This is a genomic window from Candidatus Thermoplasmatota archaeon, assembly GCA_035540375.1.
In the GTDB taxonomy this organism is placed as follows: Archaea; Thermoplasmatota; SW-10-69-26; order JACQPN01; family JAJPHT01; genus DATLGO01.
Genome location: DATLGO010000018.1, coordinates 1 through 48,126 on the forward strand (window position 1 = coordinate 1; position 48,126 = coordinate 48,126).

Below are 48,126 nucleotides of genomic sequence, written 5' to 3' on the forward strand. Positions count from 1 at the left end.
CCCGCTACGTTTATCTTGGGTTCCCGCCATGCCCCGCCAATCCGGTGAACTCATGGCCTCCACGACGACGAAGGGCGACCGCGAGATCGTCCATTACACGGTCCAGGACGGCGTCGCGATCATCGAGCTCGACGACCCGCCCGCGAACACGTACACGCACGAGATGATGCGCCAGCTCGACGAGGCGATCCTCAAGGCCCGCTTCGACGACTCGGTCCACGTCCTCCTCCTCACGGGCGCCGGGGACAAGTTCTTCAGCGCCGGCGCGAACATCAGCATGCTGAACTCGGTCACGCCGTCGTTCAAGTACTGCTTCTGTCTCCACGCGAACGAGACGCTCAACCGCCTCATGCACACGCCGAAGCTCGTGATCGCCGCGCTCAACGGCCACACGGTCGGCGGCGGCCTCGAGATCGCGATGGCGGCGGACCTCCGCATCGCCCGCAAGGACGGCGGCAAGATCGGCCTCCCCGAGGTCAACCTCGGCGTCCTCCCCGGAACGGGCGGCACGCAGCGCCTCGTCCGCATGGTCGGCAAGGCGAAGGCGATCCAGCTCATGGTCGAAGGCCGCAACTTCACCTTCGAGGAGGCCAAGGACTGGGGCATCGTGAACGACATCATGGCCGGCGACGTGAAGGCGTTCCGCGCCGCGGTGCTCGACTACGCGCGCCAGTTCTGCCCGCCGAACAAGGCGAGCATGGCCGTCGGCCACATCAAGCGCAGCGTCCAGACCGGCGCCGAGATCCCGCTCGAGGAAGCGCTCGCCGTCGAGCGCGAGCTGCAGAGCCTTCTCTTCAAGTCCGAGGACGCGAAGGAAGGCATCGCGGCGTACGTCGAGAAGCGCGTCCCCAACTTTAAGGGCAAGTAGGGGACGGGCTTCGATCCGACCCCGGGGCCGCGCGGCCCCGGGTTCGAACCTTTTTCCATCCCTCTACGGTCGAGCGGCGGCTACGCCTCCGATAGCGGCTTACCGGGTGAGCGCCGACCGCCGGGCGCCTCGGCGCTCGGGCGTCGAACTCGTGTGGAATCTCGACGCGCCGGGCCCGCGGGCCGGTGGCGCGGCGTTCACGCCGGTCGGAGCAACGGCGATCTCGCCGAAGGGGAGGTTCACCCGAGGCTCACGGCGGACCCCACGACGCGCAGGTTCTTGTCGTCGAGGTTCCAAAGCGCGACGCGCTCGCCCTTCTCGATCGCGAAGGGCTTCTGCGGGCGGATGGTGATGCGGCCCTGGTTGCCGGGCGTGACGAAACCCGTCTCCACCTTCACGGGCACGAACTGCCAGTTCGAGGCGAGGTAGAGCACGGCGCCGGGGTTGACGCCGGCCTTGAACCACTTCGAGACCCGCACCTCGAGGTCGCTCGTGTGCGCGGCCTCGAGGACGTTCATCGAGCCTTCGGGCGCGAGCGTGAAGCCGCGGTCGAGGTCCGCGTTCTGCAGGTTCTTGAGCGCGAGGCCGACGTGGTCGCCGAAAGTCGCCGTGGCGACGTCCACGTCGTGCACCTGGATGGAGCGCACCTGCGCGGTTTTCTTCGTCGGGTACACGCGGAGGTCCGCGTGCTTCGCGACCTCGCCCTGCCGGACGAAGCCGAGGATGACGGTGCCGATGCCCTTCACGTCGAAGTGGTGGTCGATCGGGATGCGCGTCGGGCCCTCGCGGGGCGCGGGCGCGAGCTCCGCAAGCGCCTGGCGCACCTTGATCGGGTTGTCCTCGACGACCGTCCAGTTCTCGAGCGAGGTGCCCTTGAGGAGAGGTTTGAGCTGCTCGGGCGCGAGGTAGTTCTGCATCACGATGAGGCCGCGCGCGAGGCCGGAGGCGTCCGCCGCGACGACCGTCTCGCCGAGGACCTTGTCGAGGGCCGAGACGACGAGGAGGCCGACGTCGGCGGCGGCGAGCGCATACGCGAGGGGCTGCGGCTTCTCGGGGTAGCGGATCGGGACGACCGTCGTGACGAACGTGTCGCCCTCCTTGTAGGCGTAGAGGGCGACGTCGCTCTCCGTGCTCTTCTTCCCGAGCTCCTGGGCGTAGGCGAGGTTGCCGAGCAGGGCCACCGTGACGCCGGGCATGATGCGGCGAAGCGGGGGCCGCGAGATAAAGCTTGGGAGAGCCGTCCGAGGCAACGCCCTTGCACCGCGGCGACCATCGCCATCCATGGCGGCGAAATCGACCGGCGTCTGCGTCCATTGCGGCGCGGTCCTCGAAGTCTCGCGCCTCGTGAGGCTCGACGGCGAGGGATACCGCTACACCTGCCAGGAATGCGCCTTCCTCGAGGACCCTTCCCGATCTTCGCGGCGCGCGGCCTCGCAAAGGTGAAGGCACGCGACGGCGTGGAACGCGCGATGGCGCGCATCCGCATCATCCGGTCGGACGAAGCCGAGGGCCAGCTGAAGGAGGCCTACGCGCGCATCGCGAAGGAGCGCGGGAGCGTCGCGGAGGTCCATCAGGTGGCGAGCCTCCATCCCGAGCTGATGCTCGCGCACCTCGACTTCTACCTGACGCTCATGTACGGCCGCGGGGGCCTCTCGCGGCGCGAGCGCGAGCTCGTCGGCACCGTCGTCTCGCGGACGAACCGCTGCGAATACTGCGTTACGCACCACGCGGAGGCGTTCGCCCGCTACGAGAAGGACGCGGCCCTCGTCGAGGCGCTCGCGCGGGACCCCGCGAGCGCGCCGCTCGCGCCGCGCGATCGCGCGCTTGCGGATTTCGCAAAGCGGCTCACGCGCGACCCCGCAGGCATCCGCGACGAGGACGCGGACCGCCTCCGCGCGCTCGGCTTCGAGGACAAGGACATCCTCGCGGCGGGCGCCATCGCGGCCTCTTCAACTTCGTGAACCGCCTTGTCCTCTCGATGGACGTCGGCCTCGAGAAGGCCGAGGCGCGGCAGTACAAGTATTGATCACGCCGTCGCGGCGAGCCGGGCCTCGACGTCGCGGAGCCCGGTTTCGAGCGCGGTCGTCGCCTCGCGAGCGCGAGGCCCGCGCCGTCGACGGGCGTCGAGACGAACTTCGAGCAAGCCCGGCGCGCGAGGAGGCGACGCATGGCGTCCCACGCGTCATGGGGGATTCGAGGGCATCCTCCGACCGTGGATCCCCGCCTCACCGCCGGGGTTCGCGCGGGTCGAGGACGACCATCGTCCCACTCGCGAGGTCGCCCGTCCGCTGTTCGAGCTCTCCCGTCGCCATGAGCCAGAAGTCCGCGGCGAGGAAGACGGGCGCGAAAGGTCCGATCCAGAGCAGGCGCAGGAGGTTGCGGAGGAACGCGTCGAGGACGTCGGGCGGGCGCCCGTTCTCGACCTTCACGACCTTGAGGCCGAGGAGGAGCTTCCCGAGGCTGCGGCCTCCCGCGAACCCTTCCGCGACCGTGAAGTAGAGGAGCGTCACCGGCAGGTCCACGAGCGCGAGGAGCCAGAGGAGACCGAGCGGCTCGCCGAGGTCGTTGCCCGCGACGTAGAGCGGCCGCACCTCCACGAGGCCGAGCGCGAGGAGCTCGATCGCGACGAGCCACGTCAGGCTTGCAAGGATCGCGAGGTCGATCGCGAACGCGCCCGCGCGACGCGTGAGGCCGGGCTGGGGGACGGGCGTGGGCGGCCTGTGGCCGAAGCGCACGGCGAGCGCCGCGGGCGCGGGGGCGAGGACGTTCACAGGCTCCCTCCGGGCAGGCGCTCGGTCTTCTCGTTCGCGGCGCGCGCGAGCGCGGCGACGAGGAACTTCGCGGCCTCGTTCGCGGCGAGCGCCTCGCGTCGTCCGAGGTCCGCGCGCGAGGAAAGCGCGTCGAGCGTCGCGACGTCGTCCTTGAAGTCGTCCGGCGTGACCTCCTCGAGAAGGCGCCCGATGGGCGGGTCGCCCGCGTGGAGGAGGCCCGCCACGCTCGCGTGCGCCCATCGGACGGCGCCCACGTCGTCGCCCGACGCGAGGGCCTCGTTCGAGCGGGCGAGGCCGGCGAGCGCGTGCTCTCCGGGCGTCGCGTCGCGAAGCTGGCCGAACGCGGCGAGGAGGCGGCGGGCGTTCCAGACCCGCGCGGGCCGGGCGCCGGGATACTGGACGGGAACGGCGCGTCTCTCGATCGGGATGACGATGACGAGGGCCGCGGCCATCGCGAGCGTGCCCGCGATGGAGACCATGTCGAAGACGCCCGCGCCGCCGAGGCTCACGAGGACGGACTCGCGCGCGCCGTCGCCCGCCCCGCCGTAGGCTTCGAGGAGGCGCGGCAGATTCAGGAGGTCGGCGCCCACGAGCGCGCCGATCGAGCCGGAGGCGTACGCGAGCGGCACGCTCCGGACGAGCCGCGCGGGGCTCATCGCGACGGCGAAGAGGAGCGCCGCGATCGACGGAAGGAAGAAGCTCGGGAACGAGGCGACGATGCCGACCTGCGGATCGAAGCGGGCGATCGCGTGCGCGACGAACGACACGATGGCGATCCCGAGAAGCGCGGACAGGGCGCCGAGGCGGCCCGTGCGGAGCCATCCGAGCACGAGGATGACGGGAACGAGCGCGCCGCCGAGGTTGACGGCGAGGTACGCGTCGCCGAGAGGCAAAACCGGGACGTTCACGACCCAGCCCGCGATGGACCCCAGGCAGAGGAGCGCGACCTCCCACCGTCCGAAGCCCGCCTCGGCAAGGAGGCTCTCCCGTCCCTTGAAGGCGAGCCAGAGAAGGCCCAGGCTCGAGAACGCGAGGATGAACGGCCAGGGCGCGCCCGCGAGGGCATCGAGCGCCATCGCCCGAGGACGACCGCTTCGGGGCTTAAGCGCTCGGATTCTACCAGGCCGGTCCGCGGCCGGGCGCCTGCCACACGCCGTTCAGGCCCTTCTGGACGCGGTAGAACGCGTACCACATCGCGACGAGGTTGAGGTACGGGACGGCGATGAACACGAGCATGAGCGCGGGGCTCAGGGGGGAGGGCGCGCCGCGGGCGCGTTCGTCCGCCTCGATGACCCTCCAGACGCGCCAGTGTCCGACGAGGAGCGCGACATATCCCGCGAGGGAGGCGATCAAGGCAAGCAGGACGAGGCCCACCCACGGCGCGACGGATTCGGCGAGGATCGCGGCTTCCTCGGGCGTCAACTCGCGGGACCCGTCGGCGACGGCGGGCGGAAGGCCCTCGACGAATCCGGCGAACATCATGACGTACGCCGGGAGCATGATCGCGATCGCGACGCCGGTGACGATCACGCCGATCTTGACCGGCGTCAGCGCGCGTCCGGGCGTCGCGGCGAACGCGTCCGTCTCCTTCGCGATGCGCCAGGACCAGAAAAAGTAATAGATGCCGAGCGTGACGAGGACGAGGACCGGGACGAGGACGGGGTCCTGGACGCGACCCGGGGGGCCGCCCGCAAGCGCGGGAGGAGCGGCCGGCGCGGACGGGGGCGACATGCGGGGCGCGGCGCTTCCGACTTCGACGATCGCGCCGCATGCGGCGCAGAAGCGCGCGGTCGCGCCGAGGGGGGCGCCGCATCGCGTGCAATGGGTCATGGGCGGTGACCGGCGCTGCGCCGGAAAAGGGCTCCTGTCCTGATCGCGGTCGCAAGCCTTAGAACCCCGCGCCGCCTCGCGGATCGCGTGGCGCCGATCCATCGCCGGTGGGTGTTCGAGTGCGACGCCGCGCTCGACCACTTCGACCACCGCCTGCGGAACGCGCTCGAGAAGCGCGGCCTCGCCCTTGGCCGCGCGCGCGTCTTCGACGCGAGCGTCGTCGGCCCCGGCGCGCGCGCCTGGTACCGCCTCGAGCCTGACGCGAAGGGGGTCGCCCTCGTCGCGAAGGTGAAGGGCGGCGTCTTCGCGTCGGCGACGCCCGCGGCGAAGGCGCTTGCGGAATCGATCCTTGCGGCCGGGCGCGAAGCGCAGGCCGCCATCCTCCAGGGCGACGAGCGGGCATGAGCGCAAAAGGTATTTGGCGGGCATCCGCGTAGCCCGCGACGATGCTCGACTGCCCGCGCTGCGGCGGACGCGTTCCGGAGGTCCACGGCGCCGCGACGCAGGTGTGTCCCGCGTGCGGGCACGAGTCGTCGACGCCCGCCTCGCCCCCGGAGGCCGAGTTCCACGCCGAAAACGCGGTGGATCCCTGGACGGCGGTGAAGGCCGGTCTCGGGGCCGCCGCCCGGCACTATCCGAAGTATCTCCTCTTCTGGCTTCCGATGGCCCTCCTTGGAACCGTCGTCGTCCTCGCCTCCGCCACGGTTCCGGCGCCATCCCCGCCCGCCGAGGGCGAGGCGCCCGACACCGCGGCCCTCGTCCGCTATGCGGGGGTGCTCGTGCCGCTCGCGCTCGTCGAGGAGCTGATGTTCATCGCGTTCTTCGGCGCCTCCGCGGTCCTCACGGCCCGCGCGCTCGAGGACGGTCGCGAGGTCCGCACGAGCGAGGCGTTCGAGACGCTCGTCAAGCGGCTCCCGAGGCTCCTTCTCCTCGGTCTCCTCGTCGTCGCCTTCGTGATCGGGGCCGCGATCCCGTCGCTCCTCGTCGCCGCGCTCGTCGCGAACGCCCTCGGGGGAGGTCCCGAGATCGCGTTCCTCGTCGCGCTTCTCGTGCTCGGGCCCGTCTACCTGTGGCTCGCGAGCCGGCTCCTCTTCGCTCCGGCCGCCGCCGCGCTCTCGTCCCGATCCGCCGTCGCCTCCCTCCGGCACGGGCGCGACCTCGCCGTCGCCGCGCGCACGATCGGATTCGCGCTCCTCGTCGTCCTCGCCTGGGTCGCGCTTTTCTTCGCCGCGCGCGCGGTGTCGGGCTTCGCGCTCGAGACAATGCGGTTCGCGACGGGCTTCGCGCCCACGCCCGAGGCCGTCGACGTCGCGGCCCTTCCGTTCCAATGGCTCGCCGCGCCCTTCGTTCCCGCGATGGTCACGGCGTATTACGTCCTTCTCGTCCGTCCCCCGCCCGCGCCCGCGGGAGCGGCGAGCCCCGTTCCGCGCGCGGCGCGGTTCCGCATGACGCGTTGCCCCGCCTGCGCCACCGTCATCCCCTACGAGACGACGGAAAGCGATACGAGGGTCGTGTGTCCCTCGTGCGGCAAGGCCGGCGTCGTGCGCGGCGGCTGAGCCGCGGCGAGGATCGCCGCGAGATCGACGCTCGCGTCGATGGGGGGGCTTTTCGAGGGAGCCCCCCGCGCCTCGACCCCGAGCATCTCGAAATGGAGGCGCCCCACGCCGAGGCCGAGGACCTCGAGCTTCCAGAGCCCGGGCGCGACGTCGACGGCGCGCGACTCGTACGCGACGCCGTACACGTGCACCTGCGCGGCCTGCTGGACGCGGTCGAAGGGGTCGAGAAGGCGCGCGCGGAACTCGCCCGCGCTCCCCTCGATGAGCATGAGCGCGGTAAGACGCTCGTAGCGCGGATCGACCTTCCACGAAGCTCCCGTCGTGGTGTCCGGGAAGCGGGCGTCGATCGTTCGCACCGGGACGGTCACGTAGTAACCCGCGGAATAGGCGTCCCCGTGGTCGAGGAGCGTCGCTTCAACGACCTTCGCGCCGCCCTCGCCGGGGTCGAAGATGGCGAGCCGGGAGAAGAAGCCGGCGTCCGGGTCGTAGGTGTAGGTCATGATGCGCTGGCCGAACGAGGTCGCTTCGAGATCGAAGATCCCACCGTGCACGCCGACGACGCGAGCCACGAGCTCATGGCCGAAGAGCGCATAGGTCCACGTCTTGCCGACCTCGAGGGGGAAGTCGAAAAGCCGCCAGGGCTCGCCGCCGAGCATCGGCTCGAGGTTCGGCCGCTTCACGGTCCCATTGAACGGCAGGCCGAAGAACCCGTTCGTCACGTTCGATCCGAGGATGTGGTGCGTGGGATGCGTCTCGGCGACGACGAGCGTCACGTCGAACGACTTCGCCTCGTCGTAGAGGACGCGGAACGACCACCACGACCCGGGGGACCAGGCCTCGACGGGCGCGTGGGCGACGTCGTCCTCCCCGCCCCCGCTTCCGGAGGTCCGCGCGGGGCCGCCGAGGCAACCGGCGGCCATGAGCGAAACGGCGAGCAGGCTGAGGCTCAAGGTGCTGCGGCTCACGAATCCCCCATGCCCCGGCCGCGCCGCGAGGGCGCGAAGGGGCTTGTGGTACGACCGTCCAACCGTGGGGTCTTCAGCTTTGCGACGAAGTGCCCGAATCGTACCCTTCGGCCCTCGGGATATCGGCCTGCGCCGTCTCCGTCGGGGCTTCGCCCTCGAAGGCGGCGAGCTTCTTGTTGCCGCGGCCGTCGTCGTCCGGCAGCTTGATGCCCATGCGATCGGCGAGGAAGCGCTTGATGCCCTCGCGGTCCGTCGACGGGATGCCGAAGTACTCGGGGAAGCGCGGCGTCGTGACGAGCAGGAAGCTGCGGTCGTGCACGCGCTTCGTCACGAGGCCGGCCTCCTTCAGGTCGTGGACGTGGTCGTAGGCCTTCGCGCCCACCATCTCCACGAGATCGCTCTGGAGGAGCGGCTGGTGGTACGCGATGAGCGCGAGCGTCTTCAGGACGCGGACGGGGATCTCCATCGGCGCGAGGCGCTCCGCCGTGGGCGCGTAGGTCGCCTTGAGCTGCATGGCCCACTTGTCGCCCGCGCGCGCGATCTCGAGGGCGGTCTCGCGCGCGTCGTATTCCTTCGCGAGCGCCTTGAGCGCGTCGCGCGCGACGCCCGAGGTGAGCCCCGTGTTCTGGGCGATCTCGTCGAGCCCGAGAGGCTTCCCCGCGGAGAAGAGCGCCGCTTCGACCACGCGCACGGGATCGAGGCCCTCGGCGATCTTGCGGTGGCCACCGCGCGGCGCGGTCTCGGGGGCGGAACCTTCCTCGGTCGCGGGGGAGAGCATCGGATCACCTAGTTCTGGACGGGGCCCTGGTTCTCGGTCTTCGCGAGCTCGGCGTTCTGCACGTAGATGGGGCCGTACGGGAAGTCGTCCTGCCAGAGCTTCACGCGGTTCTGCCGCGCGAGGAACAGGACGGAGACGAAGGTCTTCACGAGCTCGTCGCGCGTGCGGCCCTGCAGGTCGGTGATCGGGATCGGGTGGCCGTTGCGCCCGAGGATGCGTTCCCACACCTCGGCGACGTCGCGCTCCTGGTCTTCCTTGTGTACGCGGCCCTGGACCGATCCGCCCGCCTTCTCCTTGCGCAGGGCGCGCGCGGCCTCGCGCTCGACCGCGAGCGTCGCGCGGAGCTCGGCCTCGCGGCGCGCGTCCTCGAGCGCCTCGACCAGCTCGAAGAGCGTCACCTTGCGGTCGCCGTGGTGGCGGATCTTCTCGTCGAGCGGCGCCTCGCCCTCGATGACGCCGTGCGTGAACATGTAATCGGCCTCCTCGCCGGTGGCCGCCTCGACGCCGAACCATTCGTCCACGGGCTCGGGTTCCGGAGGCGGCGGCGGGGGCTCGGCGCGGGCCTTGGCCTCCTCGCTCTGGAGCTTGAGGATCGTCCAGGCCATCACGAGGAGCCGGCCCGCGGTGATGAGGTCGATCTCGGGACGCTGGCGGACCTGCTCGAGGTAGAGCGCCGCGAAGCGCGCAAGGTCGATGTCCCAGGGGTCCAAGTGCTCGGCGAGGACCAGCTCGAAGGCGAGCGCGAGGCTGCGATCGAAGGGATCCTTGATCGTGATGTGCTCGCCTTCCTTCGATTCCTTGAGGAGCGCGAGATACTGGTTGATGCGCTCGCCGGCGTCGCTTTCGCTGAGGAGGCTCTTGTGGAAGAGGAGGTGGCGGACGACCTCGCTGTCGTCGAGGGTCGTCGCGACGACCGTCATTCCGCGCCTCCGCCCACGGTCGCCTGCGGCGCGGGCTCCTCGACGATCTCGCTGATGCGGACCTCGCCGACGATCTCGGAGAGGCCGCTTTCGACCATCGTGACGCCGTACACGTGCTCGGCCTCCTTGAGGGTGACCTTGCGGAGCGAGACCACGATGTGCTGGGCGTGGTGCGAGTTCGCCTTCACCATGCGCGCGAGCAGCTCGGAGTTGATGCCGTCGAGGTTCTGGTCGACCTCGTCGAGATAGTAGAACGGCGACGGGCTGTACTCCTGGATCGCGAAGATGAACGCCATCGAGGTGAGCGACTTCTCGCCGCCCGAGAGCGCTTCGAGGCGCGTGACCTTCTTGCCCTTCGGCTGGGCGCGCATCGTGAGGCCGCCCTGGAAGGGGTCCTCGGGGAACTCGAGGACGAGCTCCGCCTTGCCGCCGTCCGAGAGGCGCGCGTACACGTCTCCGAAGTTCTTGTTGATCTCGTCGAACACCCGGAAGAAGCCCTCTTTCTTGCGGGCCACGATCTCCTCGACGAGCCTCGAGAGCTTCTCGCGCTCGACGTTCAGGTGCTCCGTCTCGGAGACGAGTTCCGTCTTGCGCGCGGCCTGGCGGTCGTACTCCTCGAGCGCGAGCATGTTCACGTTGCCGAGACGCTCGAGCTCGTTCTCGCCGCGGCGGACCGCGGCCTTGAGCTCGTCGGCGGACTCGGGGAATTCGACGGGCGGCTGGACGGCCATCAGGGCGAGCTCCGCGCGCGCCTCGGCGAGGGCCTCCTCGACCGCGGGGATGCGGGTCTTCAGTTGGAGGACGAGGTCGAAGCGGGCCTGCGCCTTCTCGCGGAGCTTCTCCGCGCGCTGGGCAAGATCGGTCTTGCGCTGGTAGGCGCGATCGCGCTCCGCGTGGAGGCCGCGCATCTCCTCGTTCTGCTGGGCTTCCATCGAGAGGAGGACCGCGAGCTCCTCCTCGCCGGCCTTGATGGCCTCCTCGGCCTCGGCGAGCGCCTTCTCGTGCGTCTCGCGCGCGGCCGTCATGGACTCGAGGCGCGCGGCGATCTCGGCTTTGCGCTCCTCGACGAGCACGCTCTCGCGCGCCTTCGTCTCGGCGGAGGAGCGCGCGCCGCGCGCTTCGTCCTTGAGCGTCTCGACCTCGGTCTGGAGGCGCGTGAGCTCCGCGGCGAGGTCCTTGTCCGTCGCCTGGAGCAGGAGCTTGCCCTTCGCGCCGCGCTCGGCCTCGATCTCGCCGAGGCGCGCGGTGAGCGTCGCAACGGAGTCCGCGAGCGCGGCGACCTCGGCCTCCGCGGCCGCAAGCTCGACGCGCTTCGCGTCCGCGTCGGCGACGAGGCCCGCGAGCTTCTCCTCGAAGGTCTTCCGCTTCTTCTCGAGCTCCGCGAGACGCGCGGTCTTCTCGGCCGTCGCGTGGCCCGCGTCGCGCAGCGTCTTCTCGAGCGACTCGATCTCGACGCGCAGGTCGGCGAGCTCCTGCGAGAGCGTCTCCTGGTGGGAGAGGGCGGCGCGGAGCTTCGAGGCGATCTTCTCGACGTCCTCGCGCGCGACGGCGCCGAACTTGAGCTTCGCGTCGCGGTCGCCGTCGTGGCCGCCCGTCATCGCGCCCGCGGCGTCGATGACCTCGCCCTCGAGCGTGACGAGGCGTACGCCGCCCATGAGGCGCCGAGCGGCGTCCATCCCGTTCACGATGACCGTGTCGCGGAAGACGTACCAGAACGCGGGGCGGTACTTGTCGTCGAACGAGATGAGGTCGATCGCGAAGCCCTCGGCCGAGGGGTCGCGGACCGCCATGAGCGGCTTGCCGGCCGGGCGGCCGGGCACCATCTTGCTCAGGGGGAGGAACGTGGCGCGGCCGAGGCGGTTGCGCTTCAGGAACTCGATCGCCTCCGCGGCGTCCGCGTCCGTCTCGGTCACGATGGCCTGCATGCGCCCGCCCGCCGCGACCTCCATGGCGCGGGCGTGCTTCTTCTGCACGTCGGCGAGCTCCGCGACCGTGCCGCAGATGCCCTTGAGCTTGCCCTGGTCGCGCGCGGTCATGACCGCGTCGACGGCGCGCGTGTAGCCGCGCGAGACGGCCTCGGAGGCGTCCGCTTCGGCCTTGAGGCGCGAGTAGTCGTTCTGGAGCGACCGGATCGCGGGCTCGAGCTCGCGAAGCTCCTTGGAGACGTCGCTTTCGCGGCGCTTCTTCTCGAAGAGCGCCTTGCGGCGACCCTCGACGTCGCCCGTGGAGCCGTCCGTCTCCTTGCGGATCTCCTTCGCTTCCCACTCGATGTCGCGGATCTCGAACTCCGCGGTGCCCTTCGCCTCCTCGGCCTCGGCGAGGGCGGACTTGAGCCGGTCAACGCGGTCGACGGCGCGCTCGCGCGCGAGCGTCGCCTCGTGCAGCTCGGTGGACTTGGATTCGTGCTCGGCCCGCATCTTCGCGAGCTCGCGCTCGAGCTCCGCGGCGCGGCCCTGGCCCGAGGAGAGCGTCTCGCGGAGGGCCTTGAGGCCCGCATCCGCCGTCGCGAGCTTCGACTCCGCCTCGGAGGCCTTGGCCTCGAGCGCGGACTTCTCCTTGAGGAGCTTCGCGAGCTCCTTCTCGACGCGCTTGAAGTCGCCCTCGACGCCCGCGCGGTCCTTCTTGAGGTCGTCCATCTCCTGGCGCGCGTAGTTCGCGCGCTCCGTCGCGCGGACCGTGCGGGCGCGCAGATCCTCGATCTTCGCGCGGAGCGCCTGCGCCTCGGGGCCGCCGCGGTCGGCGATGCGGCGCTCGATCGCCGCGAGCGCCTCCTCGGCCTCGCGGATCTCGTCCTTCACGCCTTCGAGCGTCGTCTCGAGCTCCACGCGCTCGCGCTCGTGGCTCGCGAGGTCGCTCCCGAGCCGCGCGAGGTCCGCGACGAGCGCCTCCTCGCGGCGCTTGCCGAGCTTCGCCTTCGCGAGGTCGAGCGCCTCCTTCACGGTCTTGTACTTGAGCGCGGCGTCGCGCTCGCGCTCGAGCGTCGCGAGCTGGCGCTCGATCTCGTCGAGGATGATGCGGATGCGGTCGAGGTTCTGCTCGACCTCGCCCTTCTGCGCGTTCGCCTTCGCGATGTCCTCGTCGAACGCGGTGATGCCCGCGATGTCGTCGAGGATGCGGCGGCGGTCGAGCGGGGTCATCTCGACGATGCGCAGCACGTCGCCCTGGCGCACGATGTTGTAGCCGTCCGCGCTGATGCGCGAATGGGCGAGCAGCGTGTCGAACTCCGTGAGCGACGAGGGCTTGCCGTTCACGTAGAAGTAGGAGTAGTAGTTCTCGGGGTTGTTCTTCGAGAGCCGGATGAGGCGCGTGAGCGTCACCTCGTCCTCTTCGACGGGGATCACGCGGTCCGCGTTGTCGAAGACGAGCGACACGCGGCACATGTCGGCGGGCTTGCGCTCCTTGCCGCCGTTGAAGATGAGGTCCGTGAGCTTGCCCGCGCGGATCGCCTTGTTCGACTTCGGGCCGAGGACGAAGAGGATCGCGTCGCCGATGTTGCTTTTGCCCGAGCCGTTCGGCCCCGTGATGGCGGTGAACCCGTCGAGGAACGGGATCGTGAGCCGCCGACCGAAGCTCTTGAAGTTCTCGAGCTCGACGCGCTTCAGGTGCAAGGCTTCACCTCAACGGGCGCGGCTCGCGGAGTGGCTTCTCCGACCACCCCAGGTGCAGCGTCCCATCCCGGGATGCGAAACGTTCCCTCGCTTTATGTACGTTTCCCAGGAAATTTCGAGGCCGTTTCCGGTGGAACCTCGCAAAATGCTGGAAACCAGCCCTGCGCGTGCGGCTTCGCGTGGAGCAGGCGTTTCGGGTGGAACCTGCTGCGGGACCTCGCCCGGCCCTCCCGGTTCCCGAGGCCGGACGGGTCCAAGCTTCATGTCCGGGGCCCGACCATCCGATCCGTCCATGGCCGCTCGCGACGCTCCTCCTTCCGGCCTCCGGGTCGCGGCGGCCGACCTCCTGGTGCGCGACCTCGACCGCGTCGCGGCGTTCTACCGCGACGTCCTCGGGTTCCGCCTGCACCGCCGCGCGGGCGACGTCGTCGAGCTCGGCGCGCGCGAGGTCCTCCTGCGCCTGCGGTCGGCGCCCGATGCCCGCCCGCGGGCGCGCGGCCAGGCGGGCCTCTTCCACGTCGCCTACCTCCTCCCCGGGCGGGCGGATCTCGGACGCGTCCTGGCCGCCCTCCTCCCCCGGGGCCTTCTGCACGGCGCGAGCGACCACCGCGTGAGCGAGGCCCTCTACCTCGCCGACCCGGAGGGCAACGGGATCGAACTCTACCGCGACCGCCCCCGGGAGGCGTGGCCGCGCGGCGCGGAGGGCGCGATCGCGATGGCGACGGACCCGCTGGACGTCGACGCGGTCCTCGCGGCCGGCGACGGGGCGTGGACGGGCCTCCCGGACGCGGCGACGATCGGCCACATCCACCTGAACGTGAACGACGTGCCCGCGGCGGAGCGGTTCTGGCGCGAGGCCGTCGGGCTCGACCTCATGGCGCGCTACGGCGCCGACGCGAGCTTCCTCGCCGCCGACGGCTACCATCACCATCTCGGCCTCAACGCCTGGGGCACGCGCGGCGGGCCGCCCGCGAATCCCGGCACGCTCGGCCTCGCGCGCTTCGACCTTGCGCTCCCGGGGGCGGCGCGCGACGCGCTTGTCGTGCGGCTCGGCGGCGACGCGGCGGAGGACCCGTCCGGGAACCGGTTCCGGGTCGTGCCAGGATGATTCCGTCGCGGGTCTACGAGAGCGGCTCGCGCTCGCCAGGAAGCGCGCGCCCCGCAAGGGCCTCCTCCGCCACCCGCGGGAACCCGCGCTCGCGGGCCTTCGCGCGCACGTAGTCGAGGTCGATCTCCTCCTTCATCGCGGCCGCGACCGCGAGCGCGCGCTCCCAGTCGCGCGCGTCGCGCAGATCCCACCCGCTTTCCGCGTACGCGAGGAGCGTGTCCTCGGGCCCGCGCAGGATCACGGTCTGCGTCGCCGCGAGGGGCGCCCGCATGGCGACGTCGACGCGGAACACGCGCTCCGCGCGCGGGTCGAGGCTCAGCGCCTCGCCCACGATCTCAGCCGCGTACCCGAGGCCGGGAAACGTGAGGCCGCGGCTGAGCATCGTGCGCCCGTCCGCGTCCTCGCCGAGGCGTTCGATGCCCGCGTCGAGTTCGCGCGCAAGGCGTTCCTGGAGCGCGCGCACCGTGCCCGACGACGCGCTCACCGCGAACGCGACGACGTCCACGTCGGCGCTCGCGCGCCACCGCGCGGGATACGCGGCGCTCGTGCCGGCGGCGCCCGCGGCGTAGAAGTCGACCGCCGTTCCGCCCGTCACGATCGCGAGGAGTCCGAGGCGGTCCGCGACGCGCTGGATCGCGGCGGCGAGGAGGAGCCGCGCTTCGAGGTCGTCGCGGCTCGCTTTCGCGCGCTCAAGGAACGCGCGGGCCACGTCGTCGGGCGGCAATCGTCACACCTCCCGGCGCGGCGTCGTCGAGGTCGACGTTCCACGTGACCCGCCGCGGCCCGTCCTGCGTCACTTTGCCGCGCGCTGTCCACGCGGCCCACCGCTCGCGCGCGGCGGCCGCGACGAGCCGCTGCTTCGACGCGGTGCGTCGAAGGGGGGCCCCGGTCCTCTCGAGACGCGTCCGGGCCGCCTCGCGGCGCGCTTCGAACCGCGCACGCAGCGCTTCGGGCGGCACCGCCTCGAGGAGCGCGCGCAGGAGGTCGTCGTAGGCGACGCCGCGGAGCTTGGCTTCGTCCAACCGCGCTTTCGTCGAGCGGGCGAGCGAGACTGCAGTGTTGGCCGGCGACGAGGGCATGGCTCTATTTGATACTTAAGTTATATAAATAGTGTTCGCTGCATCGATTCGTTCGGGTTTCGATCTTCAGTCATGCCTGGTAGCATGCGTTGGCGTGGGGCGAGCCGGGCTCGAACCGGCGAGACAGCGAGCGTGAGCGAGCGGCGAGGACGAATCCGCTGATTCGTCCGAGTCATGATCTTCAGTCATGCCTGGCGGCATGCGTTGGAGTGGGGCGAGCCGGGCTCGAACCGGCGACCTCATGATCTTCAGTCATGCGATCTCCCAAACTGATCTACCGCCCCAGTTGGGTGTGTTGGCGTATGCTTTGGGAAGGCGTGAACCTTCCCGATTCGCGCGTGCCGGGCTCGAACCGGCGACCCCGCGAGCCGCAGCGAGCGGCGAGCACGAATCCCTCAGGATTCGTGGGAGTCATGATCTTCAGTCATGCGATCTCCCAAACTGATCTACCGCCCCAGTTGGGTGTCCGCTTGCGGATGCCCGCGCCCGTCAAAAAGCGAGCACGTTCGCCTCCGGAAAACCCGGCGGCGTACCCCCTCAAGCTGCCGCCGGTTCATAAGCGTTTCCCGCCGCCCGCGCGGTCCCCCAGGCGCTCGGCCAACGCTTCGAGCGCGGCCCGGTTCGCGGGGAAGTGCAGGCGCGCGAGGGCCTCGTCGAGGTCCATCCACCGGAGCGTGTCGTGCTCGGGGCTCGCCCGCGCTTCGGCGTCGTCCGGAACCTCGACCGCGAAGGAGCGTTCCGTGTAGCGCCGTCCGTCGAGGCCCGTGAAGCTCTGGTCGAAACCCAGCTCGAGGACGCTCAGCGCGTCCTCGATGCCCGTCTCTTCGCGGACCTCGCGCAGCGCCGCGGCGACGGCGTCCGCGTCCGTCGCCTCCACTCGACCGGTGACCGGCTGCCACCACCCGCCGCGCGCGGCGATGCGCCTGAGGAGGAGGTAGCGCGGCGCCTTGGTGCGGTGCACGAAGGCGGCGACGGTGGGGGCGGGACTGGCGGCATGCACGGGGCGCCGAACGGACGCGCGCGCTCATGAAGTCGACGAATTCGCGGGGAAACGTTCAAGGCGGGCGGGGCGAGCTTCATGGCGAGGCATCCCCGTGCGCGTGACCCTGCCCCATCGGCTTCCACTCGTCGCCGCGCTCGTTCTTGCGGCGATGATCGCAGGCTGCGTCACGGGCGCACTCGACTACAAGTTCGACACGACGTTCGAGGCGGGGGAATCCCACTTCGAGGGCCGTGAACACCAGCGCAACTGCATCCTCGAGGCTGCGGGCGGGTCCAGCAAGCCACCGTGCGCGCCCGAGCCGACTGGGAAAGCCTATCCGGCTCAAGGTGTCCGCGTCCTTGAGAGCTTCTACGTCTCCTACGGCGCGCCGGGATCCCTCGACAACCTCGACAGCCTGAACTACGGCACGATCCTCGCGCTCGTTTCGGCCGGCAACTGGCACCGCGCGAGCAACGGAATCCTCCCCGACGTCATTTTCCCCGGGGCCGGCCATTACTACGCGGCCCTCGGATACTGGCGCGACGTGCAGGCGGACGGCATCATCCACTTCAGCGTCGACGAGCGCGACATCCCGCGGATCGACAACGAGTGGGTCCCCATCGGACCCCGCCCGCTCCACGGCTACGTCGAGCCCGGAAGCCGCCCGGCCGCAACCTCGGCCATCGCCCCCGACGAACGGACGCCGGACTTCACGTACTCGTTCGCCCGCTATTATTACGTCGCGGGCACCTCCTCGGGTTCCGAGATCGAAGGTCGACCGTTCATCACGGGCGCAAACAACGTGTTCCTCTTCCTCGACGGCTCGGTTCTTCAGGCCCTCAGGGTCACCACGGTGAGCGACGCCGTGCTTGCGCCCACGCCGGACGGTTCGCGGCCGTACACACCGCAAGCGCATTCGCTCATCGACGTGGACCGCTACGTGGCCATGGCGCCGGGCCCCGTCGAGGCGCTTTACGGGGGCATTCTCTGGCCTTTCGTCGCGCCGTTGGCGAGCCCGAGCTACGGCTCGTGCCCCAACGGCTGCGAGCTCGCGCCTTGGTTCCTGGAGAACGCCCCCGTGGACGTCGGTGACCTCGGGATCTATGGTCGCTACCCGTCCGAACTCGAGGAGGGGAGCGGTTCGACGCGCGTGGGGCTTCACGCGGTGCATCTCGAAGACTACGCGCCTTGGATCGATCTCGTGCCGCGGCAGAACCCCAAGGGGATCGAATTCGGCGGTTTCCTCGGGGCGCCGTACCTCCTCGACGCGCCCCTCCACGCGTCGTCGCGCGGCGGACTCACGATGCCGCCCGGCCACCTTGTCGCGGAGGTCTGGACCGGCGTCTGGATGGACCTCGACGGGGACGGATGGATCGGGGACGCGGACGACGCCGATCCTTATCAGGGCGGGACGCGGCCCCTCCCGCACGACTATCGCCGGCCGTACGGCGAATTCCTCGGCGCCTTCGCCTCCGGTCCCAAGCCCGCCTCCGCGCTGTACAAGGCCAGCATCACGGTCACGGCGACGCCGCTCGACCCCGTGACCGGATGGGGTCCCGCCGGGGTCTGGACGTCCTTCTTCGGCGCGCCCTATCCGATCTCGTCGGGCGGGAACCACTGCATCGAAAGCACGGAAGTCGTCGTGACGAAGCTGTGCACCTATCAAACGCACGGTCCAGTCACGTTGACGGCGTCCGCCGTGGGATCCACGGCGGGTCGCTATTACAGTCTCGGCCTGTTCCTCCCGCTCGGGTCCCCCGGGTTCTCCGTGTGCACGGAGTCGGTGCAGGTGACGTACCACCGCGACGGATCCCCGGTCACGGAAACGCTCTCGGATTGCGACGTCATCGATCCGTGGCCCTGACCGCGAGCAAGCCGCCGCAGCCTTGATCCCCCGTCCGCGCGCGAGCGGCGCGCATGCCGCCCGCGTGGGAAACGCTCGACGCGGACGCGACGCTCGCCCGGCTGGACGCCGTGGCCGGCGGCCTCAGCGCCGAGGCGGCGGCGGCGCGCCTCGCGCGGCACGGGCCGAACGCGCTTCCGCGCGCCCGCCGCGCGGGCCCCTTCTCGATCTTCGCGCGGCAGCTCGCGGGCCCGCTCGCGCTCCTCCTCGCCGCCGCCGCGGCCCTCTCGGTGTACGTCGGCGAGACGACGGACGCCTCGTTCATCGCGATCGTTCTCGCGCTGAACGCGCTCGTGGGCGGCGTGCAGGAATGGAAGGCGGAGCGCGGCGTCGAAGCGCTGCAGAAGCTCCTCCGACTCTCGGCCATCGCCGTCCGCGATCGTTCCGCCGCCGTCGTCGACGCGGAGGCGCTCGTGCCCGGCGACGTGGTCCGCATCGAGGCCGGCCAGCGCGTGCCCGCGGACCTGCGCCTGCTCGAGGCGCGCGGCCTCGAGATCGATGAATCCCTCCTCACGGGCGAATCGGCGCCCGTCGCGAAGGACGCCCGCTGGCGCGCGGCGGCTTCCACGCCGGTCTCGGATCGCCGCAACCTGGCGTTTGCGGGGACCGGCGTCGCGCGCGGGCGCGCGACCGGCGTGGTCGTCGCGACGGGCGGCGCGACCGAGGTCGGCCGCATCGCGCGCGAGGTCGGGGCCGCGTCCTCGCCGCCGCCCCCGCTCGTGCGACGCCTTGCGCGCTTCTCGGCGGCCCTCGCGTGGGCGACCGTCGTCGCGGCGGGCCTCCTCGGCCTCGTCGGCGTCGCCCAGGGGACCTCGCCCCGCGAGATGTTCCTCTTCGCGGTCGCGCTCGCGGTCGCGGTCGTGCCCGAGGGCCTTCCGGTCGCCGTCACGGTCGCCCTCGCGGTGGGGACGGCGCGCATGGCGCGGCGACGCGTCATCGTGCGCCGCCTCGCGGCCGTCGAGGGGCTGGGGTCGTGCACGCTCATCGCGACGGACAAGACGGGCACGCTCACCGAGAACGCGCTCGTCGTCCGCGAGGTCCGGCTCGCGGACGGGGCCGTCCTCGGCGTGACGGGCGAGGGATACGTCCCCGACGGGGCGATCCAGGCGCCGCCTTCGGCCGCCTCCGCCCGGACCCTCGCGCGCCTCCTGCACGCCGTGGCGCTCGCAAACGAGGCCTCGCTCGCGCCCGCCGACGGGGGTTGGCGCTCGCGCGGCGACCCCACGGACGTGGCGCTCCTTGCGCTCGCGCGGAAGGGAGGCGTGGACACGGAGGCGACGTCGGCGGGGGCGGCCTCGGCGGGCGAGATCGCGTTCGAGCCCGAACGCCGCTACGCCGCTTCGTTCCGCCGCGAAGGGGGCGGGGTCCGGGTCTACGCCAAGGGCGCGCCGGAACGGATCGTCGCGATGTGCGCGGGCGCCGAGGGCGTCGGCCGTCCCGTCGCCGCATTCCTTGCGGAAGCGGAGGCGATGGCACGGAGCGGCTATCGCGTCCTCGCGGTCGCGGACGGCGTTGCAAGCGCCGAGGCCGCGCGGGACGGCGTCGAGCCCTCGGGGCTGACTTTCCTGGGCCTCGTCGGGATGATCGACCCGCCCCGGCGAGGCACGCGCGAGGCCGTGTCCACCGCGCGCGGCGCGGGGTTGCGCGTCGTGATGATCACGGGCGACCATCCCGTGACGGCGCTCGCGATCGCGCGCGACCTCGGGCTCGCGCGCGACGAGGCCGACGTCGCAACCGGCGTCGAATGCGACGCCGTGGGCGAGGCGGGTCTCGCGGGTCTCGTCGCGACGCGCTGCGTCTTCGCGCGGGTCGCGCCGCACCACAAGCTCGCCCTCGTGGAGGCCGCCCAGCGCGCGGGTCACGCGGTCGCTGTCACCGGAGACGGCGTGAACGACGCGCCCGCCCTCCGCGCGGCCGACCTCGGCGTCGCGATGGGGAAGGGCGGGACCGACGTCGCCCGCGAGTCGGCGGACCTCGTCATCGCGGACGACGATTTCGCGAGCATCGTCGCCGGCATCGAGGAGGGCCGCATCGCGAACGACAACATCCGGAAGGTCGTGTTCCTCCTCGTCTCGACCGGCGCGGCCGAGGTCGCGCTCGTGGCCCTCGCGCTCCTTGCGGGACTCCCGCTCGCGCTCCTTCCCGCCCAGCTCCTCTGGCTCAATCTCGTGACGAACGGCCTCCAGGACAAGGCGCTTGCGGCCGAGCCCGGCGAAGGCGACGTCCTCGCGCGCCAGGCGAAGAAACCGCCGAATCCCATCTTCGACCGCGTGATGATCGAGCGCGTGCTCGCGACCGGCCTCGCGATGGGGGTCGTGGCCTTTGCGGTTTTCGCGGCCGCCCTCTCGAGGGGGTTCGACGAGGCGGGCGCCCGCAACCTGACGCTCCTCCTCATGGTGATCTTCGAGAACCTCCAGATCGGCAACGCGCGTTCCGAAACGAAGAGCGCGTTCGCCCTCTCGCCGTTCCGCAATCCGTTCCTGCTCGCGACGGCCATCGGCGCCCAGCTCCTCCACCTCGCCGCGATGCAGATCCCGATCACGCAGGACGTACTCGAGGTCGCGCCCGTCGATGCCGCCACGTGGCTCGCGCTCTTTGTTGCCGGACAATCGGTCGTGGTGGTCTCCGAGGTCCAGAAGGTCTTCCTCCGCCGCCGCGTCGCGCGCGCCAAACAACAAGGGTTTTCCCCCGAAGCGCCCGTGGCGCCGCCATGAGCCTCTACCAGTGGGTGCCCCGCTCCGGCAAGGTGAGCGCCCACGAGACGGCCCGCGCCGCCCGGCGGCACGTCGTCTTCTGGGGCGGCGCGGCCTTCGCGCTCCTTGCGTGGGCCGCAAGCCCCTTCGCCCCCCTCGGGGCCTCGCTCGGGCTCCTCGGCCTGGGGGCCTTCCTCGCGCTCCTCGCCGTCGCCCCCCGGGCGCGACGCGAGCCCGGCGCGCCCCGCTTCCTCCTCGACGCGGGTCTTGCCGTCGTCGCGGTCGGCCTCGCGCTCCTCGCTGGGGCCATGCTCGCCGCGGCTGCGCCAGGCTTCGTTCCGCGGGGCGCGCCCGCGGTCGCTGCGGCGGCCCTCGCGGCCCTCGCGCTCCTCGTCGTCGCGGGCGTCGCCTCGCGCGCGCTCGCGCTCGGCCTCGACGTGGGCGGCGCTTCCCCTCGGGCCGTGCCTTTCCTCGCCGCCCTCGTCGCCCGCGACCCGCGCGACCTCCTCGCGCCGCCGCGCCTCGGCGGATCCGCCGTCGTGCCCGGAGCCGTCTCGGCCGCCTTCGAGGCCGCCGCCGATTTCGCCCTCGTGGTCGTCGACGGCGCGCTCGCGCCGTTTGCGCGTCTCGCCGCGCGCCTCGCGGGGCGCGACCGCGAGCGCCTCCACGCGGCGGGCGACCTCGGCGCGGTCGCGCGCGCCCTCGAAGGCGCGGGCCTCCGCGCGCGCGTCGAGGGACGGGTCCTCGTCGTCGCGATGGGCGGCGGCGACGAGCCCTCGCGCGAGGTGTTCGCGCGCACCCGGCGCCTCCTGTTCCCCCGCGTCGAAGCCGATGCGCTCCTCGATCTCTCGGGCCCGCCGCGCGACGTCATCGCCGTCCGGCGCGCGCTCGAGAGCCTCGCCGCGTTCGACCTCGCGTTCGCGTGGTCGCGCGAGGCGCGGCGGCTCGAATCCCGGCTGAACGCCCTCGCGCGCGCCTCGCTCGAAGCCTCCACGATGGAGGACCGCGCGACGCTCCTCGACGAGGCTGAGCGGCTCGAAGCCTCGGCGCGCGCGCGGTCGCTCGCGGAGGACGAGTGGTCGCTCCTTGCGGGGTGGAAGGGCGCGGGCCTGCGCGCCGCGCTCGCCGAGCGCATGGCGCGCGACCCGCTCGGGGGCGCAACGCCGGGCCTCCAGGTTGCGCCGGGCGCGGTGCTCCCGGCGAACCTCGGCGCCGTCGTCGAGACGGGCGGCCTCGCGGCGCTCGGGCGCCTCGTGTACGTTCCCTACTTCGTCGTCCCCGTCGCGACGCCCGCGGGCGAGCTGGACGTCGCGGTGAACGCCTTCACGGGATTCGACCCCGCCGACTCGGAGGCGGTCCTCGCGCGCTTCGACGCGGAAGGGGCGAGTCACCTGGTCGAGAGCGAGCGTCGTCCCACGTTCATCCAGCTCAAGTCGCGCGCGCCGGGCGCGAAGTCCACCTCGGAGGCGCTCGCCGCGGCCTTCGGGGGGAAGCCGTCGCGCTACGCGCCGCTTACCCACGCGGCGACGGTGCTGAACGTCCCGTTCGTGGAGATGCCGGGCGGGGTCTTCGCAAGCGCGGTGACGGGCGCGACGCACGAGACCCTCGCCGCGAGGCTGCCCTCGACGCTCCCCCCGGGCGTCCTCGTCGAGTGATCAGCCATCGAGGAGGCGCTTCACGCGCTCGGCGACGAGCTTCGAGAGCGTCTCGCCCGGAACGCGTCCGCGGAATTTCGCCATGAGGGGACCCATGAGCGCGGAGGCCGCGCCCGGGCCGCGCTCGCGGATGAAGGCCGCGCGCTCGGCGACGAGGGCGTCGACGGCGGCCTCGACCTCGCCCATGTCGGCCGCGCCGAGCCCGAGCGACTCGGCGGCCTTCCTCGGCGGCAGGCCGTCCTTTGCGGCCTTCATGAGGACCGGCGCGAGCGCCTCCTTCGCGAAGGCGCCTTCCTTGAGCAGCGCGAACGTCTCCTCGAGGGTCGCATCCGCGATCCGATCGCGCGGAATCCCTTCGCGCTCGAGCTCGGGGAGCGTATGGAGGAGGACGCGGGCGGCTTCGCGCGGTAGGCCCGACGTCGAGGCGAGGCGCTCGAAGAGCGGCGCATCCTCGCCTCGCGCGAGCGCGCGGGCCTCCTCCGCGCCGAGGCCGTACTGCTTCGCGAAGCGCTTCTCCTTCGCGGGCCAGAGCTCGGGAAGCGCCGCGCCGATGCGCGCCCGCTTGTCGCTCGTCACGCGCTGCGGCGGGACGTCCGTCTCGGGATACATGCGCGCCCCGCCGGGAAGCGGCCTCAGGTAGCGCGACGATCCGTCGTCGGCCACCTCCCTCGTCTCCTCGGGAACGCCGTCGAACGCGAGGCGTGCCCGGTCCGCCGCGGCTTCGAGGGCGCGCGCCGCGACGTCGGCCCTCTCGGCGACGAGGACGAACGCGTCCGCCGGCCCGAGGGCGAGGGCGGCGCGCACGGCGTCGACTTCCGCCTGCGTGACGCCGTACGCGGGAAGCTCGTCCGAGTGGAAGAGTCCCTTCACGCCGGCCCGGGCGCGCGCGTAGTCGGCGAGCTCCTTCCCGAGCCGAGGCTTCGGCGTCGTCTCGGCCGGGTCTTTCCGACCGAGGAGGCCCGCGAAGCCGTAGAGCGCCCGCGCCGCGACGCAGCCGCCCGCGTCGATCGTCCTGCGTACGGTCTTCGCCGAGGTCGAGGAGAAGGCGGGGGTCACGTCCACGTCCGCGTCCGCGACCCGGGCCTCCGCCGCGCGGAGCTTCGCGGGAAGTCCCGCGAGGAGGGCCTGGCGTCGCGCCTCGTATTCGATCGCGACGGGGATGATCCTGAGATCCTGCACGCCCTTGACCTCCACGCGCGCGCCGCCGCGGATGGAGACGTTCAGATCCTGCCGGATCGTGCCGAGGCCGCGCTTCACGCGGCCCGTCGCCCGGAGGACCATGCCGAGGGCTTCCGCGGTCTCCCGCGCGTGCTCCGGAGTGCGGATGTCCGGGAGCGTCGCGATCTCGACGAGCGGGATGCCGAGGCGGTCGAGCCGGTAGCGCACGAGGCCATCGGCCGGATCGAGCTTGCGCGCGGAATCTTCCTCGAGACAAAGCGACTGGATGCCGACCCTCCCGTGCGGGGTTTCGACCGCGCCGCCCGCGGCGACGAGGCTCGTGCGCTGGAAGCCGGACGTGTTGCTCCCGTCGATCACGATCTTCCGCATCGTGTGGATCTCGTCGAGCGGCGTCATCCCGAGCAGGGTCGCGATGGTGAGCCCGACGTCGAGCGCCTCGGGGTTCATCGGGTGGGGCGGCTCCTCGTCGAGCTCCACGAGGCAGCTCGTCTCGCGCGAGGCGACGTACTGGAAGACGAGGTTCTTGCGAGCCTCCTCGAGCGCAGCGCGGTCGACCTCGCCGAGCTCGCTTTCCGTCGGCTTGAGGCGGCGCACGAACGTCTCGGTCGTCGCCTCGTCGAGCTGCGAGGCGCAGCGGCAGAAGAGCTTCGCCGTGTCGAGCTGCTGGTGGATCTCAAGTCCCACGACGAGGCCGATTACGTCGAGGTCCGACGTCACGCGCCCCGCGAGGGCGTTTCCGGAAAAGAAGGCTTCGCCCCGGAGGGCGGGCCGGCGCCGCGCAGGCGCCGGCCGGAGACACGTTCAGCTTCGGCCGCCGCCGACGCCGCCACCGACGCCGCCGCCGCCGGTCTGGCCCGAGCGGAACTCGGGGACGTTGTTCTGGATCTCCCGGAGGAGGTCGTCCCGGGACTCGAACCGGTCCTTGGGGACGCGGTTGATGACGTCCTTGAGCGACATGTTGCGGTTCCCGAGCTTGATCTCCCGCGTGCCGACCTTCGTCACGATGTCGTTCTTCGTCGCGGGGAAGTTCACATTCTCCAGCTCGCGGCGGATCTCGGTGACTCCCGTTCCGCCCGTCGTACCCTTTCCGACTCTGGATTCTTCCATGGGGTTTCCCTTCGTGATGTTTCCCGGTCGCACGCCGGGAACACCGTGTCCGTCTCCGGGGGGTAAGGGATTTGTCGAACGACCTCCGAACGGCCATGAAGGACCCGGGTCACGTCGAGGAGGGCGCACGTATCGTGCGTCAAGCCCATCAGGCGGGCAAGCCCCCTTCCGGGTCGTGTGCTCGATCGGGGGGGTGTACCGCAGCGGATCCGTCGAGCCCGCGGACGCGACCGCGATCGAGGCGATCATGCAGTCGATGGCCGCGCGCGGCCCCGACCATGCGGCCGTCCGCCGCTTCGGCCCCGTCATCCTCGGGCACGGTCGTCTCGCGATCCGCGGTCTCACATCCCCGGCGGCGCTGCAGCCGATGGAGACCCCGGACGGCCGTCACGCGCTCGTCTTCAACGGCGAGATCTACAACCACGCGGAGATCGCCGATATCCTCGGGTTCAAACCGCGCTCCGGGAGCGACACCGAAGTCCTCCTCGAGCTTCTCGCGCGCCGAGGCGTCCAAGGTCTCGCGCTCGTCGAGGGTGACTTCGCGCTTGCGCATCTCGACCGCTCGACGGGCGAGCTGATCCTTGCGAGGGACCTTTTCGGCGTGAAGCCGCTGTGCTACGTGGAAACGGACGGCGGGTTCTGGTTCGCGAGCGTTCCGCAGGCCCTCCTTTCGCCCGCCGGCCCCGCGCTCCGCGTCGCGGACGAGGCGGCCGTGGCGGCGTTCCTCGTCGAAGGTCTCGCGGAGCTCCCGGGCCGCACGTTCTTCCGGGACGTCAAGAGCGTCCTTCCCGGCCACGCGCTCGTCGTGCGCGACGGGCGCGTCGTGCGCGCGGAGCGCTACGCGCCTTGTCCCGTCGAGGGTCCCGCGCGGATGCCGCTCGAGGCGGCGCTCGCGAAAAGCGTGGCGCTGCGGCTCGAAGCGGACGTCCCGGTCGGGGCCTCGCTTTCGGGCGGGCTCGATTCCGCCTTCGTGGTCGCGACCGCAACTCGGGGCCGCGCAGGGCTTCCGACCTTCACGGCGCTCATGCCGGACGGAGCGCCCGACGAATCGGGGCTCGCCGCGCTCACCGCGGCCGCATCCCGCGCCTCTCCGACCTGGGTGTACGTCGGGCCTCCGTCCCCCGATGAGCTGCGGGCGCTCGTGCGCGACCAGGGGGCTCCGTTCTCGACGCTGAGCGTGCACGCCCAGAGGCGCGTCGCAGCGGCCGCCCGGGCCGCGGGCGCCAAGGTCCTTCTCGACGGCCAAGGGGCGGACGAGGTCTTCGCGGGGTACCCGCACTACCGGGCGGCGCGCCTCGCGACGCTGCTTGCCCGAGGCCGTCTCGCGCGGTTTGCCCGCGAGGCGCGGGCGTGCGGCCTCGCGTCGACCGCGGAAGCCTTCTATCTCATCCTCCCGCGCCCGGTGCGCGATGCCGTCCGACGCGTCGCGCACCGGCGCGCGCGGAAGCGGCTCGACCCGGGGCTCGCAGCGCGTCACCCCCTCCCCCGCGCGCCCGGGCTCCGGGGGTCGAGCCTCCTCAAGGCCGTGCTCGCCGACGGGCTTCGGCGATCGAGCCTCCCGTCGCTTCTGCGGTTCGCGGATCGCAACACGATGGCGGAAGGGGTCGAGGGCCGCTATCCCTTCCTCGACCGCGACGTCGTGGCGGCCGCGTTCGCCCTCGAGGACGAACGCCTCGTCTCCGACAACTGGACGAAGCGCGCGCTCCGGGAGGCGGCCGCGGGGCTCGTCCCCGACGCGATCCGGTCGGCGCGCGCCAAGGTCGACTTCCGCACGCCGGACGAGGCGTGGTTCGCGGGACCCCTCGCGAGATTGTTCGAGGAGCACCTGGGGGACGGCCGACTCGAGGAACGCGGATGGCTGGCGCCCGGCGAGGGCGCGCGTCTTCTCGCGGACCACGCCCGCGGCCGCGACAAGGGCATGGCCCGCCGGGCCTTCTTCCTCGAGGCCTGGGCGCGCGTCCACCTCGACGCACCCCAAGCGAGGATCGAACCCGGCGCGCTCCGGGCGCGCTCCGAATGACTTAGGATGAGCGTCGCGCTTATCGTCGCGTGGAGTGGTCCTCCGTCGCCCCCGGCGCCTTCGTCGTCCTCGACGTCGTGTCGCTCGCGCTCGCGGGGGCCGTGGCCCTCTTCTTCTGGCGGACCCACCGGCTCGTTCCCGACGCCGGCTACGCGGTCCTCGCGAGCGCCTTCGCGGTCCTGGGTCTGAGTTACCTCACGATCGGCGCCTCCGAGTTCGATCTCATCGACCCCGGCGCCGCGATCGTGGACGCGGCCCGCGTCGGAGGTCAATTCCTCGGCGTGGCCCTCATCTTCCTGAATTACGCCTCGCGGTTCTTCAACCTCGATCGACGATTCCTCACGGTCGCCTCGCGGGCGCTTGCCGCCGTCGCGGTCGTGTATCTCGTCATCTACGTCGCGCCCCCCGCATTCGAGCTGCCCGATCCGCGATCCTACCTCGGGACGCTCCGTTTCCTCGAGTTCATGCTCCTCGCCGCCGCCGCCGGTCTCGTCGCCGTGGGCGTGTCAGGCCGACGCTTCGCCGACTTCGCGGTTCCCGCGGCCTTCCTGCTCCTCGCCGTGAGCAAGTACACGTGGGCGATGATCGCGTGGTTCGGCGTCGACGACGCCGTTCCGCTTCCCTATCTGTGGCGCCTCGCGGCGCTCGGCATCCTTCTCGTCGTCGTGGCGCGCGCGGGGGGCGGTCCTCGTGCCGAGGCGTGAGCGACAGACCCTGATCGGCGTCGTGCTCGCCGAGCTTTCGAGGGCCGCGGGCGACCGCGACGCCTCCGTCACGCAGGTGGCGGCCCGATGCAACATGCCCTACGACCGTTTCAAGGAGCTTCTCGAAGACCTCCGCGGCAAGGGGCTCATCCACGGCGACGACCCGTTCCGTCTGACGCCGGAGGGGCGCAAGCTCCTCGAGGCCTACCGCGCATGGCGGGAAGCCCTCCGGCTCTTCGGCATGTCGCCGGACGACGCGGATCGCCGCGGCTAGGGCGCGAGGGGCTCGAAGGCGTCGACGGGCGTCCGCTCGTCGAGCTCGCCGACGACGTTCTCGCGCATGAGCCGACGGACCTCGGAGGGATCCTTCGTGCGGCCGAGGACCCACATGAGCTTGATGTAGGCCGTCTCGGCGAGCATGTCCTCCGCCGGGATGACGCCCGCCTCCAGGAGGTCGCGCCCGGTGGAATACACGTTCATGTTGACGCGCCCGTTGAGGCACTGCGTCGCCATCACCACGAACGACGGACCGGCTTCGCGTCCGTCGTAGCGCAGGCGCGGCGAGCCGTCCGCGTGGCGGCCCGTCGAGATGGCGCGCACCATGTCGAGGTTGCGGCGCGCGACGTGGCCGAGCCCCGTGCCCACGAGGACGACGCCCTTCAAGACGACCTTCTCGAGGTGATCGGGCCAGAGGCCCGGGTAGCTCTGGATGATCGAAACCTCCTCGTCGAGGCGGTCGTCGAGGACGGCGGGCCCGGGCTTCGCGCGCCGGTAGGGCTCCGTGAGCGAGACCTTTCCGCCCTCGACGCGGCCGAGGGGACGGGCGTTGATCGAGACGAACGCGTCGCGGCGGGAGCTGTGCATCTTGCGCACGCGCGTTCCGCGGTGGACGAGACAGTGGTTGTCGCCCGTCTCGCCGTGCATCACCACGACGACCTCGCCGAGGTCGCTTTGCGCCGCGACGGCCACGGCGGCGTGGAGGTTCATGCCCGCGTCGCTCGACGGCCGGTCGCTCGAGCGCTGGGCGCCGACGAGCACGACCGGGCCGGGAAGGCCGTCCTTGAAGAAGAACGCGAGCGCGGCGGCCGTGTAGGACATCGTGTCCGTTCCGTGCGTCACGACGACGCCGCGCGCGCCCGCGTCGAACTCGCGCTTGACCTCCCTCGCGAGGGTCTGCCAGTGCTCCGGTTGGAGATCCTCGCTGAACATCGAGAAGACGATGCGCGGACGCACGTTCGCGAGGGCGTAGAGCTCGGGCACGGCGGCCGCGAGCTCCGCGGGCGTCGCGACGGGGTGGACCGCGCCCGTGCGGTAATCGACGAAGGACGCGATGGTGCCCCCCGTCGCGAGGATCGCGACCGGCGGAAGGCCGTCCTTCGAGGGCGTGGCGCGCGGCTTCGCGACGCGGGGATCGGCCTTCTTCGCGAGCGCGAGCTTCGATCCGGGACCCATGGCGAGCCCGACGTTGTATCCGCTCTTCAGCTTGAGAACGAGGATGTCGGGGCCGCTTGCGACGGTCCGTTCCATGACGACGCCCCGCTCGGTGCGGCCGTCCGGCACGGTCGCATCCACCGTGTCGCCCACCGCCGCGTTCGCGCCGTCGAGGAGCCTGCGCACGACGCCCTCGTACTCCGTCATGACGCGGGCGGCATGCGCCGCGAGGGCCATAAAAGCGTTCCCCCTGCGGCCAGGCGAAGTCATCATGGTGTCGGACGGCGCAGGGGAACGGTATGCGCGGCGAAGTCGTCTTCCTGTACGTCTACGACGTCGGCGCGGAGGTGGACCTCGACCGCGTCGGCAGCGTCCTCGACGAGCATCCCGCCTTCGAACCCGTCGAGATCCGCAAGACGGCGCCGAAGTACGTGGCGCTCGCGCGGCCGCTCACGCTCCGGTTTCCGGGGATCGAGCGCGAGACGAGCGTCGGGCGCCTCCGGTTCGACCTGACGGCGCGCATCTTCGAGATCGGGGCGGTGAGCCTGCAGGTCCGCGCTTCCTTCGAGGTCGAGACGCTCGGCGACCTCCACGCCTGGGGCAACCTCCGGGTGTACGGGGGCGCCGACCTCGTCTCGCCCCGGCACCTCGCGCAGACGTATCTCAAGGAGATGGTCGCCGGCCTCGGTGAAGCGCTCGTCAAGCGCTACGCCGACGTGTCGGAGCCCGAGACGTACACGGCCTACGCGATCACCGACCTCGGCAAGCTCGACATCCCCACGCTCCTCAAGAACGAACGTCGGGCCCTCGCGGGGCTCATCGCCTCCGAAAGCGACCCTGGGCGCCTATCGATGGACGAGGTCGAGGACAACCTGTACCACATGTACCGCTATTACGACGACGATCTCGTGGTCGCGGACTGGGACGTCGCTGTCGTCGTGGAACCCTCCGGTCGCTACGAGGACGTCCTCTACGTGATGGAGCTCGCAAACCTCCAGCTCCTCGAGCTCCGCACCTACGATCAGTACCTCGACGGCGTCCTCGACAAGGCCTACGACGACCTCTCCCGCTTCTTCGAGACGGGAGCGAGGAGCCTCTTCCTCTCGGCCCGGGACGTGGTCGAGGACCTGGCCGACGCGCGCATCGACCTCATCCGGGTGACCGACGAGATCAACAACATCGGAAAGATCTTCGGCGACTGGTACCTCGCGAAGCTCCACCGCGGCCTCGCGGAGCGTTTCCACCTCGCGGAGTGGGAGACCATCGTGAAGGAGAAGATGGAGACGCTGAACGCGCTCTATGGTCTTGCGACGCACGAGGTCGAGCATCGCCGCGGCATCGTGCTCGAGGGCGCGATCGTGCTGCTCTTCATCGTCGACCTGGTGCTGGTCTTCCTGACGCTTCGCTGATCCGAAAGGATCGCGCGATGCGCGAAAAGCGCCCCAGCCGAGATTTGAACTCGGGTCGGAGCCTCGACAGGGCTCCATGATAGGCCGCTACACCACTGGGGCAACCGGGTCTGCCACGGGGGCAGGCAGCGGATAAAGGAACATGCCCTATTTGAGCATTTGGGGCTGAGCGTTCGCCGCTTCGCGCGTCACGTCCGCGTCGCGCGCCCGGCGGCCTCGCTCGGCTTCTCGAGCGGGCGGGACGCGGCCTTCCACGCGGCCATCCCGCCCAGGAGGTTCGCAACGCGCGGGAAGCCGGCGCGCGCAAGGAGGCTCGCCGCGGTCGCGCTCCGGTAGCCGGAGCCGCACGTCACGGTCCACGCCGCGTCGCGGTCGAGCTCGTCGAAGCGGCTCGCGACGTCCTCGAGCGGGATCCACGTGGCGCCCGGCGCATGGCCCGCCTCCCACTCCGCTCGCGAACGCACGTCGAGGATCGGCGCGCGGGCCGCGTTCGCGGACACGCCCTCGAGCGTCGCGAAGGGAAGGCCGGCCGCGCGCCACGCGGGGAGGCCGCCTTCGAGCCACCCGCGCACGTCGAGGCCGCCCACGAGCGCGAGCGCCCTCACCGCGGCGGCGACCTGGTCCCCGTTCGGTCCCACGACGTAGATGGGCAGGCCGAGCTCCACGAGGTTCGCCGCCCGGGCGGGAAACGCGGCCTGCGAGAAGGGAACGTCCACGGATCCCGCGACGTGGTTCGCGCCGAAGGCGTCGGGCTCGCCGAGGTCGATGATGAGGACGTCGCGCCCGTCGCCCACCGCGTCCGCGAAGGCGCGCGGGTCGAGCGCGGGCACGGCCTCGCGGGTCGGCATCGCGACCGGCGGGCCTTCCCGGTTCAACTGCTTGATCCGGACGGCGTTTCCGGGCTTCGGGGGAAGGTCGTCGAGGACGCGCGCCGTGAACGCGGCGCGGTCGCGCTCGCCGAGGAAGCCGTTCGTCGCGCGCTCGTAACCGAAGCTCGATACGGTGAGGGGGCTCGCGATGGAGCCGCACGCGCTCCCGAGCCCGTGGCCGGGGTGGACGATCGTTCCGTCGGCGACGGGTCCAAGGACGCCCGAGAGCGTCGCGTGCAGGTCCGCCGCGAGCGCCCGCGCATCCGCCTCGCCCACGAGGTCGGGTCGGCCCACGCTCCCGACGAACAGCGTGTCGCCCGTGAACGCGGCGTAAGGGGGCGCGCCGGCCTCGCTCGCGAACAGGACGAGATGCTCCGGCGTATGCCCGGGCGCGCGGCGCGCGAGGAGGGAGACGTCGCCCACGTCGATCGCGTCGCCGTCGGCGAGCGGCTCGTGGTCGAAGCGCACGCCCGCGTTCGCTGGCATGTGGATCGCGGCCCCGGTCTTGCGCCCAAGGGCGCGGACGCCGCTCACGTGGTCCGCGTGGAGGTGCGTGTCGACCACGTGACGGATCTCGACCTCCGCCTGCCGGGCCGCTTCGAGGACGGGTCCGACGTCGAGCACCGGGTCGATCACGACGCCCTCGCCCGCGCGCTCGTCCGCGACGAGATGCGTCAGGCAGCCCAGCCCCTCCTGACGGAGCGATTGCACGAGCATGGACGGGATGATTGACTTCGGGATGCAAAACGCCGATGGACGGCCCGTCCGGAAGTGGTTAGCCAGATCGGGTCCACGATGCCCCATGCGTCTCGTCTTCATCGCCGGCAGCCCTCGACGCAAGTCGCGCACGCGCGTCCTCGTCGAGCGGGCCCGCGACCACGCTCGCAACGAGCACCCGGAATGCGAGACCGATCTCCTCGACCTCGCGGCGACGACCCCCGAGCCGTTCAAGGACTGGGAAACGGAATACTCGGACGCCACGCGGAATGTCGTTGAGCGCGTGCTCGCGTCCGATGCGATGGTCGTGGGATCGCCCGTGTTCAATGGCTCCTATTCTTCCGCGGTCAAGAACCTCTTCGAGCACATCGACTACAAGGAGCTCGAAGGGATGGTCGCGGGGTTCATCGTGGTGGGCGGCGGAGACCAGAGCTTCCTCCAGGTCCGCGCGCATCTCGCGCAGCTCATGGCCTACTACCGCGTGCCGGTCGTGCCGCGGGCGGTTTTCGCGACCGAGGAGCAGGTTGACGAGGGCCCGCCCGAAAAGATCCTCAAGCGGATCGATCGCCTCGTCGACGCGACCTTCGCGGCGGCAACCGGCGCGCGCGCGGCCGCGGACGCTGAGCGGAAGATGGAGCGCGAGCACGCGCCTCAGGCTTGACGGTCGAGGTCGCGCCCGAACACGACCGCCACCGCGATCGACGTGCCGAGCATGGCGATGGCCGTCACCACGGCGACGGTCGCGAAGGCTTCGCCGAAGGCGGCCCTCGCGGCGGCGAGGAGCGGCTCCCCGAGGTCGGCGGGAAGTCCGCGAGCGATCTCGCGCGCGCGGGCGAGCGACTCCGCGGCCGCGCGCGCGTCCTCCGCGCCGAGGCCGGGCGGGGCAGTCGCCGCGAGCGACAGCCGATAGATGGCGACGCCGAGGCTCCCGAGCACCGCGATGCCGAGCGCGCCGCCCAGCTCCGCGCTCGTCTCGGACACGGCCGCCGCGGATCCCGCGCGCTCGGGCGCCGCCTGACGGAGGATGAGCTCCGTCGAGAACGTGAACACCGGTCCGAGCGCGAGGCCCACCAGGACCCACGCCGCGACGTAGAGCGCGAGGTCGGACGCAAGCGACGCCTGCACGAAGAGCGCGAGACCGACGCCCGCGGAGGCGTAGCCCGCGGCGATGAGGCGAGCGTGGTCGAAGCGCCGCCCCAGCGCGGGCGAGAGGAGGCCGCTCACGACGATGGCGGCCGCTCCGGGGACGGACCAGAGTCCCGCCTCCTGGGGCGAGAAGCCGAGGTCGAGCTGGAGGAACTGCGCGCCGAAGAAGGAGATGGAGAACATGACCGTCGCGCTGAACATGAACGCGACGAGAAGCGTCGCGAAGCGGGTGGATCGCAGGAGGCGCAGGTCGATGAAAGGATGCTCGAGGCGGCGCTGACGGAGGACGAAGGCGCCGAGGAGGGCGAGGCCGATGACGACCGCGACGGCCGATGCGGTCCCCGCATCCCCTTCCGCGAGTCGCTTGACGCCGTAGATGACGCCGAGGACGCCCGCAAGCGAGAGCGCGGCGGAGGCGAGGTCGAGCCGCTCGGCGGACGGGTGGCGGAATTCCGGAAGGAGCCGCGGCGCGAGGAGGAAGAGCGCCGCCATGATCGGGACGTTGATGAGGAACACGGAGCCCCACCAGAAGCGCTCGAGCAGGAGTCCGCCGACGATCGGGCCGAGGATGCCGCCCACCGCGAAGCTCGTGCTCCAGATCGCGATCGCGGTCGTGAGGTCGCCGCGCTCCCGGAACATGTTGCGCAGCAGCGCGAGCGTGGAGGGGGCGAGCGTGGCGCCCGCGAGCCCCATGAGCGCGCGGGAGGCGATGAGCATCGCGGAGGACGACGAGAAGGCCGCGATCGCCGAGGCGAGCGCGAAAGCGACGGCGCCGATCCGCAGGAGCCGGCGCCGCCCGATGCGGTCGCCGAGCGTTCCCATCGTGATGAGGGCCCCCGCGACGAGGAAGCCGTAGATGTCGACGATCCAGAGGAGTTCCGCCGGCGACGGGGCGAGCGCCCGCGTGAGGCTGGGGACGGCGAGGTGGAGGACCGAGAGGTCCATGACCACGACGAGGCTCGTGAGCGAGAGAACGCCCAGGCCGATCCACTCGCGGCGCGTCGCGCGATCCGTCGCAATGTCCCCCGTCGCCGCCACGCCGCTCCTTCCGACGCCGCGCGCGCGGCGAGTGGGTCCGCCCGGATTTGAACCGAGGTCAAAGGCTCCCAAAGCCCCTAGGATACCAAGCTACCCCACGGACCCGACTGTGGCGAGGATGGATCCCGGCCTCTTGTACCTAACCTTGATCCGCGGCGGTCGCCACGGCGGCGAGGCGGATCGCGTCCGCGCTCGTGTGGCGCGGCTTCCAGCCGAGCCCCTTGAGCTTGTCGATCGCGAGCCGCATGACCTTGACGTCGCCGCGCCAGCCGCGTCCGTCGACGCCGCCCGTGTAGCGGTATTCGACGTCCTTGAGCCCGAGCACCGACGCGCAGATGTCGGCGATCGACTTCACGTCGACGGCGTCCTCGCTCCCGATGTTGTAGACGTCGTACTTCCTCGTTTGCCGCTCGACCGCGTGGAGGAGCCCCTCCACGGTGTCGGCGACGGAGACGTACGATTTCGTCTGCTTGCCGTCGCCCAGGATCTCGAGGCGCTTCGGGTTCGCGCGGAGCTTGTGGATGAAGTCGTACGTGACGCCGTGGGTCGAGCGCGGCCCGACGACGTTCGCGAAGCGGAAGCTCGCGCCCTGGAAGTCGAACGTGTGGCAGTACGCCGCGATGAGGGACTCCGCGCCGAGCTTCGCGGCGCCGTAGACCGAGATGGGCTCGAGGGGGCCGTAGCCCTCGGGCGTCGGGATGATCGCCGCCTCGCCGTAGACCGTGCTCGTGGACGTGAAGGCGATGCGTTTCACGCCCGCGTCGCGCATGACGTCGAGCACCGTGTTCGTCGCCGTCACGTTCTGCCGCATGTGCTCGGCGGTGCGCTCGAAGCTCGTGCGCACGTCGGGGTCGGCCGCGACGTGGAAGACGATGTCCGAACCGGTGATGGCGGGACGCAGCGAGCGCGCGTCGAGGACGTCGCCCTGCACGAAGCGCACGCCGGGATTGCGCGCGAGGTGGCCCAGGAACGACGGGCTCCCCGTGGACAGGTTGTCGTAAACGGTGACGCGCGAGCCGCGCGCGACGAGCGCGTCGACGAGGTGGCTTCCGATGAAGCCCGCGCCGCCCGTGACGACGGCCGTCGCGCCCCGGAGGTCCATGGCGCGGCTACGGCGGGCCTCTCCGATAAAGCTAGCCGATCCTACCCCTCGACCCGGATCGCGACGCGCGTCGTGACGGGCTTGCCGGACGGATTCACGAGCCCGACGTCCACCGTGTAGTCCCCGGGGGGCGCGGTCGCGTTCACGTAAAGCGGCACGTAGAGCGTCCCCTTCGGCGGGATCGTGGTCGTTCGGAGCGCGTCGTCGAGGAAGAAGAGCGTCGCGGCGTTCAGGAAATTCCGGATGATGAGCTCGGGAACGTCGAGGAGGGTGATCGCGGGGTCGTCGAACCAGTGGCCGGTCGAGGCGCGGAGGGCCGGCTCCGCGGCGGCGACGTGGGTCTTCACGCCGTAGGCCTGGCCGACGGCCGAAACCTCGCGGGCCGCGAGCCAGATCGCGGTCGCCTGCTCCCGCTTCGCGACGAAGCGTGGGACGGTATCGACGGGCTCGAGCGTGACGGAGGTTTCGAGCGCGGGTCCGAGCGCGTGGTGGAATTCGGAGGTCGTCGCATCGACGGTGGCGCCCTTCGGCCCGGCCACGATCTCCGCCTGGCCGACCACCTGGAGATCGCCAGGGATCGGCAGCTCCCCGACGCGCCAGCCCGATCCGGACCCGAGCGTCCAGGCCACGTCCGCCTCCTGAACGTCGACGCGCGTCGCGGCCGCGACGAGCCGCCCGCCCGCGACGGCGAGACCCTCGGCGCGGACCACTTCGAGCGTGCCGCGCCCGAGACGGTCGAGCACGATGCCCTCGAAGCGCTGCCGCTCTGCAAGCTCGAGGCGGATCGGCGCGCGCGTCTCGCCGCCCTCGGCGACGATCGCGTTCTCGGCGGCCGGCATCTCGACGACGATCTTCGTGCCGTCGAAACCGCCGACGTTTCCGCGCTCGATCGCGATCGCGCCGGCGATCGCGAGCGTGGGGGCGCCGACGAGCGTCGCGGACTCGCCCGCGAAGGAGCGCTGGCGTCCGTCGTCGCCGCTCCACGACCCGTTGAGGCCGAGGAACCGGACGCGGGCCTCGGAGAAACCGAACAGCGGCTCGATCGCGAGGCTCGCGACGTCGGCCTTGACCACGCCGCCGCGCCAGAGGACGCATGCGGGCGCGCCCGTGTATTCGAGGGCGTGGGGCGCGGTCTCGCCGAAGGCGGCCGTGATCTGCGGACCCTTCACGATCGCGACGGGCTCGGGACAATCGAGGCCCGCGACCAAGGTTCCGTGCGGGAAGCCTGGGACGTTCTCCAGGTCGTCGATGGCGGCGAAGCAGCCGGCGAAGGTCGGGAGCGCGAGGACGAGCGCAAGGGCGGAGGCGCGCATCGGGTCGGCGACCGCCCGCCGGCCGTTTAGCGGTTCCGGCGCTCGCGCTCCGTCCTCGGCTTGAAGAGAAGCGCCGCGTGGTCGCGCTCGTAGGGGCCGAGGTCGACGCTCTCGACGAGCGCGTAGCCCGAATCGCGCTCGACCTCGTGCGCGACCTGGTCGTAGACCGCGCGCGGATCGGCCGCGACGTCGACGCTGCGGGCCTTCACCATGAACATGCCCCAGGCGGGCGCGAACACGCGGAGGTTGCGCGCGAAGATGGCGGCCTGGTGCCGCTGCGCGATGTCCTGGTAGAGGACCTCCACGTTGCCCGCGAAACGGCGGTAACGATCGGGCCTCCACGCGTCGCCCAGGATGGGCACGATGTTCGATCGGTGGTCCGCGACGGATACGAGGTCGCGGAAGGAGCGCGGCGAGAACTCGAGGCTGAAGACGACGCCCTTCGAGGCGATGTCGCTCACGTGCGACGGCGTCGTGCCGTTCGCCGCGCCGAGGTAGAGGACACGCGTCTGCGGCCCGATCGGCATCGAGCGGCCGCCCTTCAGGATGTAGGCGGCGAGCTTCGACCGCGTGGGGTTCCACGTGCGGTACTCGTCACCGCGCACGTTCACGAGATCTTCGTCGTACACCTTGCGTCCGGGCGCGAGGTTCCGCGTCGCGAGACGGGAATCCTCGAGCTGGACGACGTTCGCGTACAGCTCGCGCGTCACGATCGGTCACCTCCGCGGCGGCGGTCGTATTTCTTGCCGGGGCGGTCGCCTCCGCCTCCACGGTCTTCGCGCGGTCGGTAGGGTCGGTCGCCGCCGCCTTCGCGCGGGCGGAAGCCGCCTTCGCGGGACGGGGGCGGGCCCCGGTCGTCGCGCGGTCGGTAGGGTCGGTCGCCGCCGCCTTCGCGCGGGCGGAAGCCGCCCTCGCGCGGCCGGAATCCGCCGCGGTCCTCGCGGGGCCGGAAGCCGCCGCCTTCGCGGGGCCTGAATCCGCCTTCGCGCGGCGTGTAGCCGCCCCGGTCCTCGCGGGGCCGGAATCCGCCGCGGTCCTCGCGGGGCCGGAAGGGCCGGTCGCCCGCGGCCTCCGCGGGGCGGAACCCGCCCCGTTCCTCGCGCGGCGCGAACGGACGTCCGCCTTCGCGGGGCCTGAAGCCGCCCCGCTCCTCGCGGGGCCGGAACCCGCCTTCCCGGCGGAATCCGCCGCCGCGCTCGGGCGGGCCGCGGCGATCGGGGGTCCGGCGCGGGCGCGTCTTGCGGCCCGCGGCGATTTCGCGCGCCCGGGCCTCGAACTCGTCGAGGAGGCGGGCGCCCGCGGTCTTGTCCTGCGTGAACGCGTCGGCGCGGGCCGCGAGGGCGACCTTCGCCGCGAGCGTGCGGGCGAGGGCGCCGCGCTGGTGGCGGCCCGCGCGGTGGATCGTGGGAACCTGGAAGAGGTGGCCGTGCTTCGGCGGCTTCTTGCCTTCCCGGATGTGGCGGAAGAGCGCCTTCTCGGCGCCGAGCGTCTGGATGGTGCCCGCGGGCATCGACGCGAGGCGGGCAAGGCCGCCCGCGCTCTTGAGCAGGCGCGCCGCGACGAGGGGACCGACGAGGATCGTGACGTTCGGCGCGATGATCGCGACGTTCTCGGTGAGGTACTTCTCGAGGTCGCCGCGCAGGCCGTAGAGGTTCGCCGTGACGCGCGCGAGGGCCTTGATCGCCTCCTCCTCGGCGGGGCCGAGCGTGCCGCCCATCGGATCGGCGGGGGCGAGCTCGGGCTTCGCCGCGACGATCCTCTCGCGGTTGCCGTGCTGGTTGATGAGCGCCGCGAACTCCTCGTGGCGCGCGACCGAATCCGCGAGCTCGGGGAAATGCAGGCCGAACCACTCGCGCAGGCGCTCGGAGAGGATGTTCGCCTGCGCCATGACCTCGTCGATCGCGTCGACGCTCTGCAGGACGTGGAGGTCGCGCTTCGCGAGGGCGTGGCGAAGCGACGCGCGCGCGAGCACGAGGCTCGCGTCGTGGAGGAGGGCCGTCGTGAAGCCCCAGTCGGACGCTCGGCCCGCAAGGTCGGGGAGGGTGGAGGCGTCGGCGTCGAGGGCGAGGCGCGCGCCGGGAAGCCGGGCGAGGCGCTCCTCGGCGACGGTGAACGCGTCGGAACGGCGCGCGAGGTCCTTCTCCTCGTCGAGGACGTCGCCGCGCTCGATCCGCTCGAGAAGCCCCGCCAGGGCGCGGGCGTCGCGCGGGAAGAGGCGCTCGTCCACGATCCGGTCGCCTTCGACGAGGAAGGCCCCGAACCACGTGGTGAGAAGGAACATGGGGTGCGAACCCCCGGCCCCCTTCTTAAAGCCTACCCGGCTACGCCTCGCACGCGTAGACGCCCGTCGCGACGCCGAAACGGCGCTTCTCGACGAGCCCCTTGCGCTCGAGGCGCGCGAGGCCGGCATGGATGGCCGACGGGGTGAGGCCGAGGCGCCGGGCGAGCTCCCTCTGGGACAGGCCGGGCTCCTCCCGGACGAGGTCGAAGAGGGCCTGCGACGACCCGGCAAGGAGCGTCGAGCGGCGCGTCATCTCGCCGTGCGGGATGGACCCGGTCGCGAACCAGCGGATGTAGCGTCCCGCGTCGACCCGAGTGACGTGGTTCGTGCGGTGCAGCACCTCGAGGTGGTAGGTCATGGCGCCGTTGCCGCACGGCACGCGCCGGAGGAGCTCCGAGGTGTGGATGCCGGGCTGCTCGCGGATCGCCTCGAGGATCTGCTGGCGGGCGTCGTTCTCGAGCACGTCGCCCTTCGCGAGGCGCGTGTAGAGGGGGGCGAGGAGGCCGCGCGCAAGCAGCGCGCCGACGCCGTTCGCGAGGAGCGCGAGGAGCGTGAGGCTCGCGGCGGCCGCGGCCGCAAGCGCGAGCGGGGCGGGAACGTCGGAGGCGGTCGGCTTCGCGACCGTGCCGCGGGAAACCTTCGCGACGGGGAGGACGATGCGCGAAGGGGCGAATTCGGAGCGGTGGTCGCGGTCGAGAACGACGCCGTAGAGGACGGCGCCCGTCGCCGCGTCGAGCGCGACCTGGGCGCGCTCGTACCCGTTGTCGATGCCGGCGTCCGCAAGCTGGGACTCGGTCCTGAGGTGGCCGACGACGACGATGGCGCCCTCGGGGGCCCACCGCGCTTCGATGAACGTGAGGGGCCGGTGGAGGGACGCAGGTTGATCGGCCCTCCAGACGGCGACGGCGCTTTCGAGCGTGAGGACCGTCGTCGGGAGCTTCGAGACGTCGAAGGGCGCGTGGCGCGACTCCGAGCCGTCGCTCACGGTGTAGCTCGGCGGCGCGCCCGGGACGAGGGTCGAGGTGGCGCGCTCCGTGACGTACACCGTGCGGGCGACGCCGGCCGCGGGATCGGCCCACGTGAGCGTCCAGCTGCGCGCGGCGGGCGCCTGGACGGCGTCGCCGCGGGCGAAGCTCGAGCGGTCGTCGTAGCGCGCGACGACGAGGCGGGCCTCGGGATGCTCCTCGCGCCAGGCCTGGAAGCGCGTCGCGCGCGGGTCCTCGAGCGCCACCTCGACGGCGCGGGACAACGGGAACCGGATGGCGTCGCCCTCGCCGTCGGCCGCGCCCTCGCGGCCGAGGGGGGCGAATTCGGCGCGCGGCCGCCGCTCGGGCGCGGGCGCGGGATCGGCGGGGGCGAGGAGGGGCGCATCGCCCGCCTCGAGGCCGGACAGCGTCGCCGTCGTGGTCACGCGGAGGCCGGCGGACTCGGACTCGAAGACGGCCTGGGCGGGGTAGGCGACGCCGGGGGCGAGCCACCAGTCGTGGCGCTCGCGACCCTGTCGGACGTCGAAGGCGCCCGCGGAGTAGCGGAACGCGGCGCCCGCGGCCACCGTCTCCCAGCCGATGGGGTCGAGGGTGGCGCCTTCCCACGAGGGACCCGCCAGGGTGGCGAAGGGCGCGCGCGTGCGCGGGTCGGGGCAGGCTTCGGTGTACGGCCGGGCCAAGCCTTCGACCTCGCCGCCCTGCCACGCGGCGCGCGCGAGGCACTGGAGCGGGCCCCACCAGGCGTAGGTGCGGTATTGGCCGAGGAGGGAGTGCGTGTACGGGACCTCGAGAACGAAGAGGGTCCGTTCGGTCCCGCTGACGGAGGTGAAGTGCGTGACGTCGACCGCGAAGGGGGCGACGGACCCGCCGCGGAAGGCGAGCCGGAACGGCTGCGCCGCGGCATCGTGGTCGAGCGCCCGGATGGACCCGACGAGGAGGTCCCCCGTCGTGGGGACGCCGAGGGCGTCGCGCTCGACGACCGGGCCCGCCCACGTGAAGGTCATCTCGTAGAACCTCGAGGGGCCGCCGTCCTCGGTGACGTTGAGGACGTAGCTCACGACGTCGCCCCGCCGGGGCATCCCCACGGCGGGATCGCTGGAATCGCGTTCGTCCGCGAGCGCGCCGGCGCCGAGGGCGAGCCAGGACCCCGCAAGGAGGATCGTCGCAAGGGTGAGCGCGAGGAGCTTCGTCGATCGCCGCATGCCAGACCTCCCGGCGGGTCCGATGCGGGTTATGCCCTCTTGAATGCTTCGTCCGCCTGGACCCCCGCCGACAACGTTCTCCGGGGCCCGTGCGCAACCGGGCCTCCGCCTTCACCCGGCCCGTGGGCGGATGCCCGGGCGGGGCGCGTGAACCCCTCCGGGTCCAGGGGCCCCTTCCCGTGTCCGTCGACCGCCGTTTGCGGCCGCGGCGGGCCGAAGCCCTGATTTGTGGGGCCCGCCTTGCGCGGCGCGTGCTGTACGGCGTCGCGCGTCCGATCCTCTTCCGCGTGGACCCGGAGCGGGCCCACGAGTTCGCGGCGCGCCGCCTCGAGGGGCTTGCGCGGAGCCCGCGGGCCCTCAAGGCGGTGGCGGCGCTCTACCGCTTCGAGGACCCGCGGCTCGAGTCCCAGGTGTGGGGCCTCCGCTTCCCGAACCCGGTGGGCCTCGCCGCGGGCTTCGACAAGGACGCGCGGATGGCGGCCGCCTTCCCGAGCCTGGGATTCGGCTTCCTCGAGGTCGGGACCGTGACGAGCGTCGCGCAGCCGGGGAACCCGAAGCCGCGCCTCTTCCGGCTGCCGGAGGACAGGGCGCTCCTGAACCGACTCGGCTTCAACAACGCGGGCGCGGACGCGGCCGCGCAGCGCCTCGCGCGCGCGGGGCGCCTCCCCATCCCCGTCGGCGTGAACATCGGCAAGGCGAAGGTCGTGCCGAACGAGGAGGCCGTGAAGGATTACGTCACGACGCTCGAGAAGGTGTTCCCGCACGCGGACTTCGTCGTCGTGAACGTCTCGTCCCCGAACACGCCCGGCCTGCGGGCGCTGCAGGACCGCGGGCCGCTCCTCGCGCTCCTCACGGCCCTGAAGGCCCGCGCGCGCGACCTCGCGTCGGCCGCGCGGCGACAGCCGCCGCCGATCCTCGTGAAGATCGCGCCCGACCTCGAGCCCGAGGCGCTCGCCGACGCGCTCGACGTCGCGCGCGCCGCGGACGTGAGCGGCCTCGTCGCGACGAACACGACGCTTTCGCGCGAGGGCCTCGCGCGCGCGATCGAGGGCCCCGGCGGCGTCTCGGGCGCGCCGCTTCGCGAGCGCGCAACCGCGTTCGTGCGCGAGGCGTGGCGCGCGACCGGCGGCGCGATCCCCATCGTGGGCGTCGGCGGCGTGTTCACGGCGCGGGACGCCTACGAGAAGATCCGCGCCGGCGCGAGCCTCGTCGAGCTGTACACGGGCTTCATCTACGGCGGGCCGGCGACGGCGAAGCGGGTGAACAAGGGGCTCGCGGATCTCCTCGCGCGCGACGGCTTCGCGTCCGTCGCGGAGGCGGTCGGCGCGGACCACGCGTGACCCGGACGAACGCCGGAGCGCGCCCGCCCTCGCCGCCGAACGGTACGAAATCGTCAAATACGGACCCCCCCATTTCGCGGCGTCGGTGTCGGAAATGGCCGTGGGATTCGTCCTCATCAGCGCCGCTCCCTCGAAGGAGCACGAGGTCTACAACGCGCTCCTCAAGGTGCCCGAGATCGTCGAACTCCACCCGCTCTTCGGCGAGTACGACCTTATCGCGAAGATCGAGGGCAGCGACTTCGACACGCTCGGCCACATCATCGTCAACAAGATCCGCACGATCGACGGCGTCATGGACACGAAGACGCTCACCGGCACGCGCTTCTGAGCTGGCACCCATGGCCCTCGCCGACACCTTCGCCTCGATCCTCGTCCTGAGCTTCGGCTTCTTCATCCTCCTTGCCGGCCTCTTCACGGCCTACTTCGGCGCCGGCAAGAGCCGCAAGATCGGGCTCGCGCTCACGATGGTGGGCGTCCTCGCGCTCGTGGTCTTCACGAGCCTCGTCACGAACCTCTTCGGCCAGGACGCGGTCGTCTGGGACCGCGAGATGGTCATCCAGGGCATCGTCGCCGTCATCGCCGCCACCGTGGGCGCGATGGTCGCGATGACGATGTTCCTCGTGAGCATCATGAGAGCTTAGGGGTACGGGGCTTTACAGCGGGCACTCCGTCGCACCAGCCTGCGGGCTCGTGCGACTCCGTGCCAAGGAAGGGGGCTATCCGCCCCCTCCCTTGGATCCGCACGAACCTCTGGATTCGTGCTCGCCGCGGCGGCGTAACGCCGCGGCCCCTCCCGTGGACCAGGGGGCTCTCGCCCCCTGGACCCCCGACCCAAACCCGCGTTGCTTTCTCGTACAGTGCCCGGGGTTCTTGGCCCCCTTCGCGAGCGCTTGTGTGGCGGCGCGTGGCTGCCTCCTGCGCCGGTCAACCTTCCGAACCGGGCGCGCGCACTGGCTGCGGTCCCGGTCCCGGACCCGCTCCCGGACCCGGACCCGACGCCCGACACCCGGACCCGACGCCCGGCGCCCGGCACCCGGCTCCCGGTCCCGAAGCCCGGTCCCGACACCCGACGCCCCGGTCCCGAGATCCGGTCCCGAATCCCGGCGCCCGGTCCCGGTCCCGAGACCCGGTCCCGAATCCCGGCGCCCGGTCCCGGTCCCGGTCCCGGTCCCGACTCCCGGCACCCGGTCCCGACACCCGGCGCCCGGTCCCGACGCCCGGCGCTCGGGACCCGACGCCCATCGACGGGCGGCGGTCCTCAAGCTATTTCAGGCATCGCCGCTCTGAGCGGCGCATCGGCGCATGGCCTACATGAAGCTCCCGGACCCGGTCGTCCGCGCGGCGTTCGCGCGCCTGGCGGCCCTCGCGTCGCCGACGGCGGCGGACGTGCAGCGGCTCAAGGTGGAGCTCGCGGAAGCCTACAAGCTGGACGCGGTGCCGTCGAACGCGGACCTGCTTTCGGCGGCGACGGGCGAGGAGCGCGCGCGGTTCGAGAGCCTCCTGCGCACGAAGCCCACGCGGAGCCTGTCGGGCGTCGTCATCGTCACGATCCAGTCGAGCCCGGAGGCGTGCCCGCACGGGCAGTGCACGTTCTGTCCGGGCGGCCCCGAATGGGGCACGGCGATGAGCTACACGGGGAAGGAGCCCGCGGCGCGGCGGGCGCTGCGGCACGCGTTCGACCCCTACGCGCAGACGGCGTCGCGCCTCGAGGACCTGCACGCGACGGGGCACCCTGTCGACAAGGTGGATTTCATCGTGCAGGGCGGCACGTTCACGGCGCGCGATCCCGCGTACCAGACGGCGTTCCTCAAGGCCGCCTTCGATGCGATGAACGCATGGGGCGGCCACCGGCCCGACCGCGCCGCGACGCTCGAGGAGGCGATGCGCGCGAACGAGGACGCGCACGCACGCATGATCGGGCTCACGATCGAGACGAAGCCCGATTGGGCGCAGCGCGAGCACCTCGACCTCGCGCTCGACTACGGGACGACGCGCATCGAGCTCGGCCTCCAGACGACGGACGAGCGCGCGCTCGCCGCGACGAACCGCGGCCACACGCTCGCGGAGAGCATCGAGGCGGTCGCGCTTGTGAAGGACGCGGGCCTCAAGCTCTGCGCGCACGTGATGCCGGGGCTCCCGGGCTCCTCCTACGAAAGCGACCTCGAGACCTTCCGCCGCATGTTCCAGGATCCCGATTTCCGCCCGGACATGCTGAAGATCTACCCGACGCTCGTCATCCCGGGGACGCCGCTCGCGCTTCTCCACGCGCGCGGCAGGTTCGAGCCCGTCGACGAGGCCTATTGCGCGAAGCTCCTCGCGGAGGCGAAGCGGCGCTTCGTCGAGCCCTGGTGCCGGATCCAGCGCATCGACCGGGACATCCCGTCGACGGAGATCGCGGCGGGCGTGAAGAAGCTGAACCTGCGGCAGCTCGTCCTCGCCGAGCTTGCGCGCGACGGTTCGCGCTGCCGCTGCATCCGCTGCCGCGAGGCCGGGCGCCGTCCGCGCTCGGACGGCGAGGTCGCGCTCGTCGAGCGCCGCTACGCGGCCTCAGGCGGCGTTGAGCACTTCGCGAGCATCGAGGACGTCGAGGCGGACGCGATCCTCGGCTTCGTCCGCGTGCGCGAGCCCGGGCCGCGCGTGTGGCGTCCCGAGGCGGAGGGCGCCGCGTTCCTGCGCGAGCTGCGCGTCTACGGCTCGGAAGTCCCGATCGGCGCGGCGCCGGGCGATTCGCCCGCCCTCCAGCACCGCGGCCTCGGCGCGAGGCTCCTCGAGCGAGCCGAGGCCATCGCGCGCGGGGCCGGCTACCGCCGCCTTCTCGTCACGAGCGGCGTCGGCGTGCGCGCGTACTACGCGAAGCACGGGTACGAGCGCGCGGGCGCGTACATGGGGAAGACGCTGTGACGGCGCGCGAGGAGATCATCATCTTCCTGCGGACGCACCCGGGAAGCGCGATCGTCGACATCGCCGAGGCCGCGGGCCTTTCGCACGCGACGGCGCGCTACCACCTCGCCCAGCTCGAGTCGCGCCGCCGCGCGCTCTCGGAGCGGTGGGGCCATCGCCGGTTCTACTTCCCGCCCGGGTTCGACGCCTGGGAGCGCCGCGTCGCGACGCTGCTTGCGCCCCGCGAGGGCGCCGCGGTGCTGAAGGCCGTCGCGAAGGAACCCTGGCTCCATGCGCGCGAGATCGCCCGGCGCGAGCGCCTCTCGCGGCACACGGTCGCCGGGTATCTGCGCCGCTTCGCGGCGCTTGGCCTCGTGGCGCGCGCGCACGAGGGGCGGGAGCGCTACGTCGTGTTGGAGCGGCGCGCCTCGACGACGCGGCGCGCGACGGCGCTCGCCGAGAAGCTGCCGCGCGATCATCCGGGCCGCGCGGTCCTCGAGCGGTGGCGGCGCTAAGCGCGGCGGCGGAGCGCGAGGGCAGCCGCCGCGAGCGCGAGGCCGCCCGCGAGGGCGGGATGCGGGATCGCGAATCCCTGCGAAGGCGTCTCGACGGGCGGGACGTAGCCGCGCACGCCGTCGACGGGCGCATTCACGTACATCATCTCGCCCGCTGCCTCGAACGTGATGTCGTCCGCGGTGCGGGCGCGCGCAAGCAGCGTGTAGTCGCCGGGCGCGAGGCCCGCGAGGTCGAGCGAGGCGCTTCCGACGCCCGTCGCCTCCTTGACCTTGCCGCCCGCGCGGTCCTCGAGCGCGAGGACGATCGGGACGCTTCCCGCGACGCCCGCGGGCGAGGCCTTGAACGTGAACTGGCCCTTCCCGTCGGCGAAGACGGGGACGGGCACCGCGAGGACGGCGCGGCCCGTCGCGTCCTCGAGGCCGAAGGGCTGCGCGGACTGGCCGCGGGAGGCGAGCGCGAAGGTGGTCGGGAGCGTGACCTCGGGAAGGTCGGCGCCGACGGTCCGCACGCGCCACGTGACGGGCGTCGGCTCCACGATGGGCGCGGCCGCGCCGCGCGCGTGCGGGGTCGCGACGAAGAGCGTGAGCAGGTACTCGCCTGCGCGCGGGAACGTGGTCGAGAAGGCGGGGGCCGCGCCCTTCGCGCGCGCGAACGCGCTCGCCGCGACGAGATTCCCGTCGAGGTCCGTGAGGTGCGCGCTCACGAGGAGGTCGCCCGCAAGCGGCGCCTTCCCCACGATCGCGCTCGTCGCCGTCGTGGCCTCGAGCGCCGCCCAGAGGGCGGGCGATTCGGTGAACGGCGCGGTCCAGTTGTAGCCCGCGGCCTGCACCGTGACCGGCCCCTTCGACCGCGCGTCGGGAAGGAGGATCGGCTTGTCGTCGTACGTGACCTCGACCGCGAGGTTGTACTCGGGATGGCCCGGGCCGGGCGGCAGGAGGCCGAGGCCCTGGACGCGGAGGAAGTAGAGGCCCTCGCCCGGGAAGGCGCCGACGTTGAAGCGCTTCGCGGGATTCGCGGGATCGATCGTGCCCGTGAGGATCGTCGCCCCGTTCGGATCCACGACCGAGACCGCGAGGTTCGCGAGGCCGCGGTCGAGCGCGCGCTGGCCTTGCGTCGCGAGGCTGAACGCGACGTTCCCGCCCGCCGCGCCCTTGTGGACCGGAAGCGGGATCCACTTCTCGTACTGGTAGCCCGCGTTGTCGCTGCGCGTCGCGAACTGGTTGACGGGCTCCGTGTAGGACGCCTTGTAGATGGACGGGTACCGCACGGCCTTCGCCTCGACGGGGCCCGCGTCGAACGCGAACGCGACGGCGCCCATCGCGAAGCGCTCTGCCGCGTCGTCCGCGACGGCGACGAGCGTGTAGCGTCCGGCCTTCGCGAGCGTGAGGTTGAACGCGAGCGAGCCGGCGACGTCGCGGGCGCCCGTCGAGTAGAGGAGCGCGCCGTCGGGGCCGTAGAGGGCGGCCGCGAGGTGGCCCGGGCCCGGGTCCACGCCTTCGACCTTGAGCTTCCAGGCCGCGGGGCGCCAGGGCTCGACGAGCGCGGGCGGCTCGAGCGCGAGGCGCGCGCCCGAGGTGAGGTTGCGCGTCATCGGCGCGAACGCCTGCGGCGCGAGGTCGACGGGCGCGAGGCCGGCGAGCGGGTCCTCGATCGTGCTCGCGTCGACCGCGCCCTCGGGTCGGACCTTGACCTGCTTGATGCCGTAGGCAGCCTTGTAGAGGCCGCTCTCCGTGCTCTTCGCGAAGACGAGGAGCTTCGCGTGGTCGTAGCCCGTGGGCACGACCGGCTGGCCGACGATCTTGAACGAGACCTTGACCGGGACCTCGTACACGTAGGTGCCCTGCACCTGCTGCGCGTTCGACGCGTCCGGCTTGAGGTACTGCGGCGAGATGGGGATCTTGATCTCGCGCGGCTCGATCGCGACGTCGGCCCACGCGGGCTTGCGCGGGAACTCGAAGGTGACGACGATGTCCTGCGCGGGGTCGTTCACCGCGAAGCCCTCGTTGACGGCGTCGAAGGTGAACGTGAGCTTCCCGTTCACCTCGAGGCCCGCCGCCCCGAGGTCGCGCACGTCGGTGCCTCCGTCGAGGTCGATGATGATGAGCGGATAGATGTAGCCGCACGGCGGGGCCGCCGCGCACGCCGGGGCGGGCTGGGCGGGGCCGAGGGC

General features: G+C 72.0%; 41 protein-coding genes and 3 tRNA genes. 19 read left to right on the plus strand and 25 right to left on the minus strand.

The window, feature by feature from the left end; all coding sequences use genetic code 11:
- Window positions 1-28 precede the first annotated feature (28 nt).
- Window positions 29-868, plus strand: a complete 840-nt coding sequence (locus VM889_02200; GenBank protein ID HVL47349.1) for an enoyl-CoA hydratase/isomerase family protein — start codon at window positions 29-31, stop codon at window positions 866-868.
- A gap of 239 nt (window positions 869-1,107) precedes the next feature.
- Here VM889_02200 and VM889_02205 read toward each other — a convergent pair whose 3' ends face one another.
- Window positions 1,108-2,064, minus strand: coding sequence for an EF-Tu/IF-2/RF-3 family GTPase (locus tag VM889_02205; GenBank protein HVL47350.1), 957 nt, complete (start codon window positions 2,062-2,064; stop codon window positions 1,108-1,110).
- An 85-nt stretch (window positions 2,065-2,149) separates the two neighbouring features.
- Here VM889_02205 and VM889_02210 point away from each other — a divergent pair, with 85 nt between their 5' ends.
- Both VM889_02210 and VM889_02215 read left to right on the plus strand, forming a co-directional pair.
- Window positions 2,150-2,311 (plus strand): hypothetical protein, encoded by a 162-nt coding sequence (locus tag VM889_02210; protein ID HVL47351.1) that lies wholly within the window; start codon window positions 2,150-2,152, stop codon window positions 2,309-2,311.
- Window positions 2,312-2,337: 26 nt separating this feature from the next.
- A complete protein-coding gene (locus VM889_02215) occupies window positions 2,338-2,829 on the plus strand; it encodes a peroxidase-related enzyme (protein ID HVL47352.1) in 492 nt (163 codons plus the stop codon).
- A gap of 264 nt (window positions 2,830-3,093) precedes the next feature.
- Here the strand turns inward: VM889_02215 and VM889_02220 are convergent, their stop codons facing one another.
- The 3 genes from VM889_02220 to VM889_02230 are packed head-to-tail and all read right to left on the minus strand — an operon-like array spanning window position 3,094 to window position 5,469.
- Window positions 3,094-3,639 (minus strand): RDD family protein, encoded by a 546-nt coding sequence (locus VM889_02220; protein HVL47353.1) that lies wholly within the window; start codon window positions 3,637-3,639, stop codon window positions 3,094-3,096.
- The gene (locus VM889_02225; protein ID HVL47354.1) at window positions 3,636-4,715 is read right to left on the minus strand and encodes a DUF1614 domain-containing protein; all 1,080 of its coding nucleotides are present in this window, start codon (window positions 4,713-4,715) and stop codon (window positions 3,636-3,638) included. Before VM889_02225 ends, VM889_02220 begins: the two co-directional genes overlap by 4 nt.
- Before the next feature lie 40 nt (window positions 4,716-4,755).
- Window positions 4,756-5,469 carry a zinc ribbon domain-containing protein gene (locus tag VM889_02230; GenBank protein ID HVL47355.1) on the minus strand — a complete coding sequence of 238 codons (714 nt, stop codon included), beginning with the start codon at window positions 5,467-5,469 and terminating at the stop codon, window positions 4,756-4,758.
- 87 nt (window positions 5,470-5,556) lie between these two features.
- On the opposite strand from VM889_02230, the gene VM889_02235 reads away from it, so the two are divergent.
- Window positions 5,557-5,874: a hypothetical protein gene (locus VM889_02235; protein ID HVL47356.1), complete on the plus strand. Its 318-nt coding sequence runs from the start codon at window positions 5,557-5,559 to the stop codon at window positions 5,872-5,874.
- A gap of 41 nt (window positions 5,875-5,915) precedes the next feature.
- Window positions 5,916-7,025 carry a hypothetical protein gene (locus VM889_02240; GenBank protein ID HVL47357.1) on the plus strand — a complete coding sequence of 370 codons (1,110 nt, stop codon included), beginning with the start codon at window positions 5,916-5,918 and terminating at the stop codon, window positions 7,023-7,025.
- Here the strand turns inward: VM889_02240 and VM889_02245 are convergent.
- The 4 genes from VM889_02245 to smc all read right to left on the minus strand — a co-directional run bounded on the left by VM889_02245 (window position 6,950) and on the right by smc (window position 13,296).
- Window positions 6,950-7,990 carry a hypothetical protein gene (locus VM889_02245; protein HVL47358.1) on the minus strand — a complete coding sequence of 347 codons (1,041 nt, stop codon included), beginning with the start codon at window positions 7,988-7,990 and terminating at the stop codon, window positions 6,950-6,952. The two genes, VM889_02240 and VM889_02245, sit on opposite strands and share 76 nt — an antisense overlap.
- A 73-nt stretch (window positions 7,991-8,063) precedes the next feature.
- Window positions 8,064-8,768, minus strand: coding sequence for an SMC-Scp complex subunit ScpB (gene scpB, locus VM889_02250; GenBank protein HVL47359.1), 705 nt, complete (start codon window positions 8,766-8,768; stop codon window positions 8,064-8,066).
- Between the two features lie 8 nt (window positions 8,769-8,776).
- Window positions 8,777-9,688 carry a hypothetical protein gene (locus VM889_02255; GenBank protein HVL47360.1) on the minus strand — a complete coding sequence of 304 codons (912 nt, stop codon included), beginning with the start codon at window positions 9,686-9,688 and terminating at the stop codon, window positions 8,777-8,779.
- Complete coding sequence (gene smc, locus VM889_02260) at window positions 9,685-13,296, minus strand: chromosome segregation protein SMC (protein HVL47361.1); 3,612 nt, start codon at window positions 13,294-13,296, stop codon at window positions 9,685-9,687. The genes VM889_02255 and smc overlap by 4 nt, the downstream gene beginning before the upstream one ends.
- Before the next feature lie 292 nt (window positions 13,297-13,588).
- Between smc and VM889_02265 the strand changes: the two genes are divergently transcribed.
- The gene (locus tag VM889_02265; GenBank protein ID HVL47362.1) at window positions 13,589-14,404 is read left to right on the plus strand and encodes a VOC family protein; all 816 of its coding nucleotides are present in this window, start codon (window positions 13,589-13,591) and stop codon (window positions 14,402-14,404) included.
- A 13-nt stretch (window positions 14,405-14,417) separates the two neighbouring features.
- Here VM889_02265 and VM889_02270 read toward each other — a convergent pair whose 3' ends face one another.
- The 4 genes from VM889_02270 to VM889_02285 all read right to left on the minus strand — a co-directional run bounded on the left by VM889_02270 (window position 14,418) and on the right by VM889_02285 (window position 16,483).
- Window positions 14,418-15,128 (minus strand): hypothetical protein, encoded by a 711-nt coding sequence (locus VM889_02270; GenBank protein HVL47363.1) that lies wholly within the window; start codon window positions 15,126-15,128, stop codon window positions 14,418-14,420.
- The gene (locus VM889_02275; protein ID HVL47364.1) at window positions 15,094-15,483 is read right to left on the minus strand and encodes a hypothetical protein; all 390 of its coding nucleotides are present in this window, start codon (window positions 15,481-15,483) and stop codon (window positions 15,094-15,096) included. The genes VM889_02270 and VM889_02275 overlap by 35 nt, the downstream gene beginning before the upstream one ends.
- 210 nt (window positions 15,484-15,693) lie before the next feature.
- Window positions 15,694-15,767 (minus strand) — tRNA-Phe (locus tag VM889_02280).
- A 269-nt stretch (window positions 15,768-16,036) separates the two neighbouring features.
- Window positions 16,037-16,483: an NUDIX domain-containing protein gene (locus VM889_02285; GenBank protein ID HVL47365.1), complete on the minus strand. Its 447-nt coding sequence runs from the start codon at window positions 16,481-16,483 to the stop codon at window positions 16,037-16,039.
- A 94-nt stretch (window positions 16,484-16,577) separates the two neighbouring features.
- Between VM889_02285 and VM889_02290 the strand changes: the two genes are divergently transcribed.
- From VM889_02290 to VM889_02300, 3 genes are read left to right on the plus strand one after another with little or no spacing between them, the layout of a single operon-like run.
- On the plus strand, window positions 16,578-18,329 hold the full coding sequence (locus tag VM889_02290; GenBank protein HVL47366.1) for a hypothetical protein: 1,752 nt from the start codon (window positions 16,578-16,580) through the stop codon (window positions 18,327-18,329).
- A gap of 53 nt (window positions 18,330-18,382) precedes the next feature.
- Window positions 18,383-21,082: an HAD-IC family P-type ATPase gene (locus tag VM889_02295; GenBank protein ID HVL47367.1), complete on the plus strand. Its 2,700-nt coding sequence runs from the start codon at window positions 18,383-18,385 to the stop codon at window positions 21,080-21,082.
- Window positions 21,079-22,716 carry a hypothetical protein gene (locus VM889_02300; protein HVL47368.1) on the plus strand — a complete coding sequence of 546 codons (1,638 nt, stop codon included), beginning with the start codon at window positions 21,079-21,081 and terminating at the stop codon, window positions 22,714-22,716. The genes VM889_02295 and VM889_02300 overlap by 4 nt, the downstream gene beginning before the upstream one ends.
- On the opposite strand, the gene gatE is transcribed toward VM889_02300, so the two are convergent.
- The gene (gatE, locus tag VM889_02305) at window positions 22,717-24,612 is read right to left on the minus strand and encodes a Glu-tRNA(Gln) amidotransferase subunit GatE (protein ID HVL47369.1); all 1,896 of its coding nucleotides are present in this window, start codon (window positions 24,610-24,612) and stop codon (window positions 22,717-22,719) included. It abuts the gene before it with no gap.
- Window positions 24,613-24,696: 84 nt separating this feature from the next.
- Window positions 24,697-25,002: a hypothetical protein gene (locus VM889_02310; protein ID HVL47370.1), complete on the minus strand. Its 306-nt coding sequence runs from the start codon at window positions 25,000-25,002 to the stop codon at window positions 24,697-24,699.
- A 16-nt stretch (window positions 25,003-25,018) separates the two neighbouring features.
- Between VM889_02310 and asnB the strand changes: the two genes are divergently transcribed.
- The 3 genes from asnB to VM889_02325 are packed head-to-tail and all read left to right on the plus strand — an operon-like array spanning window position 25,019 to window position 28,000.
- Entirely contained in the window at window positions 25,019-27,022 is a 2,004-nt protein-coding gene (asnB, locus tag VM889_02315; protein ID HVL47371.1) for an asparagine synthase (glutamine-hydrolyzing), read from the plus strand.
- A gap of 29 nt (window positions 27,023-27,051) precedes the next feature.
- The gene (locus tag VM889_02320; GenBank protein ID HVL47372.1) at window positions 27,052-27,726 is read left to right on the plus strand and encodes a hypothetical protein; all 675 of its coding nucleotides are present in this window, start codon (window positions 27,052-27,054) and stop codon (window positions 27,724-27,726) included.
- Window positions 27,713-28,000, plus strand: a complete 288-nt coding sequence (locus tag VM889_02325; GenBank protein ID HVL47373.1) for a winged helix-turn-helix domain-containing protein — start codon at window positions 27,713-27,715, stop codon at window positions 27,998-28,000. The genes VM889_02320 and VM889_02325 overlap by 14 nt, the downstream gene beginning before the upstream one ends.
- Here the strand turns inward: VM889_02325 and gatD are convergent.
- Window positions 27,997-29,364 (minus strand): Glu-tRNA(Gln) amidotransferase subunit GatD, encoded by a 1,368-nt coding sequence (gatD, locus tag VM889_02330; GenBank protein ID HVL47374.1) that lies wholly within the window; start codon window positions 29,362-29,364, stop codon window positions 27,997-27,999. The genes VM889_02325 and gatD overlap by 4 nt on opposite strands.
- A gap of 92 nt (window positions 29,365-29,456) precedes the next feature.
- On the opposite strand from gatD, the gene VM889_02335 reads away from it, so the two are divergent.
- Window positions 29,457-30,566: a hypothetical protein gene (locus tag VM889_02335; GenBank protein HVL47375.1), complete on the plus strand. Its 1,110-nt coding sequence runs from the start codon at window positions 29,457-29,459 to the stop codon at window positions 30,564-30,566.
- A 29-nt stretch (window positions 30,567-30,595) separates the two neighbouring features.
- Here VM889_02335 and VM889_02340 read toward each other — a convergent pair.
- Window positions 30,596-30,668 (minus strand) — tRNA-Asp (locus VM889_02340).
- Window positions 30,669-30,754: 86 nt separating this feature from the next.
- Window positions 30,755-32,152 carry an MBL fold metallo-hydrolase gene (locus VM889_02345; GenBank protein ID HVL47376.1) on the minus strand — a complete coding sequence of 466 codons (1,398 nt, stop codon included), beginning with the start codon at window positions 32,150-32,152 and terminating at the stop codon, window positions 30,755-30,757.
- A gap of 85 nt (window positions 32,153-32,237) precedes the next feature.
- Here VM889_02345 and VM889_02350 point away from each other — a divergent pair, with 85 nt between their 5' ends.
- Entirely contained in the window at window positions 32,238-32,813 is a 576-nt protein-coding gene (locus VM889_02350; GenBank protein HVL47377.1) for an NAD(P)H-dependent oxidoreductase, read from the plus strand.
- Here the strand turns inward: VM889_02350 and VM889_02355 are convergent.
- The 7 genes from VM889_02355 to VM889_02385 all read right to left on the minus strand — a co-directional run bounded on the left by VM889_02355 (window position 32,804) and on the right by VM889_02385 (window position 41,220).
- Window positions 32,804-34,336: an MFS transporter gene (locus VM889_02355; GenBank protein HVL47378.1), complete on the minus strand. Its 1,533-nt coding sequence runs from the start codon at window positions 34,334-34,336 to the stop codon at window positions 32,804-32,806. The two genes, VM889_02350 and VM889_02355, sit on opposite strands and share 10 nt — an antisense overlap.
- A gap of 32 nt (window positions 34,337-34,368) precedes the next feature.
- Window positions 34,369-34,441: transfer RNA gene (locus tag VM889_02360), tRNA-Pro, on the minus strand.
- A 34-nt stretch (window positions 34,442-34,475) separates the two neighbouring features.
- Window positions 34,476-35,438 carry an NAD-dependent epimerase/dehydratase family protein gene (locus tag VM889_02365; protein ID HVL47379.1) on the minus strand — a complete coding sequence of 321 codons (963 nt, stop codon included), beginning with the start codon at window positions 35,436-35,438 and terminating at the stop codon, window positions 34,476-34,478.
- Window positions 35,439-35,479: 41 nt separating this feature from the next.
- A complete protein-coding gene (locus VM889_02370; GenBank protein HVL47380.1) occupies window positions 35,480-36,751 on the minus strand; it encodes a hypothetical protein in 1,272 nt (423 codons plus the stop codon).
- A gap of 26 nt (window positions 36,752-36,777) precedes the next feature.
- Window positions 36,778-37,461 (minus strand): fibrillarin-like rRNA/tRNA 2'-O-methyltransferase, encoded by a 684-nt coding sequence (locus VM889_02375; GenBank protein HVL47381.1) that lies wholly within the window; start codon window positions 37,459-37,461, stop codon window positions 36,778-36,780.
- A complete protein-coding gene (locus VM889_02380) occupies window positions 37,458-39,032 on the minus strand; it encodes a hypothetical protein (protein HVL47382.1) in 1,575 nt (524 codons plus the stop codon). The genes VM889_02375 and VM889_02380 overlap by 4 nt, the downstream gene beginning before the upstream one ends.
- Window positions 39,033-39,072: 40 nt before the next feature.
- Window positions 39,073-41,220, minus strand: coding sequence for a MarR family transcriptional regulator (locus tag VM889_02385; protein HVL47383.1), 2,148 nt, complete (start codon window positions 41,218-41,220; stop codon window positions 39,073-39,075).
- Between the two features lie 251 nt (window positions 41,221-41,471).
- Here VM889_02385 and VM889_02390 point away from each other — a divergent pair, with 251 nt between their 5' ends.
- The 5 genes from VM889_02390 to VM889_02410 all read left to right on the plus strand — a co-directional run bounded on the left by VM889_02390 (window position 41,472) and on the right by VM889_02410 (window position 45,955).
- On the plus strand, window positions 41,472-42,560 hold the full coding sequence (locus tag VM889_02390; protein HVL47384.1) for a quinone-dependent dihydroorotate dehydrogenase: 1,089 nt from the start codon (window positions 41,472-41,474) through the stop codon (window positions 42,558-42,560).
- Between the two features lie 94 nt (window positions 42,561-42,654).
- The gene (locus VM889_02395) at window positions 42,655-42,888 is read left to right on the plus strand and encodes an Lrp/AsnC ligand binding domain-containing protein (GenBank protein HVL47385.1); all 234 of its coding nucleotides are present in this window, start codon (window positions 42,655-42,657) and stop codon (window positions 42,886-42,888) included.
- Between the two features lie 10 nt (window positions 42,889-42,898).
- Window positions 42,899-43,201 carry a hypothetical protein gene (locus VM889_02400; protein HVL47386.1) on the plus strand — a complete coding sequence of 101 codons (303 nt, stop codon included), beginning with the start codon at window positions 42,899-42,901 and terminating at the stop codon, window positions 43,199-43,201.
- Window positions 43,202-43,862: 661 nt separating this feature from the next.
- Window positions 43,863-45,461, plus strand: a complete 1,599-nt coding sequence (locus VM889_02405; protein HVL47387.1) for a tRNA uridine(34) 5-carboxymethylaminomethyl modification radical SAM/GNAT enzyme Elp3 — start codon at window positions 43,863-43,865, stop codon at window positions 45,459-45,461.
- Window positions 45,458-45,955: a FaeA/PapI family transcriptional regulator gene (locus VM889_02410; protein HVL47388.1), complete on the plus strand. Its 498-nt coding sequence runs from the start codon at window positions 45,458-45,460 to the stop codon at window positions 45,953-45,955. The genes VM889_02405 and VM889_02410 overlap by 4 nt, the downstream gene beginning before the upstream one ends.
- On the opposite strand, the gene VM889_02415 is transcribed toward VM889_02410, so the two are convergent.
- Window positions 45,952-48,126 (minus strand): hypothetical protein (locus tag VM889_02415; GenBank protein ID HVL47389.1); only part of this gene is annotated, 2,175 nt, incomplete at its 5' end. The two genes, VM889_02410 and VM889_02415, sit on opposite strands and share 4 nt — an antisense overlap.

Coding starts and splice junctions, on each gene's coding strand:
- VM889_02295 (HVL47367.1), top strand. CDS start 18,383: ATGCCGCCCGCGTGGGAAACGCTCGACGCGGACGCGACGCTCGCCCGG.
- VM889_02275 (HVL47364.1), bottom strand. CDS start 15,483: ATGCCCTCGTCGCCGGCCAACACTGCAGTCTCGCTCGCCCGCTCGACG.
- VM889_02395 (HVL47385.1), top strand. CDS start 42,655: ATGGCCGTGGGATTCGTCCTCATCAGCGCCGCTCCCTCGAAGGAGCAC.
- VM889_02365 (HVL47379.1), bottom strand. CDS start 35,438: ATGGACCTCCGGGGCGCGACGGCCGTCGTCACGGGCGGCGCGGGCTTC.
- VM889_02405 (HVL47387.1), top strand. CDS start 43,863: ATGGCCTACATGAAGCTCCCGGACCCGGTCGTCCGCGCGGCGTTCGCG.
- VM889_02380 (HVL47382.1), bottom strand. CDS start 39,032: ATGTTCCTTCTCACCACGTGGTTCGGGGCCTTCCTCGTCGAAGGCGAC.
- VM889_02370 (HVL47380.1), bottom strand. CDS start 36,751: ATGCGCGCCTCCGCCCTTGCGCTCGTCCTCGCGCTCCCGACCTTCGCC.
- scpB (HVL47359.1), bottom strand. CDS start 8,768: ATGCTCTCCCCCGCGACCGAGGAAGGTTCCGCCCCCGAGACCGCGCCG.
- VM889_02210 (HVL47351.1), top strand. CDS start 2,150: ATGGCGGCGAAATCGACCGGCGTCTGCGTCCATTGCGGCGCGGTCCTC.
- asnB (HVL47371.1), top strand. CDS start 25,019: ATGTTTCCCGGTCGCACGCCGGGAACACCGTGTCCGTCTCCGGGGGGT.
- VM889_02350 (HVL47377.1), top strand. CDS start 32,238: ATGCGTCTCGTCTTCATCGCCGGCAGCCCTCGACGCAAGTCGCGCACG.
- VM889_02240 (HVL47357.1), top strand. CDS start 5,916: ATGCTCGACTGCCCGCGCTGCGGCGGACGCGTTCCGGAGGTCCACGGC.
- gatD (HVL47374.1), bottom strand. CDS start 29,364: ATGACGGAGTACGAGGGCGTCGTGCGCAGGCTCCTCGACGGCGCGAAC.
- VM889_02215 (HVL47352.1), top strand. CDS start 2,338: ATGGCGCGCATCCGCATCATCCGGTCGGACGAAGCCGAGGGCCAGCTG.
- VM889_02385 (HVL47383.1), bottom strand. CDS start 41,220: ATGCGGCGATCGACGAAGCTCCTCGCGCTCACCCTTGCGACGATCCTC.
- VM889_02300 (HVL47368.1), top strand. CDS start 21,079: ATGAGCCTCTACCAGTGGGTGCCCCGCTCCGGCAAGGTGAGCGCCCAC.
- VM889_02345 (HVL47376.1), bottom strand. CDS start 32,152: ATGCTCGTGCAATCGCTCCGTCAGGAGGGGCTGGGCTGCCTGACGCAT.
- VM889_02400 (HVL47386.1), top strand. CDS start 42,899: ATGGCCCTCGCCGACACCTTCGCCTCGATCCTCGTCCTGAGCTTCGGC.
- VM889_02230 (HVL47355.1), bottom strand. CDS start 5,469: ATGACCCATTGCACGCGATGCGGCGCCCCCCTCGGCGCGACCGCGCGC.
- VM889_02265 (HVL47362.1), top strand. CDS start 13,589: ATGGCCGCTCGCGACGCTCCTCCTTCCGGCCTCCGGGTCGCGGCGGCC.
- VM889_02205 (HVL47350.1), bottom strand. CDS start 2,064: ATGCCCGGCGTCACGGTGGCCCTGCTCGGCAACCTCGCCTACGCCCAG.
- VM889_02225 (HVL47354.1), bottom strand. CDS start 4,715: ATGGCGCTCGATGCCCTCGCGGGCGCGCCCTGGCCGTTCATCCTCGCG.
- VM889_02200 (HVL47349.1), top strand. CDS start 29: ATGCCCCGCCAATCCGGTGAACTCATGGCCTCCACGACGACGAAGGGC.
- VM889_02255 (HVL47360.1), bottom strand. CDS start 9,688: ATGACGGTCGTCGCGACGACCCTCGACGACAGCGAGGTCGTCCGCCAC.
- VM889_02310 (HVL47370.1), bottom strand. CDS start 25,002: ATGGAAGAATCCAGAGTCGGAAAGGGTACGACGGGCGGAACGGGAGTC.
- VM889_02335 (HVL47375.1), top strand. CDS start 29,457: ATGCGCGGCGAAGTCGTCTTCCTGTACGTCTACGACGTCGGCGCGGAG.